General features: G+C 69.7%; 41 protein-coding genes and 2 pseudogenes (2 of these 43 cut by a window edge). 29 read left to right on the top strand and 14 right to left on the bottom strand.

Translation table 11 applies throughout. The annotated features are described in order from the left end of the window. The 3 genes from ABIA35_RS32760 to ABIA35_RS32750 form a co-directional block, all read left to right on the top strand. Window positions 1-2,579 carry the 3' portion of a hypothetical protein gene (locus ABIA35_RS32760; RefSeq protein WP_370360533.1) on the top strand. It extends 1,171 nt beyond the left edge of the window, so the window shows 2,579 of its 3,750 coding nt (coding positions 1,172-3,750); its start codon lies beyond the left edge, outside the window; its stop codon occupies window positions 2,577-2,579. Window positions 2,580-2,649: 70 nt separating this feature from the next. Continuing rightward, window positions 2,650-4,422, top strand: a complete 1,773-nt coding sequence (locus ABIA35_RS32755; RefSeq protein ID WP_370360532.1) for a hypothetical protein — start codon at window positions 2,650-2,652, stop codon at window positions 4,420-4,422. A gap of 846 nt (window positions 4,423-5,268) precedes the next feature. After that, window positions 5,269-7,509: a hypothetical protein gene (locus ABIA35_RS32750; RefSeq protein ID WP_370360531.1), complete on the top strand. Its 2,241-nt coding sequence runs from the start codon at window positions 5,269-5,271 to the stop codon at window positions 7,507-7,509. Here ABIA35_RS32750 and ABIA35_RS32745 read toward each other — a convergent pair. Both ABIA35_RS32745 and ABIA35_RS32740 read right to left on the bottom strand, forming a co-directional pair. Beyond that, on the bottom strand, window positions 7,442-9,073 hold the full coding sequence (locus ABIA35_RS32745; RefSeq protein WP_370360530.1) for a translation initiation factor IF-2: 1,632 nt from the start codon (window positions 9,071-9,073) through the stop codon (window positions 7,442-7,444). The genes ABIA35_RS32750 and ABIA35_RS32745 overlap by 68 nt on opposite strands. Window positions 9,074-9,322: 249 nt before the next feature. After that, window positions 9,323-9,691: pseudogene (locus ABIA35_RS32740) on the bottom strand (transcriptional regulator); the annotation flags it as partial. A gap of 614 nt (window positions 9,692-10,305) precedes the next feature. On the opposite strand from ABIA35_RS32740, the gene ABIA35_RS32735 reads away from it, so the two are divergent. Next, the gene (locus ABIA35_RS32735) at window positions 10,306-10,509 is read left to right on the top strand and encodes a hypothetical protein (RefSeq protein ID WP_370360529.1); all 204 of its coding nucleotides are present in this window, start codon (window positions 10,306-10,308) and stop codon (window positions 10,507-10,509) included. A 104-nt stretch (window positions 10,510-10,613) separates the two neighbouring features. Here ABIA35_RS32735 and ABIA35_RS32730 read toward each other — a convergent pair whose 3' ends face one another. After that, window positions 10,614-11,756, bottom strand: coding sequence for an ROK family protein (locus ABIA35_RS32730; RefSeq protein ID WP_370360528.1), 1,143 nt, complete (start codon window positions 11,754-11,756; stop codon window positions 10,614-10,616). A 170-nt stretch (window positions 11,757-11,926) separates the two neighbouring features. Between ABIA35_RS32730 and ABIA35_RS32725 the strand changes: the two genes are divergently transcribed. The 5 genes from ABIA35_RS32725 to ABIA35_RS32705 all read left to right on the top strand — a co-directional run bounded on the left by ABIA35_RS32725 (window position 11,927) and on the right by ABIA35_RS32705 (window position 19,838). Further along, window positions 11,927-13,225, top strand: a complete 1,299-nt coding sequence (locus tag ABIA35_RS32725; RefSeq protein WP_370360526.1) for an ABC transporter substrate-binding protein — start codon at window positions 11,927-11,929, stop codon at window positions 13,223-13,225. A 177-nt stretch (window positions 13,226-13,402) separates the two neighbouring features. After that, on the top strand, window positions 13,403-14,263 hold the full coding sequence (locus tag ABIA35_RS32720) for a carbohydrate ABC transporter permease (RefSeq protein WP_370360525.1): 861 nt from the start codon (window positions 13,403-13,405) through the stop codon (window positions 14,261-14,263). Between the two features lie 14 nt (window positions 14,264-14,277). Next, window positions 14,278-15,111, top strand: coding sequence for a carbohydrate ABC transporter permease (locus ABIA35_RS32715; protein ID WP_370360542.1), 834 nt, complete (start codon window positions 14,278-14,280; stop codon window positions 15,109-15,111). A 131-nt stretch (window positions 15,112-15,242) separates the two neighbouring features. Beyond that, entirely contained in the window at window positions 15,243-16,508 is a 1,266-nt protein-coding gene (locus tag ABIA35_RS32710; protein ID WP_370360541.1) for a Gfo/Idh/MocA family protein, read from the top strand. A gap of 108 nt (window positions 16,509-16,616) precedes the next feature. Next, window positions 16,617-19,838 carry an NEW3 domain-containing protein gene (locus ABIA35_RS32705; RefSeq protein ID WP_370360523.1) on the top strand — a complete coding sequence of 1,074 codons (3,222 nt, stop codon included), beginning with the start codon at window positions 16,617-16,619 and terminating at the stop codon, window positions 19,836-19,838. Between the two features lie 160 nt (window positions 19,839-19,998). Here the strand turns inward: ABIA35_RS32705 and ABIA35_RS32700 are convergent, their stop codons facing one another. Next, a complete protein-coding gene (locus ABIA35_RS32700; RefSeq protein WP_370360522.1) occupies window positions 19,999-20,613 on the bottom strand; it encodes a muconolactone Delta-isomerase family protein in 615 nt (204 codons plus the stop codon). 331 nt (window positions 20,614-20,944) lie between these two features. Next, a complete protein-coding gene (locus ABIA35_RS32695; RefSeq protein WP_370360520.1) occupies window positions 20,945-21,415 on the bottom strand; it encodes a VOC family protein in 471 nt (156 codons plus the stop codon). A 447-nt stretch (window positions 21,416-21,862) separates the two neighbouring features. Here ABIA35_RS32695 and ABIA35_RS32690 point away from each other — a divergent pair, with 447 nt between their 5' ends. After that, window positions 21,863-23,143, top strand: a complete 1,281-nt coding sequence (locus tag ABIA35_RS32690) for an ATP-binding protein (RefSeq protein ID WP_370360519.1) — start codon at window positions 21,863-21,865, stop codon at window positions 23,141-23,143. 323 nt (window positions 23,144-23,466) lie between these two features. Further along, the gene (locus ABIA35_RS32685) at window positions 23,467-24,705 is read left to right on the top strand and encodes a PP2C family protein-serine/threonine phosphatase (protein ID WP_370360518.1); all 1,239 of its coding nucleotides are present in this window, start codon (window positions 23,467-23,469) and stop codon (window positions 24,703-24,705) included. Window positions 24,706-24,860: 155 nt separating this feature from the next. Here ABIA35_RS32685 and ABIA35_RS32680 read toward each other — a convergent pair whose 3' ends face one another. Together ABIA35_RS32680 and ABIA35_RS32675 are read right to left on the bottom strand one after the other, a co-directional pair. Beyond that, on the bottom strand, window positions 24,861-25,805 hold the full coding sequence (locus ABIA35_RS32680; protein ID WP_370360517.1) for a formylglycine-generating enzyme family protein: 945 nt from the start codon (window positions 25,803-25,805) through the stop codon (window positions 24,861-24,863). Window positions 25,806-25,986: 181 nt separating this feature from the next. Continuing rightward, window positions 25,987-28,344, bottom strand: coding sequence for an arylsulfatase (locus ABIA35_RS32675; protein ID WP_370360516.1), 2,358 nt, complete (start codon window positions 28,342-28,344; stop codon window positions 25,987-25,989). A gap of 326 nt (window positions 28,345-28,670) precedes the next feature. Between ABIA35_RS32675 and ABIA35_RS32670 the strand changes: the two are divergent. Continuing rightward, window positions 28,671-28,814: pseudogene (locus ABIA35_RS32670) on the top strand (carbohydrate-binding protein); the annotation flags it as partial. A 34-nt stretch (window positions 28,815-28,848) separates the two neighbouring features. Next, the gene (locus tag ABIA35_RS32665; RefSeq protein ID WP_370360514.1) at window positions 28,849-29,424 is read left to right on the top strand and encodes an aldo/keto reductase; all 576 of its coding nucleotides are present in this window, start codon (window positions 28,849-28,851) and stop codon (window positions 29,422-29,424) included. 505 nt (window positions 29,425-29,929) lie between these two features. Here the strand turns inward: ABIA35_RS32665 and ABIA35_RS32660 are convergent. The 4 genes from ABIA35_RS32660 to ABIA35_RS32645 form a co-directional block, all read right to left on the bottom strand. Continuing rightward, window positions 29,930-30,805 carry an NmrA family NAD(P)-binding protein gene (locus ABIA35_RS32660; RefSeq protein WP_370360513.1) on the bottom strand — a complete coding sequence of 292 codons (876 nt, stop codon included), beginning with the start codon at window positions 30,803-30,805 and terminating at the stop codon, window positions 29,930-29,932. Beyond that, window positions 30,802-31,239 (bottom strand): hypothetical protein, encoded by a 438-nt coding sequence (locus ABIA35_RS32655; RefSeq protein ID WP_370360512.1) that lies wholly within the window; start codon window positions 31,237-31,239, stop codon window positions 30,802-30,804. The genes ABIA35_RS32660 and ABIA35_RS32655 overlap by 4 nt, the downstream gene beginning before the upstream one ends. 82 nt (window positions 31,240-31,321) lie before the next feature. After that, the gene (locus ABIA35_RS32650; protein ID WP_370360511.1) at window positions 31,322-31,837 is read right to left on the bottom strand and encodes a MarR family winged helix-turn-helix transcriptional regulator; all 516 of its coding nucleotides are present in this window, start codon (window positions 31,835-31,837) and stop codon (window positions 31,322-31,324) included. A 476-nt stretch (window positions 31,838-32,313) separates the two neighbouring features. After that, the gene (locus tag ABIA35_RS32645; protein WP_370360510.1) at window positions 32,314-32,514 is read right to left on the bottom strand and encodes a hypothetical protein; all 201 of its coding nucleotides are present in this window, start codon (window positions 32,512-32,514) and stop codon (window positions 32,314-32,316) included. 340 nt (window positions 32,515-32,854) lie between these two features. Here ABIA35_RS32645 and ABIA35_RS32640 point away from each other — a divergent pair, with 340 nt between their 5' ends. Next, complete coding sequence (locus tag ABIA35_RS32640; RefSeq protein WP_370360508.1) at window positions 32,855-33,385, top strand: STAS domain-containing protein; 531 nt, start codon at window positions 32,855-32,857, stop codon at window positions 33,383-33,385. A gap of 84 nt (window positions 33,386-33,469) precedes the next feature. Here the strand turns inward: ABIA35_RS32640 and ABIA35_RS32635 are convergent, their stop codons facing one another. From ABIA35_RS32635 to ABIA35_RS32625, 3 genes are all read right to left on the bottom strand, one after another. Then, window positions 33,470-34,873: an SWIM zinc finger family protein gene (locus ABIA35_RS32635; RefSeq protein WP_370360507.1), complete on the bottom strand. Its 1,404-nt coding sequence runs from the start codon at window positions 34,871-34,873 to the stop codon at window positions 33,470-33,472. 236 nt (window positions 34,874-35,109) lie between these two features. After that, a complete protein-coding gene (locus tag ABIA35_RS32630) occupies window positions 35,110-36,336 on the bottom strand; it encodes a PP2C family protein-serine/threonine phosphatase (RefSeq protein ID WP_370360506.1) in 1,227 nt (408 codons plus the stop codon). A gap of 332 nt (window positions 36,337-36,668) precedes the next feature. Next, window positions 36,669-37,052 carry a hypothetical protein gene (locus tag ABIA35_RS32625; RefSeq protein WP_370360504.1) on the bottom strand — a complete coding sequence of 128 codons (384 nt, stop codon included), beginning with the start codon at window positions 37,050-37,052 and terminating at the stop codon, window positions 36,669-36,671. A gap of 309 nt (window positions 37,053-37,361) precedes the next feature. Here ABIA35_RS32625 and ABIA35_RS32620 point away from each other — a divergent pair, with 309 nt between their 5' ends. The 15 genes from ABIA35_RS32620 to uca form a co-directional block, all read left to right on the top strand. Next, window positions 37,362-39,599, top strand: a complete 2,238-nt coding sequence (locus ABIA35_RS32620) for a serine/threonine-protein kinase (protein ID WP_370360503.1) — start codon at window positions 37,362-37,364, stop codon at window positions 39,597-39,599. A 64-nt stretch (window positions 39,600-39,663) separates the two neighbouring features. Beyond that, window positions 39,664-41,238, top strand: coding sequence for an ABC transporter substrate-binding protein (locus ABIA35_RS32615; protein ID WP_370360502.1), 1,575 nt, complete (start codon window positions 39,664-39,666; stop codon window positions 41,236-41,238). Continuing rightward, window positions 41,235-42,173 carry an ABC transporter permease gene (locus tag ABIA35_RS32610; RefSeq protein WP_370360501.1) on the top strand — a complete coding sequence of 313 codons (939 nt, stop codon included), beginning with the start codon at window positions 41,235-41,237 and terminating at the stop codon, window positions 42,171-42,173. Before ABIA35_RS32615 ends, ABIA35_RS32610 begins: the two co-directional genes overlap by 4 nt. After that, window positions 42,170-44,170: a dipeptide/oligopeptide/nickel ABC transporter permease/ATP-binding protein gene (locus ABIA35_RS32605; RefSeq protein WP_370360500.1), complete on the top strand. Its 2,001-nt coding sequence runs from the start codon at window positions 42,170-42,172 to the stop codon at window positions 44,168-44,170. Before ABIA35_RS32610 ends, ABIA35_RS32605 begins: the two co-directional genes overlap by 4 nt. Beyond that, window positions 44,154-45,212, top strand: a complete 1,059-nt coding sequence (locus ABIA35_RS32600) for an oligopeptide/dipeptide ABC transporter ATP-binding protein (RefSeq protein ID WP_370360499.1) — start codon at window positions 44,154-44,156, stop codon at window positions 45,210-45,212. The genes ABIA35_RS32605 and ABIA35_RS32600 overlap by 17 nt, the downstream gene beginning before the upstream one ends. Further along, entirely contained in the window at window positions 45,209-46,300 is a 1,092-nt protein-coding gene (locus tag ABIA35_RS32595) for a LacI family DNA-binding transcriptional regulator (RefSeq protein ID WP_370360497.1), read from the top strand. Before ABIA35_RS32600 ends, ABIA35_RS32595 begins: the two co-directional genes overlap by 4 nt. A gap of 193 nt (window positions 46,301-46,493) precedes the next feature. After that, window positions 46,494-47,510: an alpha/beta hydrolase gene (locus tag ABIA35_RS32590; RefSeq protein WP_370360496.1), complete on the top strand. Its 1,017-nt coding sequence runs from the start codon at window positions 46,494-46,496 to the stop codon at window positions 47,508-47,510. A 33-nt stretch (window positions 47,511-47,543) separates the two neighbouring features. Continuing rightward, window positions 47,544-49,457, top strand: a complete 1,914-nt coding sequence (locus tag ABIA35_RS32585; RefSeq protein ID WP_370360495.1) for a CocE/NonD family hydrolase — start codon at window positions 47,544-47,546, stop codon at window positions 49,455-49,457. 63 nt (window positions 49,458-49,520) lie between these two features. Further along, window positions 49,521-49,739, top strand: a complete 219-nt coding sequence (locus tag ABIA35_RS32580) for a hypothetical protein (RefSeq protein ID WP_370360494.1) — start codon at window positions 49,521-49,523, stop codon at window positions 49,737-49,739. 326 nt (window positions 49,740-50,065) lie between these two features. Continuing rightward, entirely contained in the window at window positions 50,066-50,581 is a 516-nt protein-coding gene (locus ABIA35_RS32575) for a SigE family RNA polymerase sigma factor (protein WP_370360493.1), read from the top strand. Next, window positions 50,578-51,720 carry a hypothetical protein gene (locus tag ABIA35_RS32570; protein ID WP_370360492.1) on the top strand — a complete coding sequence of 381 codons (1,143 nt, stop codon included), beginning with the start codon at window positions 50,578-50,580 and terminating at the stop codon, window positions 51,718-51,720. Before ABIA35_RS32575 ends, ABIA35_RS32570 begins: the two co-directional genes overlap by 4 nt. A gap of 405 nt (window positions 51,721-52,125) precedes the next feature. Then, window positions 52,126-53,733 carry an amino acid permease gene (locus ABIA35_RS32565; protein ID WP_370360491.1) on the top strand — a complete coding sequence of 536 codons (1,608 nt, stop codon included), beginning with the start codon at window positions 52,126-52,128 and terminating at the stop codon, window positions 53,731-53,733. After that, the gene (locus tag ABIA35_RS32560) at window positions 53,730-54,575 is read left to right on the top strand and encodes an urea amidolyase associated protein UAAP1 (RefSeq protein WP_370360490.1); all 846 of its coding nucleotides are present in this window, start codon (window positions 53,730-53,732) and stop codon (window positions 54,573-54,575) included. The genes ABIA35_RS32565 and ABIA35_RS32560 overlap by 4 nt, the downstream gene beginning before the upstream one ends. Next, the gene (locus ABIA35_RS32555; RefSeq protein ID WP_370360489.1) at window positions 54,572-55,246 is read left to right on the top strand and encodes an urea amidolyase associated protein UAAP2; all 675 of its coding nucleotides are present in this window, start codon (window positions 54,572-54,574) and stop codon (window positions 55,244-55,246) included. Before ABIA35_RS32560 ends, ABIA35_RS32555 begins: the two co-directional genes overlap by 4 nt. Next, on the top strand, window positions 55,243-57,671 hold the 5' portion of the coding sequence (gene uca, locus ABIA35_RS32550) for an urea carboxylase (RefSeq protein WP_370360488.1). The gene runs 1,231 nt beyond the window's last position; 2,429 of the gene's 3,660 nt are visible here — the first part of the coding sequence; the start codon lies at window positions 55,243-55,245; the stop codon falls past the right edge of the window. The genes ABIA35_RS32555 and uca overlap by 4 nt, the downstream gene beginning before the upstream one ends.

Raw genomic sequence — 57,671 nt, 5'->3', positions numbered from 1 at the left:
AGCGGGTTCTGGCCGCCCTCAACAGCGCCCAAGCGGCCCACGACCAGGCTCTCGGGCAGCTGATCGCCGCCCAGCGCCGCGTGTATGACCTGTGGTGGGCCAATCAGCTGCCCCGCATCCCCGATCAACTCGGCGCCGACAACCTCCAAGCAGCCCTTGACGACGCACTGGACCGGGCCGGCGGCTTCCGGGACGAAGTGCTGGCACTGCGTGCCGACATCCCCTGGGCCCAGGACGATCAGGACCTTGAGCGGGAGATCGCCCGGTACCAGGTGGAGCACGGCATGGACGGGCAGCTCAAACGTGGCGTGCTGCCGGACTTCTACCTGCCCAACGACCCCACTGTCGTCATCGCCGGCGCCAAATTCCAGCGCACCTGGACCAGCGACGCCGACGCCGGCCAGCCGCCGCTGCCCTGCCGGGCCGCCACCGATACCGTCACCGGCCTGCGCTGGGACGGAGGAATCCTCACCGGCTCGCCGACTCTCTACACCCCGGCCCACCTTCCGGCTCCGGCTGGACTGGCCGGCGTGCTGCCCGCGCTGCTGGCCGAGGCCTTCCACCTGGACCCCGCCAACGCGCCCGCGCTGGCCCAGGCCACCGGCCACCCGGCCGCGGACCTGGAGGCCGCGATCCGCCGCGGCGAACACGCCGGCACCGGCCCGCACTTCGGAACCGAGCCGTGGACGCAGCCCTGGTCGCCGCTGTACTTCCAGTGGGAGGCGGAGTTCTTCCCCATCCCCTGGCACGATGCCGCCGGCACCGCCATGTGGGCTTTCAACGGCGAAAGCTATGACTGTCTGGACGCCGGACGTCCGCCGTCGGTCATCCTGCGCGGTCGGCAGGGGCTGACGTCGGCCCCTGCCGACACCATGGCCGCGCGGCTGCGCGATCACGCCGCCAACCACCCCGGCCCGCACGCCCCGGTCCTGCGTGCTTTGGCCGAGCGGGCCGCCGCCGCAGACCGGATCGGCCAGCCGCTGTCCGGGTTCACCGAGCAGATCCACGCCCGCCACCACCACCAGGCCGTGATCCCGCACACCGTGCCCGACGCGCTGCGCGGCCACCTCGAACCGGCCTGGCTGCGCGGCCAGCCGCCCAACCCGGGCACCTTGCCCCGGCCGTTCACCGGATACGGCCCCACTCGATTCCACGAGCTGTGTACCGGCCAGTTCGCGATCCGCCGATTGATGATCGTCGACCGCTTCGGCCGTGCGCTGCCCGCCGTCCACATCCCGGCCCGGCCCACCGCCGCCGCCGAGGGGGAGGATCCCGACGCCCCCGGCAGCGACTACCTCACCTTCGAACCCGTACGTCCTGCCCACCTCAGGCCCACTTACGACCAGCAGAGCCGGCCGATCACCGTGGAGCCGTCGAACACCCAGCGCTTCATCCAGCTCACCCCGCGCTTGGCCCAACCGGCCCGTACCTGCCTCACCTTCCTGGACACCGCCGACGACACCCCGCTGGACCAGGCGCCCCGCCACACCGCGACCCCCGTCTGCGGCTGGCTTCTGCCCCACTACCTGGACCGCGCGTTGCTGTGCTATGCCCCCGACGGCACCCCACTGGGCCGGCTCCGCTCCACCGTCCTGTCCGACGGCAGCCCCCGCCTGACCTGGCATCAGCTGCCCCACGCCCCCGACTCCGGCTACGACCACCAGCTGGCCCTGGCCGACCACCCGCACCTGCTCGGCTTCGTCAGCGCGCTGATCGCGCCGGGCGACGACCCCGACCGGGGACCGGCGGCCCTGGACGCACTGCTGGCCGTGATCGACCGCACCCTGACCACCATCACCCCGACCAGCGAGCCGGCCGCCTCCGGCCCGGGCAGCCTGCTCGGCCGCCCGCTCGCGCTGATCCGTGCGCATGTGAGCCTGGCCCTGGACGGCCCGCCTCACACCGACCCGCACTGGCCCAACCTGCTCCAACCGGTCGACCCCGCCTACCCCGCCTACCGGTTCCCGATCCGCCTGGGCCAGCGCGACCAGCTCTCCGACGGCCTGATCGGCTACTTCCGCGACCAGGACTACACCACGATGTACACCGTCCTGGATGCCGACGAACTTCCCGACGACCCCATCGGCACCCCCGGCTCCAGCCTCGCCCCCATCGGCGCCGGCGCCGTCTTGACCCTGCCGGCCCAACCTGTGGGCACCGAGCCCACCGCAACCGATACCGCCTATCTCAGCCTGCTGGCGGACCCGCACGCCACCGTCCACGCCACCACGGACATCCTGCCCACAGCGACCCTGAAGCTGCCGGCCCACATCACCGCCCCAGCTATGGCCAACCTCGCGGTCACCTTCCACCTCAACCCGATCCTGACCACCGACGCGCCGGTGGAAGACGACAGGGTTCGCTCCGGTGAACCGGCCATCCAACTACCCCTGCCGTCCGACCGCCACGGCGCTTGGACGTGGGCCAGACCCGAGACACGCTTCCTGGAGGGCGGTTTCTGGAACGCCACCGACCTGGACGTCGAACCGGCCGACGACCAACCGCTGCGTCCTCAACCCGCCCCCGCCCTGCGCGCCGGCGCCCTGCAACTTCGCCCCCATCCCGACGAAACGCGGTGAGTGAGGAAGCGCTGTGTCACAAACCCCCGCCCACAACCAGCCCGCACCCACCACGAAAGGGGCCGAGGCCATGACCGCCGACGTCGCCGACACGGATCTCAAGCCACTGCTGGAATACGCCGTCAGCACCACCCCCCATCCCTTGTCCGCCAGCTCCCCGGACCCCGACGGCACCGTGGCACACGGCGCCCTGGACATTCTTGTCACCAACACCTCCACGCAAGCCGTCTACTGCCACAGCATCCAGATCCTGCTTCCCATCGGGGAAAGCGCCCAGGACCTCACTGCCAATCCCGACAGCATCGCCCCCCACGTCGTCCCCGCCGACACCTGGCAGGGAGACTGGAGCACCGTCGCCCCCCAAGACGATGTCGTGGTCCTGGTCCCAGCCACCGAGACCACCATGTTCCCGGCCCCCGGAACCCGCGCCGCCACCACCGGTACGCCCGTCGAAACCAGGTCGACGGCCGCCACCCCGTTGTACGTCGCCCAGACCAAGGCGTTCACCCTCACCCCCGCCCAAGGCCAGGCCGATCCCATCGAGATCACCACCAGGGGCCTGCATCTGCACCTGAGCGGCATCCCCATCAACCGCGAACCGGGTATCGCCACCATCCACATCCTGGAGAACTCCGGCACCACCGCCGACAAGGACACATTCCAGGAACGCCGCATGCACCAGCCCGTCGCCAAGTACTCCTACCGCCCCCCGGCCATGACCCAGCCCGAAGGCGTCGGCCGCAACCTCGTCGCCCTCCGGGCCGGCGGCGCCGACCAATCCACCCCCGTCACCCTCACCACCGCCACCACCGGCTTCTACCTCAGATGGGCGCACTACGACGGCGAATACCACCAGCTCTATGCCGACGGACAGTTGATTTCAGGCATCGAATACAACGGCTCCCGCTGGCCGGCCGAAGGCGGGATCACCGTCACCCGCGATATCACGTACGCACTGAAAACCGCTGTCAGTGACGACACCGGCGCCAACGTGACCCGCTGGGACTACCTCACCCTGCCCGCGGAACACCCCACCTACCCCGAGGGCCTCACCGTCGCGACGAACAAGAACCTCATCGCCAACGGACCCATCCAAGCCAACGACACCGTCACCGTCGCCGCGAACAGGACCCTCACGACCAACGGCCCCATCCAGGCCAACGACACCGTCAGCATCGGCACCGCCACCGCGCCCAGGACCCTCACCACCAACGGTCCCGTCCAGGCCAACGGAGACGTCACCGTCACCGGCGCCGCCCAGGCCCTCAGCCTCAACGTGGGCAACGGCGCGGTCATCGCGAACACCGACGGCGCGACCGTGGCCACCGGAAAGACGCTCAGCGTCGTCGGGACCTTCGAGGCGAAGGGTCAATTCCGAGCGCTGACAGGCACCACTGTCAAAGTCTCCGAGACAGCCGCACGAGGCTTCGGACCATGGACTTGGAAAGCCGACAGAGACGGCTTCCTGACTGTACGGATAAGGTCCTTCCACAACGTCTATGGCGGCAACTACTGGCGCGAGTCCGACATGTACCACAGGGCGACCATCACTGTCGGCGGTGTCGCATATCTCGTGTCGGCTCCGCTCACCTCTCGCATAACGAATCAAAGCGACCCGGACAACGGCGGAGCCTGGTCCGCGCCGGTACCCGTTGCCAAGGATCAGGACTGTACAGTCGTCGTGCACAGCGGCACAGGAGGGGATGATGCCTCAATGCCCGGCAGAGTCACCATCTATTGGACTCCCCTCGGCGGCGTTACGGGCAGTCAAAGTGCTGATTCCCCTCCGTTCGAGGAGCCCGGGGAACCCGAGACGTCCGCGAGTGACATAGTTCACGACTGACCGGGGGAAGGGTGCCGTGCTCCTTCGGATATCGCCCTCGTGAACCGCCGACTTATATGGGTGTAGCCGTTCGTGGTCGGGTTGGCTGCCCGTAGCGTGCCGTAGGGTGCCGGCCGGGGTGACCCGTGAATCGCTTGTCGAGTGTTGACTCTCTGTCTCCTTCGCCGTCGCGGACTGTGCGGCGACCACCAGTAAAGTCAGTGAGCTCCGTGCGGCTGTATTGGCGCCACCGACGACCATTCCACGGGAGCATTCGCAGCTGACTGGGATAGCCAGGGCGCGGCCTCTTCCATATTCGAGAAAAGGAGATGAGGCGTGGACCCCCGCAGTGCACCCATCCATGTGAATCAGGGGCGGATTATGCCTGGGGCTTGCTGGGGCAGGTGTGGGCTGGGAGAACTGCGGCGGCACGCGGAGTTCTCCTGTGGCGCGGTCACCCGAATGGATGCTGCACCTGTTGGTCTGCTCCGGTGGAGGGGCCGGCCGCGCACGTTCCGTGTGGTGCGGCACGGCGCCGCGCGGCACTGTGGTAGCAGCGCAGCACTGCGCGTCACCGACGGTGGTACTGCTTCTCACCCTCGGCACCCGATGAGAGTCTGCAGTGCCGCTCTGCGGGACTCACCGGTGCCCCTGCGGACTGGCGACGGCGCCGGTGGGCGGGGCGGACCCGCCGATGGAGCCGGACGTCTACTCGCTCTGCCAGGTGAAGGTGGCGCGGTCAAGGCTCTTGGCGGCGAGGTCGGCGCCTGGTGAGCCAGTGTTTGTGTTCTGGTGCTCTACGCGGACTAAGATCAGAGTTCTGATCACCATGCGGAATCGCTCGGCGACGGGGAGAGGTGGACCGCGATGGAACCGACGACCTTGTTGGTGGCTGCCGGGTTCAAGGCGCTGAGCGGTGCGGGTGGCGCGCTTGCCAAGCGGGTGGGGGAGGGCATCGGTAAGCCGGCTGGAGACGCGGTGCTGGGCTGGATCAGTGCGCACAACCCGACGGCTGCCAAGCTGCTGAAGCGGAAGAGGGTGCTCAGCGACTTTGACATCCGGGATCTCGCGCTGTTGACGATGCGCCAGGTCGATTCCGCACCGGATCTCGCAGGTTTGCTGCGTGACTGGCTGGCGAGTCTCATCGACGCCGAGGTCATCGGTCCGGAGTTCCGGTTGCGGCGGGCCGAGCCGGAGTATCCGCCGGATCCCAGGATCTTCGCCGACCGTGAGACGGAGCGGGCGGCGATCGTCAATGCCGCGCACGCCGGCGGGGATATCGCAAAGCTTTTCTACCTGGCGGGGCAGCCGAACATCGGCAAGACCGAGCTGGCCCGGCACTGGGTTCACCATCCGGACACCGAGCAGTTCGTGGACGGCATCTACTACGTGGACCTGAAGGCGCTGAGGACTGGTGGGCCTGCGGATCCCGGTGCGGTTGCCGCGCGGCTGCTCTTCCAGATCGGGCTGGTGCCGTCGCTGATCCCGTTGGAGCCGGGGCGGGCCGTGGAGTGGTGGCGCCGGCTCACACGTGGTCGGAGCCTGTGTGTGGTCTTCGATCATGTTTCGCAGCCGGGCGAGGTCGAGCAACTGCTGCCGGTGTCGGCGACGAGCATGGCCGTCGTCGTCGCCGATGAGAAGATCGCCGAGTTGTTGGGCGCTCGGACCGTGGTCCAGGAGTTGGGCGGATTCGGGACGGCTGCCGCGGCGGAGTACTTCGCGCAGGTCCTGCGTCCCGGCCAGCTCGATGACGACGATGCCCTGGAACAAGTGGTGAAGGCCTGTGCCGGTATCCCCGCGGTGATGTGGATCGCTGCCGGGATTTTGGTAGGCGAGCCGGGGAGCACGATGAGCGGCCTGGCCCGTCGGCTGGCGGACGGTTCCGCGGAGATGGACGAGCTGCGTTCTGTCGGCGCGGGCACGATGAGAGTGTTCGACGAGTCCTACGCGCGGCTTTCCCCCGACGCACAGCGGGCCTATCGGACGCTGGGCCTGTTGCCCGACCAGGGACCGGCATTCGGGGCTGCCTGGCTGGAGGAGAACTCGGGGCTGGGGACGTCGACACGGCGGGCGCTTCTGGAACTGAAGAAGCGCTACCTGCTCGACGCGGCGTTGTCCGGACCGGATCTGGCGGCCAACCATGTGATCCGGATGCATGCCCGGGAACTGCTTCAGGGCGCGGGGGAGTACTCAATCGCCCGCCTGGAGTCGGCGCGGGAGACCCTTCGCGACTGGTACGCGACCACGCTTCAGCACGCTGACGCGGCCACCTCCCGCAACAGCCCGCTCCGGTTGGCGTCCTTGTCTCTTGACCGGGCCGCGAATCCGTTCACCTCATCGTCGGCTGCGCTGACGTGGGTGGGACAACACGAAGACCGGCTGGTCTGGCTCATCAACGAGGCGTTCCTTGAGCAGAAGTACGACCTCGTGGTCCAGATGGCTGAGGCGATGCAGACCTACTTCGTCAACCGCCGCCCAGGTATGGCGTTCTTCGACGTGTACCGACTCGCGATCACTGCGGCCCATCAAAGCGGTAACAAGCGGTACGAAGCCAGGATGCGGTGCCTGCTTTCGCGCGCGTTGCGGGAATCCGGCCAGCTTGACGAAGCCCAGGAACAGGTCGACACAGCCAGAGCACTTGTCGCGCATCTACCCGTCAGCACAGATCGCGAAGAACAGATCCGTGACGAGAAGCTGAAGGCTTCGGTAGAGGAGTTCGTCGGACTCGTCGCGCTGGACAAGGGCGAACCCGATAAGGCCTACAAGCTCTTCGAGCAGGCTCGGCGCGGGCACGAGGGGATCAACAACGACCGTGGCGCAGTGCTCACATCGCAGCTGATGGGCCGGGCGCTCACCCGCTCCGGGAAATCCGATCAGGCGGTCCCGATCCTGCAGGACGCGCTGCACCGGGTCGGTGAGCGAGACGACCGGCTGCACGGCCGACTGTGGCTCGACCTGGCCGAGGCCCAGCTGAACATCGACGATGGTGCCGGCGCCGCGGTCTCCGCCCAGCAAGCCATGCCATTCCTGCGCGATCAGCTCATGTCGCAGGATATGGAGACGGCGAAGATGTTGCACGTACGGGGACTGTCGCTGTCAGGCCGTTGACCGAGACCCGAAGAGTCTCACGGAGCGGCCGACGCGCCTGAAACACCTCCGCGTGGACCGCGGCGGCGATGACGCAGGGGTCGAAGCCGCCCCCCAGGTGCTCGGTCACGGCTTCGAACGTCCCCTGACCACGCAGGTTGAGGAGCAGGCGGCCGGGACGGATGACGGCGCGTACGTAGGCGGCAGGGAACTCCGCGAGATCGGCGTCCGGGCCCGCATCGGCCGCATGCTGGATCAACACCGTCGCCGTACGGACCAGCCGGGGGTTCGGATCGCAGAGATCCGCCATCAGCCGGGCCCCACCCGCTCCGGCAGCAGGCTGGGACCAGGGAGCCGGCCATCTGAGGATCGCCACCTCGTCCCGGTCGATCTCGGCCTGGAAGTACCAGGACGTCGGCGCCGACTCGGACCGCCAGGGCAGCGGGACGGCCGTCGCCTCCGGGGCCCGCTTCAGGATCGGCAGGTCCATGAGGCGGTAGGCGATCGTGGCGATCCGATTCAGTGAGCGGCCCTGATGGTCGAAGGAACGCGCTGCCAAAGCCTCGGCCTGCTTGGACGCGGCACGACGACCAGCGGCTTCGACGAGCGCCTCGACCTGCGGCCAGACCGGCTTCTCCGCGGCGAAGCCGAGAGCCGTCCCGGTCAACGCGGCCATCGGCGTGTCGGGGGCGATCTCCTCCCAGCCGAAACAGGCCAACGCGGTGGGCCGCCCGAGCGCCGCCGAGTAGAGCGTCACAGATCCGTGGTCGCCGATCACCGCATCGGCGGCCACCAGAGCCGCACGCCACTCATCGTCCGCGGACAGCAACATCAATCCGCGATCCAAGGCCGGACGCAGCCAGCGACGAACCTGCTGCTCGGAATGCCAGGCACGGACCGCCGGATGCAAAACCAAAGCCACGCGATAGCCGTCCCACGGCAACTCGGCAGTAAGCCGTTCGACCAGATCGGGATGCCGCGCAAACAACGAGGCCGGGCCCCACGTCGAGCTCACGACGACCAACCGCTCACCACCGACACCGAACGCGCTCCGATACCGCGCACGGCGATGCCCGCTGGCCAACAGCCGATCCCAGCACGGATCGCCGATGACCTCGGCGCGCGCCACGGCCGGCGGGCACTGCACCGCCAGTCGGCGCGCGTCGTCGGGGTGCGGCAGGCCGATCACGGCCGGGACGACGCGGCCGTCATGCATCAGCTGGTCCGGCGACATGCCCGCCACCGGCGCCGAGCCGGGTGCCAGACGCCTGCTGTGGCCGGCACCGTGCGGGACCACGAAGAGCGGGGTGGACAGTCGATGCAGTGGCCCGTTCGCGCTTGCGGTGACGGCCAGATCCCAAGGTTCATCAACAGCTTGGTCGAAGGGTATAGCGTCCGCTCCGGAGGCTGCGAGCAGTTCTGGGACCTGTGCGCCGAATGCCGAGCCCGCGTCGTAGGCGAACGTCACACTGACCCGCCGGTCGCCGTCGACCACGGCAAGCATGTCCAAGACCCGACGGGCGGCGGGCACGGTGCGCGCCACCGCCAAGACCCGCCGGTCCACGGTCAGCGTTGGGCGCGACACAACCCGAGATCCGGTGTCCGGTGTCCGGTGTCCGGTGTCCGGTGTCCGGTGTCCGGTGTCCGGTGTCCGGTGTCCGGTGTCCGGAATATGGTCCATAATACCTTAATCTCTATTCCTTGTCGCTGCCCTGACTAAGGTACAGCGATATAGGCCGAGTTCGCTTTGCACTGTGCAGCCCTTACAACTGGCCGCTTTCCCGTTCGGCGGCGATTCTACGGCCGCGGTATGGCCTATGGGCTGTTTTGTTGTTCAGGGATTCCTGCTCACTGCACTCAAGCGGTCCAACGCTGACTGACTCTCATCGTCCGCGGCGCGGTAGATCACCAGCAGCTGGTCGGAGTCCTGAAGCGGTGTCAGCGTTTCGAAGTTCACGGCGGGCAACCCGACCTCGGGATGCCGTATCGCCTTGCGCCCGCGGCCGTTGAGCTTGACGTCGCCCTCGTTCCACAGTCGTGCGAATTCCTCATCGCGGGCGATGAATTCGGCGATGAGGTCGGTCAGCGGCTGATCCTTCGGATGCGCGGCCCACGCGGTGCGCAGGTGAGCAATCCCTTCCCGTACCACGCGTTCGCGGTCGATGTAGAACTCGCGTGTTCGCGGGTGCATCAGGCAAAGGCGGCGGTCTCGTGATGCGCCGGGCCGACGGCGATCGGCAGGCGCCGGGGCAGCGGGACCGGACTCATAGCGCGGCCGCCTCGTCCAGGGCCCGGGGTCGTGCCTTGGCCGGGCCGAGGCACGTTCGGCGGCGTAGTCGATCGGCACCAGGTCGAGCAGATCGTTGGTGATCTTCTCGGCGCCGGTGTCGATCGCGAGGATGGCCGCGCCGCGCACGAGCTGGGAAAGGCTGCCGGGGACATAGTCACGAAGCCGCAGCGTGCCTTCCGAGGTGGCGAGCAGTGCGTGCCAGGCGTGGCACTGCTCGGCGGTGCCGTAGGCGAACGGGGAGGCGGGTAGGACGGTGAAGCGTCCGGCGATCTGCCGTCCACGGGCCCTGTCGAACAGCCCGGCGGCCTCGACCTCGACGCCGGCGTAGACGAACGTGGCGGTCAGGCGTTCGGCGAAGTACTTCAGCGCGTCGGAGACCTCCGCGCCTGTGCGGGTCGCCAGCGAGATGCTGGGAGCGATGCGGTTGGCCGAGTTGGCCGCCGGGTTCGAGCGGTCATTTCGGGCCGGCGAAGCACCAATCCGACGCGGCGACCCGCTACCTCGGGATCATCGGTTCGCCCAACGGCTTGCAGGCCTTCAACGCGTTGCCCGGTGGGAACTTCTCCGACGTCATCGTCACCGACCTGTTCGGCTACATGCCCGATGGCACCACCGCCGCGTTGCGGGACTCGACGACGCCCAGAAGAGTCAGCGCGAAGCTCACAGGCATTGTCCAGCGCGGCAAGCAGCGGACGATTACCCCCGGTCCCGAAGGGCTGTCGCTCACCTGAGAAGCCGCATCCCGGCACAGCGGATCGGGTTGGCGCCGGTCGGGCGGGTCTGGACGCGTCTCTCCGCCCGAACCGGGTCCCGCAGCGTGCCTCGGCACCCTCGCTCAGGTCGTGACCGCGGAGGCCGGACGCACGGACTCGGTGTCGAACAAAGTGCTCTCTACATGGTCCAGGGCCAGCCGCACGGCGCCGAGTGAGACCGCGTCGTGGTCGAGCGTCGAGGTGTGGATCGGAACGGGGAAGACGGTTTTCGCGTCGAGGTGGCGCTGGAGGGGGACCAGGAGGGTCTGCCCGGCGCGGCTGAGGCCGCCGGCGAGGATGACGCGTTCGGGGTCGACGGAGAGCACGACGGCTGCGACGCCGGTGGCCAGGTGGTCGGCGAGTTCGTCGATGCGCGCCGCGGCCTCGGCGTCGCCGGCCGCCGCCGCGGCGACCGTGGCCGCCGGGTCGTGGGGCCAGGCCGCCATGGTCTGGAGCGCGGTGTCCCAGCGGGACTCGGGCAGTACGCCGATCTCGCCCGCGGCGCCGTTGGTGCCGGTCAGCAGCCGTCCGTTGAGGAAGACGCTGGCGGTGATGTGGCGGCCGGCCACGATGTGGACGAAGTCGTCGGTGCCGCGTGCGGTGCCGAGCCAGCGTTCGGCAAGGGTGAACAGCCGGGCGTCGTTGCCGACGAGAACGGGCACGCCGGGAAGTACCGCGAGGTCTTCGGCGAGGTCGCGGCCCTGGATCTGCGGCAGCCGGGTGCTGCGGGCGACGCGTCCGGTGCGGTCGACGATGCCGGTCGTGGCCACGCCGACGGCCAGGACGTCGGCCGGGCGGATCGATCCGGCGCCGATCGCGCGCAACAGTGCTTCGCGGGCTGCGGCACTGCGATCCTCGGCGCCGGCCTGCGGATCCAGAGGTCTGCTGAACCGGGCGCGTTCGATGCCGCGCAAGTCCGTGGCGAGCACATTGACCTCATGGACGGCCAGATCGACGCCGACCACGTATCCGAGGTCGGCGCGGAACCGGTAGACCTTGGCCGGGCGGCCGACGCGCCGCTGGTCGTCGGCTTCGGGCCGGACCTCCTGCGCGAGGCCGGCCTCGACCAGCGCGGTCGCGGCGTCCTCGGCGGTGTTGCGCGAGACGCCGGCGGTGGCCGCGAGATCGCGCAGGGTCAGCTGCTCAGCGGCGTGCAGTGCGCGCAGCACCGCCACGGTGTTGATCTTCTGGAGCAGCGACCGGTCGCCTCCAATCGGTCTTTCCACGAGCTCCCACCATCCTCTTGACAACCCTCCGGTGCGCTTGGACACTCACTCTACCTCATTATTTCAGTCAGTGACTGAAAAAAATATCCGCGGTTGGGCGACCCCCTCACGTGTGCGGAGCACCCCTTGACGATGAGTTCAGGCCCCACAGCGGGTTGGGAAGGAAAACTGTGCGTACGAAAGCGATAGCGGTCACGACTGTGGCAGTGGCGGCGCTCGCGCTGTCCGGCTGCGCGGCCGGAGGCGGTAGCGGGGCCTCGTCGAGCGGCCCCAAGGGGAACATCACGCTGACGTTCCTGACCTTCGAAACACCCAACCTCACGGCCAAGTACTGGGACGACGCGATCGCTCGGGCCAGTGCCCAGGTTCCGGGTGTGACGATCAAGAAGCTGGTCGCGCCGAGTGCGGATCGGGCTGGTTACGCCAAGCAGCTGGCGGCGTCCGGTCAGCTTCCGGACATCATGATCGCGGTGTCTCCGAACGGGTTCGCGCAGGCCGGGCAGTTGGCGCCGTGGACGGATGCGGAGTTGTCGGACTTCATCTCGCCGCATTCCAATCCGATCGGCGGCAAGATCTACCAGCTGCCGTACGACACGCAGCCCACGCCGTTGGTGTACTACAACAAGTCCGATTTCGCCGCGGTCGGGATCGCAGCTCCGCCGAAGACGTATCAAGACCTCCTGGACGACAGCGCGAAGCTGAAGGCCAAGGGCGTGAACCCGTTCGTGGTGGGCGGCGGGGGCAAGGACACCTGGGCCGACATGTATCCGCTGATCGGCGCGGTGGCAACCGACACCTACAAGCAGGACCCGGACTTCCTGGCTCAGAAGGCCGCCGGGACGAAGAGCTTCAAGGACCCGGCCTTCGTCAAGGCCGCGCAGAAGGTGTCGGACCTGGCCAAGGACGGCTACATCGACACTGCCGGGCTGTCGCGTTCCTACGCCGATGACGAGCAGGCGTTCCGGGACAACAAGGGTGCGATGTATCCGATGGGTTCGTGGTTCGCCGCGTCGGCCGACGCCAAGCCGCCGTCGTTCGACGTCGGCGTCTTTGCATGGCCCTCCGACGACGGTTCGCTGGTCGTCCCGGCGTACACCGGCGGCGGCATGAGTGTGTCGTCGAAGGCCCCCGATGTCGCGCTGGCCAAGAAGTGGGCGTTGGCGTTCATGCTGGACAAGACGTCGCTGGACGCCTCGGTGAAGACCGACGGCTCGATCATCGCGTTGAAGGACTACACCCCGCCGACCGGCATGGGCCCGGTCTACACCGAGACCTTGAACCTGTATCAGCAGGCGGTGAAGCAGAACGCGATCGTGAACGCCTTCTCCATCGAGACCGGCGACGGCTCCCTGCCCGCAGGGGTGCCGGACAAGGCCGCCTCGGGGGTCGCCGACCTGATCGACGGCAAGAAGAGCGCCGATCAGTTCGCGTCGTTCCTGGACGACGAATGGGCCAAGGCGAGCCAGTAGCCGCCGGCACGCGCAGGAGGCACCAGACCCCTGCTGAAGAAGACTCCGTATAGGAAGAGACGAAACATGGCTGCGACGATCGCGCCGAATGACGGCGCCGACACCGGAACACGGAAGGGGGTGGCGGAACGCCGGTCCCCGCCGGGCCGACAGCGACGGTCCAGAGCACTCTCCGGGGTGTTTCATTTTCTGACCTTCGGCGCGCCGGGCCTGGTCGTCTTCCTGGTCTTCGTCCTGATCCCGATCGCCTTGACGGTTCGGACCAGCTTCACCAACCAGAATCCCGCCAACCCGCCGACGAAGTGGGTCGGGCTGCGGAACTACACCAGGCTGTTCGGCGACGCCGACTTCACGGGCGCGTTGAAGAACACCGTGATCCTCACGGTCATCGTGACCGTCGTGGCCAACGTCCTGGGTCTTGCCATAGCCCAGATGCTGGATCGGCGGGGCCGGCTGTACAACGCGCTGCGCAGCGTGTTCTTCACTCCGGTCGTGCTGTCGTCGGTGGTGGTCTCGGTGATCTGGGAGGCGATCCTGTCCGATGACGGATTGCTGGACTCCGCGCTCCACAGCCTGGGCATCGCCCATCCGCCCGGCTGGCTGTCCGATCCCAACCTCGCCCTGTACTCGGTGGCGTTCATCATCACCTGGCAGGTCCTGGGATTCTGCGTCGTGGTCTACCTGGCCGGTCTGGCAGGCGTTTCCCCCGAGATGCTGGAGGCCGCCGAGATGGACGGCGCCGGCCGGCTGGCCCGGTTCCGGCACGTCACCTGGCCGATGCTGGCCCCGGCCGTGACCATCAACACGATCATGCTGCTGATCACCGGCTTCAAGGCCTACGACCAGATCCAGGTGATCACCAACGGCGGCCCCGGCAACGGAACCACCGCCACCATCGCCTTCCAGGTCGTGCAGACCACCTTCACCGGCAACCACATCGGCTACGGCGCGGCCATGGCGACCGCGATGCTGGCGATCATCGCGGTGCTGTCGGTCGCGGCGCTGCGCGTCCTGCAGCGACGGGAGGTCACGCTGTGACAATCCCGGACATCATACGGACGCCGCGTGCGACATCGTGGTTCCGGCCGGTCGCCGCCACCTTCGTGACCGCCGTGTTCTTCCTGCCGCTGTATCTGGTTCTCGTCAACGTCTTCAAGCGCGGCCAGGACATCACCGCCCACCCGGTGAGCCCCCCCGTCCCGCCGACACTGGCCTCGATCCACCAGGTCCTCTCCCGGCCGGACCGCCTCTTCTGGTACGGCCTGATCAACAGCGTCGAGGTCACCGCGATCTCCATCACGATCCTGACCGTGGTCTCGGCGATGCTCGGCCACTACCTGGCGAGGTCCCACAGCCGGTGGGCAAAGGCGACACTCGCGGTGCTGCTGTGCGGCCTGATGATCCCGCCGCCGGTCATCCTGGAGCCGGTCACCGAGGTCCTGCGCTCGCTGGGGCTGATGACCACCATTCCCGGCCTGGTGCTGGTCGACGTCGGCTACTACGTCCCGTTCGGGGTCTTCGTCTTCACCGGCTTCGTGAAGTCCATCCCGATCGAGCTGGAGGAGGCCGCCGCCCTGGACGGCTCCGGACGCTTCCGGACCTTCTGGAAGGTGGTGTTCCCGCTGCTGCGGCCGGCCTCGGCCAGCGTCCTGATCTTCCTGGGCGTGTGGATCTGGAACGACTTCCTCAACCCTCTGATCATCCTGGGCCCGGCCAACGGCACGACCGTCACCGTCGGCATCTACCGCGCGATCGGCGAGCACCAAAGCGACTTCGGCGCGGTCTTCGCGCTGATGTTCCTGGCCACTGTGCCCATCCTCCTGTTCTATCTGGCCTTCCAGAAGCACTTCGTCAAGGGCCTGACCGGAGGGGCGACCAAGGGGTGAGAGCCCTCGCACGGCGCGCGGTTCCCGCCGCGCGCTGGTCGGTCCTGCCCTGACGCACCACATCACCATCACGGGAGCAGCTTGTGAACCCCAACAGCGTCACCGAGCCTGACGCCTTCATCACCGGCGAGATGAGCGCCGCCCTCGACCGTCCGCTGACGCTGGCGATCCTCGGCGCCGGAGCCCGCGGCGCCGGCTACGCCGACATCGCCGCGACGCGTCCGGGCATCGCCCGCGTGGTCGCCGTCGCCGAACCGCGCGACCTGGTCCGCAAAGCGTTCGCCACCAAACACCGAGTCGCCCCCGACCACACCTTCGGACACTGGCGTGACCTGCTCGAGCGGCCCCGGATCGCCGACGTGGCGGTGATCGCGGTTCCGGACGCCGAACACGTCGCCGTAGCGGTGGCGTTGGCGGATCTCGGCTACCAGATCCTGCTGGAGAAGCCGATCGCCACCACCGAGGCCGACTGCGAGGCGATCGCGGAGGCGAGACGGCGCAACGGCACCGCGATGGCCGTGGCACACGTCATGCGCTACACCCCCTATTCCGTCAAGCTCAAGCAGCTGATACGGGAGGGCGGGATCGGAGACATCGTCGCGCTCCAGCACCTGGAGCCGGTCGGCTACTACCACTTCGCGCACTCCTTCGTCCGCGGCAACTGGCGGCGGGAGGACGAATCCTCCCCGCTGCTGCTGGCCAAGTCCTGCCACGACATCGACTGGATCACCGACGTCGTGGGCCGGACGGTCGCGCGGGTCAGCTCGTTCGGCTCGCTGACCCATTTCCGCCCCGAGCGGGCCCCGGAGGGGGCCACCGATCGTTGCCTCACCTGCCCGTTGCAGGACACGTGCCAGTACTCGGCCACAACGCTGTACCGCGGAGGGCTTCGCAACGGCGGCACCAAGCAGTACTTCGCCCGGATCATGGCCGAAGGCGATCTGTCGGAGGAAGGAGTGAGTGCGGCGCTGGCCCACGGGCCCTACGGCCGCTGCGTCTATCACAGCGACAACGACGTCGTGGACCACCAGGTGGTGAACCTGGAGTTCGACGACGGCGCCACCGCCTCCTTCACCCTGGCCGCGTTCACCCCGCTGGAGAACCGCCACACCAAGGTCTTCGGCACCCGCGGCCAGCTGACCGGCGACGGCAGGTTCATCGAGATCTACGACTTCCACACTGAGACCCGCACCGTCCACGACACGTCTCTGGACGGTTCCTCGGCCGCCGAGGGACACGCCGGAGGCGACGAGGCGATGTTCAACGCCTTCCTCGACGCGCTGCACCGCGGCCGCCCCGAGCTGATCGTCTCCGGCATCGAGACCAGCTTGGCCAGCCATCGCGTCGTGTTCGCCGCGGAACGCGCTCGTAAGAACAGGACGGTGGTCGAGATGTGACGACACGAGGTTTACAGGGGCGTCGCGCACTACTCATCAATGAGAGGAAGCACCATGGCACCTGCATCCAGAACCTATAGAACAAGATTCAGAGTCACCGTGACGGCCGTGTTGTCCACCGCCTTGGCGGCAACCGGGACCTTCGCCTACGGCGCCAGCCCTCAGTACGGAGCCGTCGGATCCGACGGCTCCGGGGGTTGCGTGGTCGACGCCGGGTACCTCCATGTGGGCCTGAGCCGCGCCGGCCAGGTCACCGCCTTGACCGACGAACGGACCGGGAAGAACTACATCGCGGCCGGACACGGTACTGCGTCGCTGGTCAGTCTGATGGTCAGCGGAAAGCAGGTGCAGCCGACCAAGCTGACCCTCGCCGGCAACACGCTCCGCTTCACGGGCAGCGGTGGCTTCGAGGTGGATGTCACGGTGCAGGACAAGGCGACGTACTCCACGTTCACTGTCACCAAGGCCGTGGCGCCGAGCGGCGGGGACCTGCAGACCTTGTTGTGGGGTCCGCTGCCGACCACCATCACCCAGACGCTCGGCGAGGCCGTCGGCATCGTGCGGGACAACGGCTTCGCGGTCGGGATGAAGCCGCTCACCGATCGCACCGAGGGCGGCTGGCCGCGTGAGGAGGTGAACACCCCCATCGGCTGGCAGAACGAGGTCGCCTCCGACCCGTCCAACCTCCAGGTCTCGCCGAATGGGCTGGAGGAGTGGAGCGTGGGTGCCCGCACCCCCTGGGGGACGCTGCTGCGCGCCTTCACCTTCGACTACACCAAGCAGCGTGACCGCCAGGCCAGCTACAACGGCGGCCCCGACTACCCGACTCCGGAGGGGCCGTTGCCGGGCAGTCAGGGTTCTGTTGTCGGGTCGAGTGTCGCGCTGTTCGGCACCACGCCGGACATGGCACCCACGGTCCTGTCTGCGATAGCCGCCAATCAAGGGCTGCCGTATCCGACGATCGACGGGCAGTGGCAGAAGGTCGCACAGGCCACGTCCCAATCGTTCCTGGTGCTGTCCGACTTGAACACCGGCGACGTGGACAAGGCGGCCGCCTACGCCAAGGCGGCGGGGATCACCGTGATCTACTCGCTGCCGAACGCCGAGGGCCCGTGGCAGTCCGCCGGCCATTACCAGTTCGACAGCGCATTCGGGGGCAGCGATGGTGCGGCCAAGGCTCTGGTCAGCAAGGCCAACGCCGACGGCGTACAAGTCGGGACACACACGCTGTCCGACTTCATCGACACGAACGACCCCTACGTCACACCGACCCCGAGTGCCGACCTGGCCCGCGGTCTGTCCGCCACGCTGGCGCAGAGCCTGAGCGCCGGGAGTACCACCGCGTACCTCACGAGCTGCGCACCGCTGGCCGCCGGCGTCGCCGGCGCGATGCTCTCGGTGGACGACGAGCTCTTCAGCTACGGCTCGTCCAGCATGGTCGACGGGCAGTGCGTGGTCACGGGCCTGGGCCGGGGCAGCTGGGGAACCAAGGCCGCCGCCCACGCCGGCGGGGCGAGGGCGTCACGCATCCTGCAGAACGAGTACGGCGGGGCCTTGGGCGACCTGAACATCATCAACGGCATCGCCTCGCGCTTCGCCGGCATGTGGAACACCACCGGGATCAAGGCGATGTCGTTCGACGGCCTGGAGTCGGCCTCGCAGGCCGGCTTGGGGCCGTACGGCATGGCCACCCTGGTCAACGACACCTTCCGGCAGCAGACGGCCAAGGACGGCTTCATCTCCGAGACCAGCCGCATGGGCTCGAACATCTGGGACGGCCTGTCCCGGGCCAGCTGGGGCGAGGTCGGCTCGACCAGCATGAACCAGGTGTTCATCAACAATGCCTACTACCAGGCCAACTACCTGCCCGGCATGCTCGGCTGGATCTCCTTGGACAACAGCCTGCAGACGGTGGAGGACGACCTGGCCCGCGGTGCCGGCCTCAACGCCGGAGCAGGGTTCCAGACCTCGGTGTCCGACCTGAGCTCCGGATCTCAGACCTCCGCATTGCTCGACGCCGCCAAGCAGTGGGAGACCGCACGTAACCTCGGTGCCTTCACCGCCGATGAACGTGCGCTGATGCGGGATCAGTCGACGCACTGGCACCTGAGCGTCGTCACGTCCGGCAAGGTCTGGTCACTGCAACAGCTCGACGCCTCCGGCAATCCCGTCGGCCCCGCGCAGACCGTCACCGCCCCGACCCCGGCGTTCACCACGACCGGCCTTCCCGCACCGAGCGCGGGGAAGCTGTACGAGGCGAAGGTGGCCACCAACAGCCCCGGAACGGTCCGCTACACCGTGACCACCGGCTCGCTACCCGCGGGCCTGACCCTCAACCCCGACACCGGCGGCATCACGGGCGTCCCGACCACCTCGAAGAACACCACCTTCACCATCACCGGCAAGGGCGGCCCCGGAGTCGCCGACGCCAAGGGCACCTTCACCACCGGCACCGTGGGCGTCGCCCCGTCGGTGTCTCTCGCCGCGGGCAGCGGTTACGCGACCCAGGGCGGATCGGTCACGGTGACCGCGTCGGTCACCAACCCCGGTACGACCACGATGACCGGGGTCACCGCGACTGTGGCGCTGCCCTCCGGCTGGACGACCCCCGCCGCGACGGCGACCATCGGCTCGATCGCCGCCGGTGCCACGGCGAGCGCTTCATGGACGGTGAACGTTCCCGCGAACGCGGCCACCGGAGTCCAGACCAGCTCGGTGTCGGTGTCATACCCCAAGGGGCCCGGCGCTTCCGATGCCACCCTGTCCCTGCCGGTAGCCTTCCCCAGCCTGGCGGCGACGTTCGACAACGTCGGCGTCACCGACGACTCGGCACCGGGACCGGGCGACTTCGACGGCTACGGCGACAGCTTCTCCGCGCAGGCGCTGGCGGCGGTCGGCGTGACCCCCGGTGCGAAGCTGACCTACAACAACACCACCTTCACCTGGCCCGGCGCCGCCGCCGGAACCAACGACAACACCGCCGGCGACGGCCAGATCATCCCGCTCTCCGGCACCGGCACAGCCGTGGCCTTTCTCGGAAGCGGCATCGGCGCGCCGTCCGGCACCGTCACCATCTACTACACCGACGGAACCACCTCGACCGGAAGCCTCGGCTTCCCGAACTGGCTCACCGGCACCCCGACCCAGTTCGGCGCCCAGCCCGTCATCACCGCCACCTACCGCAACACCCCGTCCGGGCCGGCCAACCAGGGCAGCCAATACGACATCTACTACAACAGCGTGCGGCTCACGCCGGGCAAGACCGTCTCCGGCGTGCAGTTGCCGCAGAATTCGTCGATACACGTCTTCGCTCTGAGCGTCGGCTCGTGACTGCTGTGACACCAGCCCGCTGAGACACCCCAATCAGGGCGGGACGGGATCGTCAGGCCTCGTCCCGCCCTTGCGGCCGGCTCTCAGCGCGAGGAGTCATCATGATCCGAATAACTGTCCGCCGAACGGCGGGCTCGTCCTGCTCATCGCCGAGTGAGCCCTAATCTTGCTTGATCGTCGCGGGATCGCTGGGGTGCCTGGTCAGCGGAACGGTCTCGATGGTCAGCCATTCGGCCGCCGTCATCGGCAGCGATGCCAAGTCCTTCTGGAGCACGTCGGCGGTGGGCGCTTGCCAGAGACTGGGGTTGCGGCCAGATACGGGCGATGTCCACAAGCGGACGAGCCGGCCTGCCGCGGCCAACTCCTGTGCACGCCGCGCCTCACCGGCTTCCATCTCCGCAACGGCCGGCGGACCCGCATCTTCCGGTATGGCCACGTTGAATATGACCAGGTATTCCCCGTCGTCCGCCGCGAGTGGCACGGTGCCTTTCCCGGGGTCGTTGGCATGGGTGCCGAGGGCGGTGGGCTCGTCGGTTCGCCAAACCCGCAGCGGCATGGACGCCAGTGTCCGCTCGAGGTCATCGGGTCCGTCCGCGGCGAACAGCCCGATCGTCCGCCACTCGCCGGGCCCCAGAGGGGGACGCCACAGGCGCAGCACGCGTCCCTGGGCGGCGAGTTCGCGGGTGTGCGCGGACTCACGGGCCCGAATCTCGTCCACCTCGGCTTCCGATGTTCCTTCGGGTACTCGGGTGGTCATTGTCACGAGGTATTCCATGGAACGTCTCCTTCGGGGGTCGGTACCGATCAGCCGCCGGCGCCAGGTGTCTCAGAAGCCGGCGCTCTGGCCGCCGGGGTTCCATACGGGCTTGGGCTGGCGGCTGGACGCGGACGTCCCCCAGACGAGAACTTCCGCGTGGTGCAGGTGACCCCGCCCGGCTCGCTGGCATCGGCGACCTGCCGGCGTAGCGGGTCGTGGAACCTGGTTCCCAGAGGTCTACGTCGCGGTGCTCAACTCTGCGCACGACCAGATCGCAAGCAAGCTGCAGCCGGCCGGGCGGTAGCTGACGGCGCGGGCGACAGGCGCCCGGCCCGAAGCGTGGGGGACATCACTCCGAATCACCGGCGCGGGTGCTCGGCGGCCAGTGAGCGGGTGACCAGTCTCTCTGCGGATCGGTGGTTTGCCCCACTTCGATCAGATGGCCGTCGGGATCACGGATGTAGCACCGGATCTCGTCCCGGTGCTGCTTCGGCGGCGTCAGGAACTGAGCACCCCGGGCGCTCCACTCCGTGTACACGGAGTGGATGTCTTTGACCCGGATATTGAGGAAACTGCTGACTCGGTCGGGATCGGGCGGCGTCTCAAGGGTGACCGACGGCTTGTCGTCGGTCGGGCCTCCGCCGATGTTGATGATGATCCAGGTGTTGGCCAGTGCGACGTAGGTCAGCCCCCCGGGGCCGGAGAAGACCACCTTGCCACCGAGTACGTCGGTGTAGAAGCGCCGAGAGCGCTCGACATCGTCCGAGACGATGAAGTGGGCCAGCACGATTCCCTCTGGCGGTTGTGGGAGCCCGGCCATCTGGTACCTCCACTGGTTGGTCTCACACCCGCTCACCACGGAGCCTGCAGGTGATGGTGCGATGATCGCGATTCAGCACTGGTGGAACCGTGCCCGTCGAAGCAGCAAGCCATTCATCGGCCTCACCCTCCTGGCGGAATCGCAAGTCGCCGCCCGGCAAGTCACCGAACACCGGCGTGCGTCTCGGTGGTCATGTGTTCGCGCCAGTGGCATCGCTCGTCCTGCGAGGCTGTGGGGGCCGAATCTGTCGTCTGTGGTGGTTGGGGAGGTTTGGTCTGCTGGGGCCGGCAGCGGTCTCTGTATCTCTGATCGGCCGCATGTCCTGGGTGTTGTGGTGCGAATGCCGCGTGGTGTCGACGGGCTGTACTGCTGCTTTGGTACCGCTTCCGCCGGCTGGATCGCAGCGATGCGCTCCCGGTGATATGACGAGAGAGATCGGAGGCGGACATGTCGGTCTGGAGGCTGCGGGACATCCATGACGACGACCTGGACCAGGTGATCCGGCTGTGGGACCAGGGCCGGCAGTCCGAAGTGGACCATCCGGTGTTCCCCGTCTCGGAGGTCATCGCCGCCGCACGCGGGGGTCAGCCCGCCGTGGTCGCCGTGGCCGGACCCGAGCTGGTGGGCCTGGCCGTGGCCGGTGCCGACGGTGAACGGGCCTGGATCATGCTGGTGGCGCTGAGCGACGCGTGGCGGGACCAAGGCCTTGGCAGTGCGTTGATCGCCGAGGTGGAGCGGCGGCTGCGGCAAACGGGAGTGCGCCGGATCAGCGCTCTGCTCGCCCCCGGAGCCATCGGCGGCTCAGCCCTGGAGAACTCCGGCTATCGGCAGGTGAACGGTCTGATCTACTACGAGAAGGTGGAACGCCTCGGTGCCGGCGACGCCGGATTGCTGACCGAGCTCGGCGGGCGGATCCTCCCGCGCGGGCTCTGGGCGAGCGTGGCCGGGATGCGCGAGGCCAAGGACGCGATCGAGCGGCGGATCGTGCTGCCTTTGGCCGAACCGGAGGTGGCCGAGCGCCACGGGGTGCGCCCGCCCAAGGCCGTGATCCTGTTCGGGCCGCCCGGGACGGGCAAGACCAGCTTCGCCAAAGCGGTCGCCTCGCGCCTGAGCTGGCCGTTCGTGGAGCTGTTCCCGTCGCGGCTGAGCACGGAGGCCGACGGCGGTCTGGCCGCGGCGCTCCGGCAGACGTTCGCGGATCTGACGGGGTTGGAGAGCGTGCTGCTGTTCATCGACGAGGTCGAGGAGATCGCCGCCGCCCGCTCCGGCACAGCGGTCGATGCCGGCCACGGCGTGACCAACGAGCTGCTCAAACTCATCCCGGCCTTCCGGGACCACGACAACCGGCTCCTGATCTGCGCGACGAACTCCCTGCGCACTCTGGATCCGGCGTTCCTGCGCCCGGGCCGGTTCGACTACATCATCCCGGTCGGGCCGCCGGACGCCGGGGCCCGCGCCGCGATCTGGCGGCGCTATCTCGGCCCCGCGGCGGACACCGTGGATCTGGAGCGACTGGTGGCGGCCACCGAGATGTTCACCCCGGCCGACATCGAGTCCGCGGCGCGCAAGGGCGCCCAGCACGCATTCGAACGCGAAGTCAGGACCGGGGTCGGCGACCCGGCCGGCACTCAGGAATACCTGAGCGCCGTGGCCGATACCCGGCCCACCCTGACCGAGGAGGCGCTGGCCGGATTCCATGAGGACATCGAGCTCTACGAGCGGGGGTGACGGATCTGCGGAGTCTGCGCTGTTCTACGGGCGGTGGTCGTCTTGAGGTAGTCACTCTGAAGGGTGCGACCGGGATACAAATGTGGCGTGCCACCTATGGCGTAACAGAATTCTCTGGGCTGGTTGGCCGCGTCGCCCCATGGGGATGATCACGGCCGTGCCAGGAGCCTGTGAGACAGATCGTGGGATCTTCGAGCGAAGATCCTCCGTGAACCGCCGGATGGACCCGAGCGCGTCGGTGTGGGCATTGGCTCCTTCGTACAAGGCGAAGCGGAGCATCGTGGCCGAGACTTCAAAGACGCCAGTGCGGGAGGGGCGCGGCTATGGCGGACGGTGAGTCGCAGCACAAGGCGGTGGTGGACAGGTCGGAAGGGTTCGGTGAGCGGCTGCTGGGGGTGCTGCTGGACCGGGCTCACGAGATGCCGCCGCAGCTGATCGCTCCGCTGGTCGCGGAAGAGGTGGCCAGGGTCGGTGGCCGTGACGTGTCGATCCTGTTGCAGGACTACGGTCAGGTGCTGCTGGTGCCGCTGCCGGGCAGAGGGCTGGTCGTCGGCGAGTCCGAACTGATCGCCGAGTCCCACGCCGGCCAGGCCTTCCTGCGTGCGACCGCCATTGAGGTGGCGCAGGCCGACGGCGTCCGGATGTACCTGCCGTTGCTGGACGGCAGTGACCAGGTGGGAGTGATGGTCCTCACCCTGGACGCCGTGGATGACGACGACCGGCGCCTGTTGCGCAGGCTTGCCGGCCTGGTCGCCGACATTCTGGTCACCAAGCACAGCTACACAGACCAGTTCTTCCTGGCCCGGCGATGCGAACCGATGAGTGTGGCGGCGGAGATCCAGTGGTCCCTGCTTCCGCCGGTGGCGATGTCCGTACCGCAGGTCGCCGTGGCCGGAATCCTCGAGCCCGCCTACAACATCGCCGGCGACAGTTTCGACTACGCCCTCAACGACAGCATTCTGCACGTCGCCATCGTCGATGCGATGGGCCACGGCCTGGACGCCGCCACGATGGCGACCGTCGCCGTCGGCGCCTATCGGCACGCTCGACGCGCCGATACCGGCCTGGCCGAAACATACGCGTTCATGGACCGCGCCATCGCCGAGCAGTTCGGGCCCGACCACTTCGTCACCGCGCAGATGATGCGCCTGAACATCGCAACCGGCCACCTGCAATGGGTCAACGCGGGCCACCCCGCCTCGCTGCTGATCCGCGACCACCAGGTGGTCGGGCAACTGGACAGTCCGACCACCCTGCCGGTCGGTTTCGGCGGTGAACAGCCCCGGGTCAGCGAGCGGATGCTGCAGCGCGGCGATCGGGTGCTGTGCTTCACCGACGGCGTGATCGAGGAGCATGAAACCGGGAAAGAGCAGTTCGGCGTGGAACAACTCATCCATTGGGTTAACCACATGGAGCACACAGAGAAAGGCGTGCGGGCGGTGGTGCGCGCGCTCTCGCACGCTCTCAAGCGAGAACGCGGCGGAACCACCAGTGACGACGCGACCCTCTTCCTGATCGAGTGGCGCGCCGGCGCCGCCGACCACCTTGCCGTCCTGGACTAGCCCATAGCAGCCACATCGGTCTCCGTGAGACATCGAAGACGTCGTAGGGCTGCGCGTCGGTGGTGGCGAAACTCAAACGCCCGCCGGCACCGCTGAAGTACCTTGGCGTACCGCGCGAGAGCGGCTTGCGCCACTGGGTCCGGCGCCCGTGGGTGTCATGCGCGCACGACGCACCGGAAACCCATGTGGCAGGTGGCCGTGTCCTCGGTCTGGCCCTGCCGCGCCGCGGGGCGGTATCGGAGGCAGTAGTTGGCGGCGCACAAGTGAGAGCCGCCTTTGGTGACGCGGCGTGCGAACCGATCGCCGTCGGGGTGCGGTCCGCCGGGCGCGCAACAGGTCGCGGGCGTCGGGCTGGCGTGGTTCGGCCGGAACAGGTCGGTGGTCCATTCCCAGACGTTGCCAGCCACGTCGAAGAGCCCGTAGCCGTTGGGCGGGTATGTCCCGACGGGAGTCGTCCCGGGTTCCGGGCCGGTGCCGCGTCCGGGGAGGAAGCGCCAGGGGAACTCGCCGTGCCAAGTGTTCGCCATCCGGCGGCCGCGGGGCGCGAACTCGTCGCCCCAGGGGAAGGCCGCCCCGTCGAGGCCGCCGCGCGCCGCGTACTCCCATTGGGGCTCGGTGGGCAGGGACTTCCCGGCCCAGGCGGCGTACGCGGCGGCGTCGGCGAAGGCGACCTGCGTGACCGGGTGCCGTTCGCGGCCGTTCAGGGTGCTGCCGGGGCCGTGCGGATGGCGCCATTGCGCGCCGGGCATGTAGCGCCACCAGCGGCGCCACTCGTCCAGGTTGACGGGCCCGGCGGTCCTGGCGAAGACCAGTGCGCCCGCGACCAGAGCGCCGGGATCGGCGTCCGGATAGTCCGCCGGATCCGGCGGGCGTTCGGCGACGGTCACGTAGCCGGTGTCCTTCACGAAGCGGCGGAACTGGGCGACGGTGACCGGATGCTCGTCGATCCAGAAGGGGTCCACGGTCACCGGATGGACCGGCTGCTCCTCGGGGTAGAAGTCGTCGGATCCCATCGCGAAGGTGCCACCGGGGATCAGGGCCATGCCCTTGCGGTCCGGCGGTGTTCGGGGCGGACCCGGGCTCGGGGTTGTCGCGGTCATCCTGATCATCGTGCCCCGCGAAGGGGCGCAGGTGTGGAAGCCGCACCGGCGGAGATCAGCCCGATGCCCGTCGCCTCCGCATGCCGAAGGGGCGGCGGAAGGTGTTCCGCCGCCCCTTCGGGAGCTCATGGGCGGTCTGATCGAGCCGTGCGCGGGGTGGCCCCGCCGCGGGTCGGCGCGTTCATTCGCGGGAGAGCATCGCCACGGCTTCGCGTTCGAGGTCGACGTAGGGCTCGCCGCTGACGTCGACCGCCACCCGGCGCAGGGTTCCGCCGGTGAAGGCCCACGGCCGGGATCCGGGGTAGTCGTCGGTCACCGGGGAGGCGTCGTCGCGGCCGACGTTGAGCCCTTCGCCGGCGATGCTGAACCGGCTGGGCTGGGTGCGGATGCGGCCCTCACCGACTTTCTCGTCGCCGTAGTACAGGCTCAGGATGCCGTGGGCGGTGCCCGGCGGGTCCTCGCGGTCCTTGGTGAAGGACGCCGCGAGGACCAGACCGGTGCCGGTTGGAAGGTCGCGCGTTGCGCTGATCTGCTGTTTCTGGCTGCCGACGAAGTTGTAGACGTAGTGCAGCCGGTTGTCCTTGACGTACAGCGCGTGGCCGCCGAACCGTCCGCCGTGGGAGAACAGCACGCCGGCCGCACCCGGACCGGGCAGGTCCACGAGCGCCCCGATCGAGTAGTCGCGGTTGCGGATGCTCACCGCCACCGACTCGGGGACCTCGGCGCCGCCGGGGCGGTAGACGTACCGTGTGCGGTGCGGCGCGAGCTGGGGCCGCGGCGTGGTGATGATCTCCACGGCCGATCGGTCGTCCAGGGGGTAGGCCTGGTTGACGCCGGCCTCGTAGAACCACAGCCCGATGAGTTCGGCGAGTCTGTCGGACTCCTTGGCGGCCAGGTCGTGCAGCTCGGAGCGGTCGACATCGGTGTGGTACAGCTCCCAGGTGTCCTGGGGGAAGTGTCCCCAGCCGCTGATCGCCGGATGCGTGGTCACGGCTTTCCAGCCGTCGTGCCAGATGCCCCGGGTGCCGAGCATCGAGTAGAACTGGGTGCGTTTGGCGGTCGGGATGGTGGCGGCGTCGAAGGTGTAGCGCATGCTCACGCCTTGGAGCGGGTGCTGGGTGTAGCCCTTGACGGTGTCGGGCGGCTGGATCCCGGCGCAGTCCAGCAGCGTCGGGACGATGTCGATGGCGTGGTGGTACTGGTCGCGGATCTCCCCGCGCGCCTTGATGCTCTTCGGCCAGGAGATGATGCACGGGTCGCAGGTGCCGCCGTTGAACGAATAGCGCTTCCACATCTTGAACGGGGTGTTGAAGGCCATCGCCCACCCGTTCGGATAGTGGTTGTAGGTCTTGGTGCCGCCGAGCTCGTCGAGCATGGCCAGGTTCTCGGCCAGGTCGTCCGGGACGCCGTTGACGAACTTGTTCTCGTTCACCGAGCCGTTCGGGCCACCCTCGCCACTGGCGCCGTTGTCGGAGACCACGACGATGATCGTGTTGTCGAGCTGTTCGATCTCCTCCAGATAGGCCAGCAGCCGGCCGATCTGGTCGTCGCAGTGTGACAGGAACCCGGCGTACACCTCGGCCATCCGGGAGAACAGCCGCTTCTCATCAGCCGACAGACTCCCCCAGGGCCGCGTGAAGTCCAGCGGGGGAAACGGCTGACCGTCGGGTCCGCTGCGGTCCCGCGGGGTGCCGATGGGGTTCATCGGCGGCAACTCGGTGTTCTGCGGGACCAGACCCATCTCCTTCTGCCTGGCCAGGATCTCCTCGCGGATCGCCTCGTAGCCCTGGTCGAAGCGGTTGCGGTAGCGGTCGGCCCATTCGCGCGGGACCTGGTGCGGGGCGTGGGCGGCGCCCGGGGCGTAGTACAGGAACACCGGGCGGTCCGGCGCGATCGCCTTGACGTCGCCGATGAACTCCAGCGCCTTGTCGGTGAGGTCGACGCTGAGGTGGTAGCCCTCGTCGGGGGTCGCCGGCTGCTCGGCCAGGTGGTTGTCGTGCACCAGGTCCGGGTACCACTGGCTGGTCTCGGCCCCCAGGAAGCCGTAGAAGCGTTCGAATCCGCGGCCCAGCGGCCAGTTCTCCTTGCTGGAGGCCAGATTCATCTCATCCTCGGCGCACAGGTGCCACTTGCCGACCATCGCCGTGCTGAAACCCCGGCCGACCAGCATCTCGGCGAGCGTGGCGCACTGCGGCGGGATGTGCCCGTTGGCACCCGGGAACCCGATCGCCGCCTCGCTGATACACGCCATCCCGTTGGTCGTGTGGTTGCGCCCGGTCAGCAGGCAGGACCTGGTCGGGGAGCACAGCGCTGTCGTGTGGAACTGCCCGTACCGCAATCCGCCGGCGGCGATCCGGTCGATGTTCGGGGTCTGGACCGGGCCGCCGTAGCAGCTCAGAGCCCCGAACCCGACGTCGTCGAGCACGATGTACACGATGTTGGGCGAACCCGGCGCGGCCTTGGGCTGCTCATAGGGACCCCAGTCCGGAACCGAGTCCCGGATGTCGAGGTTGACGGTCCCACGGAAGGGACGGGGCATGGCAGGGCCTCCTTCACATCAGGTGGCCTCAGTCTCGGTCGTCGAACCGGACGTCGCACCTGCAGGATGCGGGGCGCCGCTGTCCGAAGGATGACCGATCACCACCGACCACCTGCGGGCGCCGAAGGCCGCCGCGGGACGAGGACCCGCACTTCGGCGGCCACGGCACCCGGACCGGCTGTCGGCCCGAAGTCCTGGGCCCATTCGGGAGATCTCGATGCGGGGCGTGAACGTGCAGGCCTTGGCGAGGTGGCTGCGGATCGGTTCGGCCACGATGTCGCCGGCCAGGGCCAGGCTGCCGCCGACGACGACCTCGGGGTGTCAGTCTGCTGATCGACGGAAAGCCGGCTCGGGCGACGACTCTGCCGTCCACCGGCGGTCTGCAGAACTGGACCACCGTCAACGACACGGTCTCCCTGACTGGCGGAATACACACCGTTCGGCTGCAGGCCACGGCCGGGGGATGGAATCTGGAGTCGGCGAAGCTGGCATACGTGGCGCAGAGTGTTCCGGGAACCATCTCCGCCGTCAGCTACGGCTCGGAGTCCGGTTCCATCCAGACCGTGTCAGGGTCGGAGGAGTCGGCCGTCGGGTATCTCGACCCGAACGACACCATGGACTACAAGGTCGACGTGGCTTCCAGCGGCGTTTACACAGTGGCGTATCGACTACGTCCTGATCGCCGGCCGGTACACGCTGCTGGAACAACCGGCGCTGGTCGACCTGCTGCCGCTGTGCCTGCGGCATGGCGTCGGCGTGATAGCCGGCGGCGTCTACAACTCCGGACTGCTCGCCGATCCCAAGCCGGGCGCGCGATACAACTACGCTCCCGTGCCCGAGGCGACGCTGGCCCGGGCCATCGCGCTGCGAGACCGCTGTGCGGAGAACGGCGTGCCGTTGAAGGCCGCCGCTTTGCAGATGCCGCTGCTGCACCCGGCGATCTGCAGCGTCGTCATCGGCGCGGCCACTCCTGAGGAGATCGCCGAGAACGTCGCCATGTCGCAGGTGCCGATCCCGGCGGAGCTGTGGAAGGACCTTCGCGAGTCGGGGCTGCTCGATCTGGAGGCCCCCGCGCCATGAGCGTCATTGATACCCACCGCCATCTCTGGGACAGCCGCCTCCACCCGCATCCCTGGCTGAACGCCCCGGACGCTCGGCACTTACCGCGTCTCGTCACCGCGTCCGACTACTCCCGTGCGGTGGCCGGTACCGCGGTCAGCGCGAGCATCTGCGTCCAGGCCGGCATGTCCGCAGAGGAGACGTTCTGGCTGTCGAACCTGGCCGAACAAAGACCGGTCATCGCCGGCGTCGTGAAGCAGCACGCGCTGAGCGACCCAGCGTTCCAGCCCGCGCTGAACGCCGGCACCGGCGATGCGCCAATACTGGTCGGGGTTCGGGAGGGAGTCAGAGCCCTGGCGCAAGCCCACCCCGACACGGTCTTCGCAGGCCTTCGCCACCCGCGCCGAGGCCCGGATCCGCAGCGCTACGTGGATCAGCGATTCCTACAACACGCGCAGACGCCACAGCGCCGCCGGCGGCCTCGCCCCGGCCGAGTTCGAACGGATCAACCGCGCCAGGCCCGCGGCTATGATCCTGCAGGTTGCCTGAATGCTGCGCGGTTCTCTGTGAGGAAGTCCTCCAGGCTTCTCGGAGCCCGCCCCAGAACCGCCTCGATCACAGCGTTCGGTGACTCCGGCCGGGTGACGGCAAGGCGCTGGATCTCCACGATGTGTCGGGCCAGCCAGTCGGGCATGCCCGCGGTGCGGACGAGGTGGGCGTGGAATTCGGCGGGATCCAGATCGACGGAGGTGACCGGCCGTCCGGTCAGCGACGTCAGCAAAGCCGCGAGCTCGGGATGGGAGACGGCCCGTCCGCCGGTGAGTTCGTATGTGGCACCCGCTGCTTCCGGCTGCGTCAGAACGGCAGCCGCCACATCGGCGATGTCTCGGACGTCGACGTAGTTGCAGGGCGCCGCGCCCATCGCACTGATGATGGCGCCTGTGGCCGCCACCGCGGGTGCGAGTAGGAGCAGCTTCTGCATGAAGGCGTACGGACGCAGGATACTGACACGAGGGATCGTCGCCGCCAGGTGCGCTTCTATCGCGGCGTGGCAGCGCGAAACGCCGACGGGGGAGTCTGGTTCGGCGGCCGGCGCGGAAAGCTTGACCAGGTGCCCGACGCCGATCGCGGTCGCGGCGTCGATCACCGCGGTCTCCAGCTCGACCTGGTCCGGTCCGTTGGCCATGGACAGGAAGAGCTGGTCGCAGCCCTTCAGTCCCGCGCGCAGCGAGCGGGGGTGGGCGGCGTCGGCGTACGCGACTTCTATGGGCGCGACGGCCGTGATGGTTCCGCGCAGTTTTTGCGGCGTGCGGGCCAGGGCGCGGCAGGGGACGCCTTGGGCGGTCAGCGTGTGGAGCAGGGCGTTGCCGGTGCTGCCGGTTGCTCCCATGACGGCGATCATGCGAAGTCCTTCCGGGCCGGGGTGGTGCCGCGGTGTGCTGCGGCGGGGCGGGCGGAAGCTGAGCCGTGCCAGCGCCAGGTGATGATGGTCGCTGCCAACACGGCGGCCACGGGCAGGTCTATGCGCAGCCGCGGTAGCAGGACGGAGGCTGGCAGCCCCACGGCGGCGGCGATCGCGCCGGCTGTCAGGCCGGCGGCAAGGGCGGTCGGCAGGCGCCGCCGCGATCGTCGCGCCGCACCGCGTCGTCGCAGGATGGCTCCGGTGATGGCCGCGACGACGGCCGAGGTGAGGCCGATCGAGGTCGGGGCGGCGATGGCGAGCGCGCTCTGGTGCGTGGCCAGGCCGCTGATTCCCGCGGTCACGGTGGGGGCGAGGTAGGCGATGAACATCTCTTCGCGGAGTTTGAAGGGGCGGGGTGGGCGTTTTCCGGGCATGGTGGCCTCCACAAGTGATTAGGCAGCTAACTACATGGGCATGAGAAGGGCACGATGGGGCAGTGAGGCAGTGGGGCCGAGGTCAGTCTGCGACGAAAGCGCCGATGCCCTCGTCGATCCGCTCCAGCATGCCGAGGAACTGTCCGCGTTCGTCGGTGCTGAGCGTGCCGACCAGGGCTTGCAGTCGCTCGAAGTGCTCGGCGGCCATGTCCTGGAGGCGCTGCGCTCCTTGCTCGGTCAGGGACACGACAGCGCCGCGGCCGTCCTCCGCGGACGCGCTGCGGACCACGAGTCCTTCCCGCTCCAGGCCGGCGAGCAGGCCGGTCACCGTCGCCCGCGTCACCCCGAGGCCGGCCGCCAACTGCGACGGGGACTTCCCGCCGCCGTGGTCTTCCAGGTCGGCCAGCAGGCGGTAGCGTCCGGTGGACAGCCCGAAGCGGGAGAAGTGCACCTCGGCCGCCTGGCCGAGCCGGGCCCCGACCGCCATCAGTCGCGCCGCCACCAGGATGGACTGCGGATCGGCGTCGAGGCCGTAATGGCGGATCTGGCGCCGGGCCTGGTCCAGGCTCGGTCCGGCGGGTCGGGCTTCCGGGGTCATGTAGATAGTATGGCGCCTTACTACTTGGCCGGTCAAGTCACGGCGGAGTGGCACGGGCACCTCAGAACCCTGTCGGCCCAGCCACCGCGAACACCGCTCGCGCACGCTCTTACAGCCCCGAGCAAGGCTCCGACCGAATCCGCCGGGGCAGGTGCGGCCTGATCCAGCGGGGCGGTGGCTCGATCGAGGAATTCCGCACCGCCGTCGCTTCTGCGCAGGGTGGGAGGCAGATGACCTGCGCTGCTGTAACGGACGGTCGGGGCTGGCCGGAGGCGCCCCGCTGCGTCGCTCCCGCTCGTCGATCTTGGCGACCGGCATGGTCTGCCCGCCGACCGTACAGCGGGTGATCGAGGACAGGTCTCGGGATTCGATGCTCTCGTGGGCCGGCATCATCGAGAAACATCGCGGGGACCCCCTCGAAAATGGTCGCCCGATGGTGCTCGATGAGCGGGTCTGTCAAAGTAATTCACAGACCCCTATGGCCGCTGTCCGTCGAACGCATGATTGCGGATCTGGTTGATCGCATGGTCCAGCCGGTCGATCGCCTCGCGGAGCAGCTTTGTGGTCGAGGCGTCTTGGACGAGTTGGAGCGTTGAATGTATGTCCATGCTCGTGCTGAAAAGTCGTTGGATGATCATGCTATCGGCGTCGTCGCCGTGCAACACGGTGAAGGCCACGTCCATCGCTCCCCAAGGATCGTCGTCTAATGGATGACGCGCGGGGTCGGCCGCCAAGGTCCGGGGAGGTGGATCCGCTAGTCTCAGCGTACTCGCACTGAATTCTCATTCATAGGTTTGGCGGCGATGCCGGCGTACGCTTCGGACGGGGCGGAGAGCCGCTTCTGGAGGGAATCTCGGAGAAACGCAGCCGCATCATTCATGGACGGGGTGGCGTATTACCGCTTGGGCGAGCCTTGTTCGCCCGGTTGTTCTATCCTGGTTGTGGGCCCGGCGATCTGGGCCGGTCCCCCCAGACCCCGGAGACGTGAAACCGCTCTGCCAGTCTCCGGAGTCGATCATGGACGATTTCCTCGTCGGACCCCGCGCACCGCATGATCGTCATTTACGGTCGGCTGCACGTTATGGCGCGCCGAGCGGGCTGCTGCGGGTCAGCAGTTATGACGACGGCCTCGGTCGGATCCTCGTCCTCGTCGGGGAGCTGGACATAGCCTCGGTCCCGGTGTTGACCGACCATGTCGGGCGCCTCGGCGTGTCGTGCCCGGCGCACCTGGTCGCCGACTTGTCCGGGCTCGGATTCTGCGACTGTGTGGGATTGGCGGCATTGCTGCGGATCCACCGCCGTGCGGTCGAGTCCGGCGGCTGGCTCCGCTTGTGCGCGGTCGGTGCGGTGACCCACAAGATGCTGTCGATCACCGGGCTGTCGCAGGTGCTGCTGTGCTATCCCGGCGTCACTCAGGCCTTCGCCGACCTGCCGGCGGTTGTGCCGGTCCAGGCCGGGGCGACGGCTGTGGCGGATCTGGCGGGTTCTACTGCGCCGATGCCCTCGGCGATCGCCGCCGATGGCGGTCGTCGGACGGACCGCGGGTGAGGACGCCGCCGCGCACCCCAGCGCCTGTCTGGAGTCGTGTTCATGTGGCGGGCGGAGGCTGCGGATCCAGATGACATCGGGCCATCAAGGCCCTGGTGCTGTGGATGTCCAGGGAGCACGCCGCGCTTCGGTTGCCTTGTCAGCGTCGGTGAGCAGTATGGCGAGGGCGGATACGGGGTCACGTTCGGGTGTGCCGTGCGGCCACCAAGTACCGTCCTCGGGGTCGCGGCGGTACGGATACCAGCGGTGGTCGGTCCCGAGGCGGACTTGGACCCCCTCGGCTTCGGCGGTCCAGCGGTTGTGCCAGACGCGCAGTGTGGGCGGGTCGCCGTCGGCAGTCCAGTCCTCAAGTGATCGGCGGGCGCGTGCCTTGCCGGCGGTGGCCGGCGTCCAGGCGGTCTCCAGCGTGGAAAGCCCGGCGGGGCCGCCTTGGCGCCAGGCGAGGATCGACATGCTCATCTGGACGTCGCCGAGGTCGTAGGCGGAAAGGACGCGTTCGTAGACCTCTTCGGAGGCTGCCTCGTCTTCCTCCGCGGCCATGCGTACGGCGTCTTGCCAGGTGGTCAGCTGGGGCATCAGCGGCGTCGCGGCGGGCTCGTCGGACCCGGTGTACAAGGTGCGTAGTGTGTGGGCCCGGCCGGCGGTGTCGGCGGCGAGGCGTTCCAGGGCGATGGCGTCGACGGCTCCGCCGGTCGCCGCGTCCAGCACCGGGGGCGGTCCGGGAACGCCGGGGACGGCGGGGATTTCGAATGCGGTGATGCCCGCGAGGAGTACAGCGGGGTCGCCCGGTGCCGCGTGGAAGGCCTCGACGGCGCTGACCCCCACCACTCTTGGGGTTTCTGTGCCGAGCCGGCCGGGGCCGCTGTCATGGGCTGCGGCTGCGGCTGAGGCGTTGCGGGTCCGCAGTTCCTCCATCAGCTCCTGCTCGCCGCGTCCGCGCAACAACAGCAGGACGAACGGATCGGTGTCCAGCAACCGGGCGATCTGGTAGCACAGCGCGGATGCGTGCTTGCACGGCCAGCCCCAGTCAGGGCAGGAACAGTCGGGTGAGAGGTCGCCGGCGGCGGGCAGCAGCCGCACCCCGGCGGCCTTCGCGTCGTCGAGCAGTTCCGGCGGCATGTCCTTGTCGAGCAGTGCGGCGATGTGCGCGGCCCGCGAGGCGACGGCGTCCAGGAGACGATCCCAGTCCGCGTCGCTGAGCTGTTTCACCGCCACCGTCGAGGTGTAGGGACGTGGCCGGCTTCCCTGAACTTTCGCCGTGGCCAGGCCGGGGGTGACGGTGATGTCCTCGACCGCGCCGCGTCGGGCGTAGGTGCGGCCGCGGGTCAGGCGTGCGGCATCCATGGACGTCGTCTCCAGCGCGTCCACCCAGGCCTGTCCCCACCATGAACCGGCGAACGCGGTACGGGAGCCGACCGCCGGTGCGAAGGCCGGGAAAGACCGTGTGCGGTCGTCATCGGGGCCGGTTGCCTTCTTCCGCGGCGCCATCTACCGCCCCCTCCTGAGCGTGACCAGGTCGGCGAGTTCGGCGTCGGTCAGTTCGGTGAACGCCGCCTCGCCTCCGGTGAGCACGGCTTCGGCCAGGTCGCGCTTTTCTTTCAGGGCAGCACAGTCCGTCAGCCGCGGAGCGGCCTGACCTGGGGGGTGCGATTACCCTACCGAGGTGCTGAGCTGGGGCTATCCTGCTTCGTATTCCTTGACCAGCCCGGTGAGGATCCTGGATCCTACAAGCGGAGGACGACAACGGCGGTGTCATCGGTGGCGTCGCCGGTGGGAAGCAGGTCGAGCAGGAGCGCGTCGGCCAGTTGTTCCGGTTGCAGCGTGCGGTGTGCGATCAGGGTGCGCGTGAGACGGGCGAGGCCGACGTCGATGTCCTCGCGGCGTCGCTCGATCAAGCCGTCTGTGTACAACACCAGTACGTCCCCGCTGGTGAAGCCTTGCCTGGCCTCGGGGCGCGGCATGGGTTCGACGCGGGCTCCGAGCGGCGGGTCGGTCGCCTGGTCCAGGAACACCACCGTGCCGTCGCCACGCAGCAGCGCGGGGGGAAGATGGCCGGCACTGCTGTAGGTCAGGCTGCGGGAGTCCCAGTCGATGTGTACCGACACCGCGGTTGTCGACTCGGCGCCTTTGATGGACCGGGCATACAGTCCGAGCGCCTCCAAGGCCCGGGCCGGGCTGGCCGAGACGCGCATGGCGGCGCTGAGCGCGCTGCGCAGCTGGCCCATCACCCCCGCGGCCGCCAAGCCGTTCCCGACCACGTCTCCGACCGCGACCGCCATCTGCTCCCCGGCGAGTTCGACCAGGTCATACCAGTCCCCGCAGACATTGAGCGCGCTGACCGCGGGTTGGTAGCGCACCGCGACCTGATGGTGACCGGCTATGAACGGGGGCGGAAGCATCGCGTCCTGCAGAGCGAGCGCGACCTCCCGCTCGTGCGTATGAGCCTGCCGAAGCCGCTCGTTGACCTGCTGCAGTTCCCGGGCGCGGGTGTACAGCTCGGCCTCCAGCACGCGGGCCCGGTCCCCGCCCGTCCGACTGCGTGCGCGAATCAACTCGGTAACCTCTTCTACCCGATGCACCAGCAGCACCACACGGCCGTCCTCGGCCTTGACGGGGGCGTTGATCGGGCTCCAGAACCGTTCCGCCCACTCCCTCGGATTTTCCTGCGACTGCACGTCATACCGCTGGAGCGCCATTGTGTCCCGCTCACCGGTGGCCAGCACCCGACGCAGCGACGCCTCCAGATTGCGCGCCCCGGTGGCTTCGGGATCGTTCGGGTTGTCGGGGAACACCTCGAACAGGTAGCGGCCGATCAACTGTTCGCGCGAACGGCCGGAGAAGCGAAGAAAGTCCTCATTCGCGTCGGCATACACGAGGTCCGGCTTCAACAGCGCCACCATTCCCGGCAGCGCCTGGAACACCGCCCGGTAATCGATGACCGGCTCGCTCACCGTCACATCCCCATTCGCTTCCCCTGCTACGACGATATGCGCCATAGCCGATTTGTCACAGAGTGCGGGCGTTTGGGGTCTTTCTTGGTATGGAGGTCATCATTCACACCGATCCCTCGACCAGGCCGCGCCGATGCGCCCGGGGCCGGACAACGTGGCCGATCTCGAGGGGTTCCGCGTCTGGCAGCGTGATCGCGCCGGAGGGATGTGCGGAACGCTGCGACTGCGTGGGGCGGTTCGGCCGGTGGCCAGGACGCCGCGGGCCTGGGCTGTCAAGAACGTGCGCCAGGCGGTCTCGGTACGGCGGGGAGTTGCTCCGATCCGGCGGCTCCTCAGGATCCTGCGGATGCCGGCCTCGCTGATGCGGTGACCGAGGCGGTACAGCTCGCCTCAGGGCCGGCAGGTGGCCCAGCCGGGATTGTCGCGATCAGGTCTTGGGGTTCGGGGCTGATCCGTGGCCGACCGGGGGAACGGGCCCGGGTCCACTTGTGCACGAGCAGGCGACGGCGCCGGGCAAGCAGGGTCGCCGGGGTGACGATGCGGTGCGCCGGCAACGGTTTCGGGAGCGGCCGCGCGAGTGCCGCCAGGATCACTCGGCTGCTCCAGATCGGTTTCGGGCGCGCGACCTGACGGCGCAGGACGGTGGACAGGTCCGGATCGACGCCGATCTGCGCAGCGATCGCAACCGCGGCCGCCTTCTCCAGAACATCGATCACCGAGGTGCAAAGGTCGGCTGTGATGGCCGTCGTGGCGTGGCCGAGTCCAGGTTCAGCGATCGGACTGTCAGTCCGCGGGGAACCATGCTCCCTGTGAAAGTGCTTTTACGAAAGTCTTGACGGTGTGCACGCTTGCTTGTTTACTCGGCTGTGCCGCAGCGACTACGTGCCCTGCGAACAGGCATCGCGGCGACCGGCCGAACCTTGCTGGTCGCTGACCTGGTTCGGTCCGGGGCGGCTGCCGGGGGCCGGGATGGGGCGCCGTGAGCGGGGCGCCGGGGTTCGGGGACAGATCGGGGATGGGGAGCGATGAGCGCAGAATGGGCGGTGCCCGGCTGCACCGAGATCAGGGAGCTGGGACGGGGCGCCACCGGGCGCGTGGTGCTGGCTCGGTCGGAGGCCGACGGGGCGCTGGTCGCGGTGAAGTACCTGGCCGGCCGACTGACCGGGGATCCGGGGTTCGTGGACCGGGTCCGGCGGGAGGCCGTGCTGATGGCCCGGGTCGTCGATCCGAACGTGGTGCGGGTCCATGAGCTGGTCGTCGCGCCGGACGGGGGGAACGTCGCGCTGGTCATGGAAGCCGTCGAGGGCGTTACCGCGCGGGCGCTGATCGCCCGGCGGGGACAGTCGCCGGAGTCGGCGCTGGCCATGCTGCGCGGATCGCTGCTCGGGCTGGCGGCGGCGCACCGGGCCGGAGTGGTGCACCGCGACTACAAGCCGGAGAACGTGCTGGTCGATGCCGCCGGATGTAGCAAACTCGCGGACTTCGGCATCGCGGCCCCGGCCGGCGAGGGCGCCCCGGCCGAGGGGACGCCGGCGTACATGCCGCCCGAGCAGTGGCACGGCCGGGCGGCGTCGCCGGCCTCGGACATGTACGCGGCGGCGGTGACCTTCTACGAGTGCGTGACCGGCCGGCGGCCGTTCCGGTCCGACACGATGGCCGGTCTGCGCGCGATGCACGAGACGGCGCCGGTGCCGATCGGCACGGTCCCGGTGCCGGTGCGGCCGCTTTTGGTGCGGGCGTTGGCGAAGGATCCCGGGGAGCGGCACGCGGACATCGCCGAGTTCCTGGCCGATGTCGAGGCCACGGCCGTCGCCGGGTATGGGACCGACTGGCTGGAACGCGGTCTGCTGGGATTGGGGGCGATCGCGGGGGTGGCGATCAGCGCCGCTCCGTTGGTGGCGCTCGGGGCTTCGGGGCTTGCTGGGACGGTCGGAGCGGGGACGGCTGGTGCGGCAGGCGCGAGCGCGGGTGCGGGCGGCGCTGCGGCGGCCGGTGCCGCGCAGGCCTCGGCGCTGGCTGCGCAAGCCGCTGCGCAGGCGACGGCTCAGGCGGCACAAGCCGCGCACGCGGCGACCCAGGCGGCGCAAGCGGCTCAGGTCGCGCAGACCGCGCAGGCGGTACAAGCTGCTCAGGCCACGCAGGCAGCCCAGGCGGCGCAGGCCATGCCGGCCGCCCACGCGGGTGGTCATGCCGCAGCTCAGGCCGGACAGGCCGGACACGCCGCCGGCCAGGCAGCCGGCCATGCCGCGTCGGCTGCTGGGCAGGCCGGTCAGGCCGCTGGTCAAGTCGGCCATGTCGCCGGGCAGGCGGGTCACACAACCGGGCAGGCGGGTCACGCAGCCGGGCAGGCCGGCCACGTAGCCGGGCACGCCGGCCACGCAGCCGCGCAGGCCGGCCACGCGACCCACGCCTCGCAGGCCCACCAGGCCCGCCAAGCCGTCGACCACGCGCGCCGAGTCTCCCGCTGGACCCGTCGTGGTGCCAAGCTCCTCCATGGGAAAGCCCTGGTCGCCACCGTCGCCTCGGTGACCGTTGTGGCCGGCGGAACCACAATCGTGGCGATCGCCGCGACCGGCAAGAGCAGCAGTGGCGGCACCGCCGCCTGCGCCGCGGCCTACCAGATCGAAGAGTCGGCGAAGGGCGCGGCATCAGCCATCGATCTCACCGCGCTCCAACTCAGGCAGGCCGCGGCGTTCAACGCGCTGGCCGCGAAGACCGGCGACTCGGCCGCGAAGTCGGTCTTCCTCGCCCAGGCCGCCGATTGGTCGCGGCAGGCGAAGGACCCGTCGAACAAGAACTTCTACGACACCGTCTCGCATCCCGACGTCATCTCCAACATGAACGCCTCGACGGCCCTGTTGGAACAGCTCAGTACCATGCAGGCCCTGGAAAAGGTGTGCCCCGCCGCGGATGACACCGGCGCCGGCGCGAATCCGCAGCAGAACCTCGCCTGGCCCGCGGGCTGCGACCAGTTCCAGGCCGCGACGCAGTCCTGGTGGAAGCAGGAGCGCACAGTGGTCGACGGCAGCATAGAACAGCTGAACAGCGGCCTGGCAGACAGCGCGAACCAGATGGCGTCCACCATGAACACCACAGCCGACAGCGCCACCGACCCGACCCTGAAGTCCGCGATGCAGACCTATTCCACCGATCTCGCGGCGCTCGGCACCGCCCGGGCCGGCGACGATTTTGGCAGCGACGAGGCCGCGGGCAAGGCCGTCGCCAGTCAGGAGGCGGTGATCACCGGCTTGTGTGCCCAGTGAGGGACGCCCCGCCTTCCACGTCTTCCGGTGAATCAAAGCGCTTTTTCCTACAGGAGGTCCGCGCATGAACAAGCGAAGTTCAGCCGCAGTGGTCCTGCTCCTCGCCACCGCACTGGGAGCCGGCGCGTGTACCGATCCGCAGTCCGGGAAGGCGACCGCGGGCGGCACGGCCGGCGGCTCCAAGGTCGGCGACACTCTCACCATCGCCATGCAGGCGCCCGCCACGGGGATGAACCCGACCGACGTCAACGGCGCGTTCCTCACCTACACCGCGCTCGCCTACGACCCGTTGGTCTACGTGGATTCCAAGGGTGCGCTCCAGCCGGCGCTCGCCTCGAAGTGGGACGTGGCTCCCGGGAACACCGCGATCACCTTCACCCTGCAGGCCGGCGCGACGTTCAGCGACGGGACCCCCGTCGACGCCGACGCGGTGAAGCAGTACCTGGACTACGCGCGGACCAAGAGCGTGAACCAGATGAAGGCGCTGTCCGGGATCAGCTCGGTGGACGTGATCGACGGGGAGCACGTCAAGGTCTCGTTCTCGGCCCCCGATCCGGGGCTGCCGGATCTGTTCAGCCAGACCAGCGCGATCGGCGAGGTGATCAGCCCGAAGGGCCTGGCGAACGTCGCCGGACTGACCGTGAGCGCGCCGAGCGCCGGCGCCGGCCCGTACACCTACGATCCCCAGGCGTCGCTGGCCGGGGACCACTACACCTATACGGCCAACCCGAACTACTACGCCAAGGACGCCCGCCAGCATTACAAGAAGGTCGTGCTGAAGGTCATCACCGACCCGCAGGCGACGGTGAACGCGCTGCGTACCGGCCAGGTGCAGGTCGCCAACGGCGACTTCAGCACCGTCAGGACGGCCAAGGCCGCCGGCCTGAACGTAGCGTGGCACTCCGACATCTGGATGGGCCTGAACCTGATAGACCGGGGCGGGACGGTCACCAAAGCGCTCGGCGACGTGCGGGTGCGTCAGGCGATCAACTACGCGATCAACCGCGACGCCCTGAACCAGGCGACGCTCGGGGAGTACGGAGTGCCCACCGATCAGCCGGCCGCGAAGGGCTCGGACGGCTACTCCGTCGCGGCGGCGACCCGCTACACCTACGATCCGGCCAAGGCCAAGGCGCTGCTCGCCGAGGCCGGCTACGCCGACGGCTTCGACCTGCCGGTGCTGTCGGTCCACTTCTCAGGGCTCGACCTGCTGACCGAGGCGCTGGTCCCGATGCTGGAGAAGGTCGGCATCCACCTGAAGTGCACCTACGTCTCCGACGCGCAGTCCTATACCGGCGGCTCGACTGGCAGGAAGTACCCGGCGGTCGCCGTGGGCTTCGGCTCGCTGCCGATGTACCAGATGGCGAACATGCTGTTCCTGCCCACGGCCAACCTGTTCAACGGGTTCGCCAGCACCGACCCCGCGTTGCAGGGCATGTACGACGACTTCCTCACGGCGGCCCCGGCCGACCGGACCGCCCTGGCGGTGAAGATGGAGGACTGGCTGGTCGACAACGCCTGGTTCGCCCCGGTCGTCGACGCCCCGGTCTTCTACTACTCCACCTCCGCCGTCGCCGGGGTCGAGGTCGATCCGGCGACGGCGATCTCCAGCGCCCTGGATTGGCACCCGGCCTCATGAGGATCCTGCTGACGCGCTGGCTGTTCACCGCGGTCCCGCTGGTGCTCGGCGTTTCCCTGCTCACGTTCTTCCTGGGAAGCCTGGTCCCCGGCGACGCGGCGCGCACGATCCTGGGCCCGTCCGCCGACCCGGCCGCGGTCGCCGAGCTGCACCACCGGCTCGGCTTGGACCGGCCGCTGGGGGACCAGTACTGGTCCTGGCTGGTCGCGGCCCTGCACGGGAACCTGGGCACGTCGGTCGCCTCCGGCTCACAGGTGTGGGACGACCTGAGCGCCCGGCTTCCGGTCACCCTGGTCCTGATGGCGGGCTCGGTGCTGGTCGCCGCCGCGGTCGGAATCTGGCTCGGGGTCGCCGGCGCGCTGCGCGCCGGCGTCCTGGGCCGGCTGGTCGACGTGGCGGCGATGGCCGGTGCGGCTGTGCCGAGCTTCTGGCTCGCCGAGCTCCTGGTCCTGGTGTTCGCGGTGCACTGGCGGATCTTCCCGGCCACCGGCTACGTGGCGTTCGGCGACTCGCCGTCGCGGTGGCTGTCCTCGCTGGTACTTCCCGTGTCGGCACTCGGACTGACCAGCAGCGCCGCCGTCGCCAAGCAGACGCGCGACGGCGTGCGCAACCAGCTCCAGCGGGACTACGTGGTGATGCTGCGGGCGCGTGGCGTGTCGGAGCGCTCCATCATCGGCAAGCACGTGCTGCGCAACGCCGCGGGACCGATCGTCACGGTCCTGGGCCTGATGATCGTCGGCATGCTCGGCGGCACGGTGCTCGCCGAGTACGTGTTCGTCCTCCCGGGGCTCGGCGGACTCGCGGTCAGCGCGACGCAGGCCCATGACATCCCCGAGATTCAGGGTGTCGCCGTGCTGTTCACCGTGATCGTCGTCATCGTCACGCTGCTGGTGGAGATGCTGCACCGCGCGGTGGATCCGAAGGTGCGCACGTGAGCGCCCCGGGCCGGCGCGGGGTCGCCGCGCGCTTCCGGCGCAAGCCGCTGCCGATGGCGGCGGCGGGGTTCGTCGCCGTCACCGTGTTCGCGGCGGTGTTCGCGGGGCTGCTGGCTCCGCACGGACCGGACGACCAGGACCTTGCGGCCTCGCTCAGCGGCCCGTCGTGGGCACATCCGCTGGGTGCCGGGGCGCTGGGCAAGGACGAGCTGAGCCGGATGATGTACGGCGGCCGGACCACCCTGCTGTCGGTGGTGATCAGTCTCGCCGTCTTCCTCGCGGTCGGCGTCCCGGCCGGGATGCTCGCCGGGTACCGCGGCGGCTGGGTGGACCGGGTGGTGGTGTACGTCGCGGACACCGTGTTCGCGCTGCCGGGCGGCATCCTGCTGCTCGTGGTGCTGACGGTGCTGCCGGGCGACGAGCCGGCCGCCATGGTGGCGCTCGGTCTGCTCGGGGCGCCGGGTCTGGCGCGCGTGGTGCGCGCCGCGACGGCGGGGGTGCGCGGCGAGTTGTACGTGCGGGCCGCGCTGGCGAACGGCCTCGGCGACGCCGTGATCCTGCGCCGGCACGTGCTGCCCCGGGTGAGCGGGACGATCATCGTGCAGGCGTCGCTGTTCGGGGCCGCGGCGGTAGGGCTCGAGACCGGGCTGGGGTTCCTCAACCTGGGTTCCAGCGGTGCGACGTGGGGTGGTCTGGTGTGGGAGGCGTCGCAGAACGTCGGCACCCGGCCGTGGCTGCTGATCCCGTCCGGGACGCTCATCTTCTGCTTCATCATGGCGCTGGCGCTGATCGGTGACGGAGTGCGGGACTCGGTGGCCGAGTACCTGGCTCCGGACCTCGCCGAGGTGCCGCCGCAGGACCAGGATCAGGACACCGGGCCGGACAGCGGTCCAGCGGTCCAGGCCGCCGTCGAGGCCGCCGTCGAGACCGCCATCGCGACCGGCGCGTCGGCGGAGCCGCGCGGGGACGCGCTGCTCGAAGCCAGCGGTCTGCGGATCGCGTTCCCGATCGGCGGCCGGGACGTCGAGGTGGTGAGCGGCGTGGACTTCCATGTCGGGCGCGGCGAAGCGCTCGGCATCGTCGGGGAGTCCGGGAGTGGCAAGAGCGTCGCGGCGGCAGCGATCCTGGGCCTGCTGCGCGGCGGCGGCCACGTCACGGCCGGCCGCATCGGCTTCGACGGCCGCACCGTCTTCGAAGCGGGCGTGGCGGAATCGGAGGCACGGCACGCGTTGCGCGGACGCCGCATAGGGCTGATAGCCCAGGATCCCTTGGCCGGCCTCGATCCGTCGTTCACCATCGGATCGCAGCTCGCCGAGGTGGTGCGCACGCATCATGGCGGTACGCGTCGTGCGGCCCACGACCGCGCCGTGGACCTTCTGCGGCTGGTGCGGCTGCCGGATCCGGAGCGCGTCGCACGCAGCTATCCGCATCAGCTGTCCGGCGGCATGGCCCAACGCGCGGGCATCGCCGCGGCACTGGCCGGCGAACCCGACCTGATCATCGCCGACGAGCCCACGACCGCTTTGGACGTGACCGTGCAGGCCGAGATTCTCGACGTCCTGCGCACCCTGCGCTCCTCCGGCATGGCGGTCGTCCTCGTCACCCACGACTGGGGCGTGCTCGCCGACTTCTGCGAACGTGCCGTGGTGATGTACGCCGGACAGGTCATGGAGACGGCGGCGGTGGCCGAACTGGTGGCCGCGCCGCGCCACCCCTATACCGCCGGCCTGCTCGCGTCGAATCCGAACCACGCGGTACCCGGCCGGCCGATCCCCGTCATCGAGGGCTCCATCCCGGCGCCGGGGGACTGGCCGCACGGCTGCCGGTTCGCCGACCGCTGCCCGCTGGTCACGGCGCAGTGCCGGAACGCGCCGGTGCAGCTGGAACCCGTCGGCGGGCAGCGCGGGTCGCGCTGCCTGCACGCCGACCAGGTCGTCGTCGCATCCGCATCCGCATCCGCACCGCTTGCCGGGAGCCGCCATGTCGACGTGCGCTGACGTCCCGCTGGTCGAAATCAGCGATCTGACGGTCCGTTACCCCGGCCCTGGCCGCCGGACAGCGGTGACCGCGGTGGACGGCGTCTCCTTCACCGTCGGCCGCGGCCGCACCGTCGGCGTGGTCGGCGAGTCCGGCTCGGGGAAGTCCTCGATCGGCGCCGCGCTGTTCGGGCTGGTCCCGACGGCCGGCGGCACGATCCGCTTCGACGGTGCGGACATCACCGGCGCGGACCGCGCCGAGCGCCGCAAGCTGGCCCGGAGTATGCAGATCGTCTTCCAGGACCCGTACGGCTCGATGAACCCGGCGCGCACGGTCGGTGCGACGCTCGGCGAGGCACTGCGCCACAATGTGGGCCTGGACGCGGCCCGGACCCGCGCCCGACTGGCGACGGCGCTGCAGGAGGTGGGGCTGCCCGAATCAGCGCTCGACCGCTACCCCGGGCAGTTCTCCGGCGGCCAGCGCCAGCGCCTGGCCATCGCCCGGGCGCTGGCGATGGAGCCCTCGTTCGTGGTCTGCGACGAGGCGGTGAGCGCCCTGGACCTGTCGGTCCAGGCGCAGGTGCTGAACCTGCTCGTCCGGCTCAGGGAACGGCACGGCCTGGGCTACCTGTTCATCTCCCACGACCTGGCGATCGTGCGCTACCTCAGCGACGAGATCGTGGTGCTGTACGCGGGGCGCGTCGTGGAGTCGGGCCCGGCACACATCCTCGGCGACAACCCCGGCCACCCGTACACCAGGACCCTGCTGGCCGCGGCGCCCGTGCCGGACCCGTTCGCGCAGGCCGAGCGCCGGGCGGGCCGGCAGGCGGACCGGCTGCCGGCGATCGCCCCGGCGACGGTGGGCTGCGCCTTCGCCGGACGGTGCCACCTGGCGGTCGAGCGCTGCCGGACCGAACGGCCGGAACTGCGGATACGGCCCTCGGATGTCGCAGTGGCCTGCCATCGTTACGACGACATCGCGGCGGGCGGCGCCGACCCGCTCAGGATCAACCCGTCGGCCCCGGTCCCCGGCCCGACCGCACGACACCCGGAGTCACAGTGACAGACAAGACCTCGCCGGAGCCCGAGCCCGAGCCCGAGCCCGCGCCTGAGCCCGAGCCCCGCCGCGTCCTGGGCGGCCCGCGCACCCCGGCCGAACGCGTCACCATCTACGAGGTGGCCGCGCGCGCCGGAGTGTCCATCGCCACGGTCTCGCACGCACTCAACCGGCCGGAAAAGGTGAGCCCGGCGACCCGCGAGCGGATCCTGGCGGTGGTGGACGAACTCGACTTCACGCCCAAGGCGGACGCGGTCTCCAAGGCCCGCAAGGGGATCGGCCGGATCGGGGTGCTCGCGCCGTTCACCGCGTACCCGTCCTATCTGATGCGGTTGTCGGGGGTGCTCGAAGCGTGCCGGACCCAGAGCATCGACGTGGTCGTCTTCGACGAGGACCCGCACACCGAGAGCGTGTCTCCGTGGCTCGGCGCGCTGCCCGCGTCGGGCCGGCTGGACGGCCTGCTGCTGATGGGCGTGGGGATGGACGAGCAGGCGGCGGCGCGGGTGCGGCGGCGCAAGCTGGCCACGGTGCTGGTCGACGCCTTTCATCCGGAGTTCTCCAGTGTCAACGTGGACGACGAACTGGGCGGCTATCTGTTGGCCCGGCACCTGCTGGACCGGGGGTACGCCTCCTTCGCCTACGTGTCCTCCTCTCCGCCGCCGGCCATGCGGCACCCGTCCGGGCAGACCCGGTTCGACGGCATGATGAGGGCGCTGACGGACCGGGGCCTGTCGCCCGCGCAGTCCTCGTGGCTGATCACCGAGGACGATCTGCAGGGCGGCCTGGAGGCCGCCGACGATCTGCTGCGGCTGCCGGCGCTGCCGCGCGCTGTCGTCGCGGGGCACGACGCCGTCGCCGGCGGGTTGCTGGCCGGTCTGCGCCGGGCCGGGGTCAAGGTGCCCGAGCAGGTCGCGATCACCGGTTACGACGGGCTGGACCTGGCTCGCGCACTCGGGCTGACCACCATGCGGCAGCCGTTCGCCCAGACCGGCCGGGTGGCGGCCCGGCTGCTGCTGGAGCAGCTGTCCGGGGAGCCGCAGCCGGTGCAGCACGTCAAGCTGGCGCCGGAATTCGTCGAGGGCGAGACAACGTGACCGGTGCACCGTGAACCGCCGAGTTGCTGATCTGACAGCCCTCTGATCCAACAGCCCTCTGATCCAACAGCCCTCTGATCTGACAGCCCTGGTGGTCCGGCAGCCCCGCTGATCTGACCGCCCCGCCGCACCGGCGCCGACCGGTGATGCCGTCATGCCCGAAAACCGAGCACAGCGAAGGAGATTCCGCGCTATGGATCATCACTCTGAGAAGTCGGCGGCGCTGCGGGAGATGGCCGACCGGTTCCCGGCCGGCCAGGCTCCGCCGCCGCTGCCGCCGCTGCCGCCGCTGCCGCCGGTGGTCCCGGCCGAGGGCCAGACCGAGAAGGACTGGCTCGCCGCCGTGGCCCGGGTCCGGGCCCAGCACGACATCGCCGCCCTGGAGGGCAACCGGCTGTCGGGGTACGACGACCGGGAGCGGGTAGCGGTCGGCTCCGTCACGTTCCACCAGGTCCCGGTCCCCGGCGGCGGAACGGTCACGGCGCGCGCCTACCGCCCCGAGGGCCCGGGGCCGTTCCCGGCCGTCATGGTCCTGCACGGCGGCGCGTGGTGGCTCGCAGGGGGCGCGGTTAACTTCGACGCCAACGACATCACGTGCCGCCGCACTTGCGTGGACGCCGGGGTGATCGTGGTCAACCTGGACCACCGGCTCGCGCCGGAGTACCCGTGGCCGCATCAGACCGACGACGTGCTGGCCGGGTTGCGGTGGCTGGCGGCCGACCCCGACGGCCTGGGCATCGCCGGCGACCGGCTGGCGGTCCTGGGCATGAGCTCCGGCGGCAACCTGGCCGCCTCGGCGGTGCTCCAGACGCACCTGTCCGGGGGCCCGCAGGTGCGGGTCCAGGTGTTGCAGGCCGCGCCGCTGGACCTGACCGGCGGCTCGGAGTCGCTGGCCACGGACCCGGTGTTCGCGATGATCGCGCCGCTCGTGCGCGACATCTACCTGCAGGGCCGCGTGGAGCCGAGCGACCCGCGGGTGTCGCCGCTGCTGGCCGAGGACCTGGCCGGCATGCCGCCGACCGCGTTGTTCGTGGGGACCGAGGACGCCTTGCGCGACGACAGCCGTCGTTACGCGGCGCGGCTGAAGGAGGCCGGAGTCCCGGTCGAGCTCCACGAGTTCGTGATGGCGCACTCGATCGCCCCGGAGGAGGTGGTGGACGCCGTCTTCGCCCTGACCGCGAAGACACTCCGGCAGTACCTGCACGACTGAGACCTGAAAGTCCCACCCCTGGAAGGAGCACTCGTGCGCACCAAGAGAAGATCCGCCCTGGCCGCCGGCGTGGCCGCGGCGACCCTGTTCGCGCTTCTGCCCGCGCTGACGGCGGCGCCCGCCGCGTCGGCGGACACGCTCGGCACCTACCACCAGTACGGCGCGAACTTCCCGATGACGATCGGGACCCCGGCGAAAACCTGCACCATCAACGCCAGCGTCTACATCCCCGACGACGCCACCACGAGCCACCCGGTCCCGGCGATGATCCTGGCCCACGGCTTCGGCGCGGACAAGGGCATGTTCGAGAAGCTGGCCCAGTGGTTCGCCGGAAACGGCTACGCGGTCGTGAACTACACGAACATCGGGAGCATGTCGTCGGACTGCGGCACCGACACCGCCAGTCAGAACTACGAGGGCGCGATCGCCAGCAGGTTCGTGGACTACCTCGGCGGGGACCCGGTCCCCAGCGTCCGGACCAACTCGATCACCGACAGCACCCCGGCGACCCCGGCCGCCGGTGCGCCGCCGATGGCCGGCATCATCATCCACGACCCGGTGGACCACGACGGCCTCGCCAGGCCCGACGACCCGCGCGTGGGCATGCTGGGCGTCTCGCTGGGCGGCGGCACGACGTTCGCCGCAGCGGCGGTCGACCACCGCATCGACACGATCATCCCCGGTGAGACCTGGAACAACCTGAACTACTCCCTGGGCCCGAACAACGCCGATTCGACCTCGCCCACCGACCTGGTCTCGCCGACGCCCGGGGCCGCCAAGACGTCCTGGGAGGCTGCCCTGGCCGCATACGGCTACATGGAGTCCGCCGCCCAACTCAACCTCCTCCAGATCCTCGCCTGCCCCCTCCGGACGCTCGGGCCGATCTGCGGCGATATGGTCCAGACCGTCATGCAGGGCTACGACTCGCCGAAGACCATCGCCGACCTGGACGACCGCTCGGTGTCCACCTACTCCTCGAAGATCGTGGTGCCGACCCTGCTCCTGGCCGGCGAGCAGGACGACCTGTTCAACCTCAAGGAGCCGATCGCCAACTACGAGATGCTCCAGAAGCAGGGCACGCCGGTGAAGATGATCTGGTCCTCCGGTGAGCACGGCGCGGGCGTGGCCTCGGGCGACATCAACATCACCTACCCGGACACGAATCAGTACACGACCAAGCGGGTCCTGGACTGGATGGACTACTACCTCAAGGGCGACACCAGCAAAAACACCGGCCCGGCGTTCGCCTATTTGAAGCCCTGGCTGCTGCCGCAGAACTGGCCCGTCTCAAACGACGCCCCCACCGCCGCGCAGGAGAGCACCGTCACCGCCGCCTACGCCACCAGCGACACGGCGGCGGTCCCGGCGGCCCCGCACACCTGGTACCTGTCCGGCGGCGGCCGGCTCACTGACGACGCCACGAAGCTCACGACCGACTCGCAGACGTTCAACGACATGGGCACGCCGCTGTACGCGACTCTCGGCGACGTAGCCACCTGGGGCTCCCATGGCGGCGGCATCTGGCCCGACAGCAACCTGGTCACCACCGTATCGGGCTGGACCTCGCCGGCCCTGGCCGCACCGGTCACCGTCTTCGGCGAGCCGACGGTCGACGTGCGCCTGGCGGCGCCGGCCGCCGCGGCGAACATCGCGCAGTACGGCGTCGGCGGGATGGTCGTCTGTTACGCGAAGATCTACGACATCGACGCCAACGGCAACCCGCACCTGGTGCAGAACATGGCGGCGCCGTTCCGCGTGTCCGACGTCAGCAAGCCGGTCCACGTGGTCCTGCCACCGATCACCCACCAGTTCCCGGCCGGCGACAAGATCCAGCTGCTGATCACCGGGTACGACACCCGGTTCGGCGGCAGCCAGGGCGGCGCCGCGGTGACGATCACCAGCGGGGACACCGGGCAAGGACTGACGCTGCCGACCGTGAACCCGTGACCCGGTCGCCGCGGCTGCCATGGCGTCCTGGGATCGGCTCGCCGAGGCATCAGGGTGGGGGAGATGAGCGAACCGGAGGCTGATGGCGGCGTCGGCTCGGGACTGCCCATCGCAGGCCGCTACCGCGAGCGGTCTGTGCTGGACGAGCTTGGCGACCGCCGGACGCTGCGCCCCGGCGAGGCCGAGAAGGTCGACGCCGCGGTCCTGGCCGCGCTGGTGGCCGCGCACGCTGCGGGGATCGTCCACCGCGACGTGAAGCCGTCCAACATAGTGATCGCCTAGGACGGCACGACGGTTCTGACCGAATTCGGGATCGCCAAGCACCACGCGGACACCACGCACACCGCCCTGGGGGCCATGATCGGCACGCTGTGCTGCATGGCCCCCGAACGTTCGACGGACGCGATGTGCCGGCAGGCGATCTGTTCGCCCTCGGCGCGACGCTGTACGAGGTGACCGAAGACGTCTCGCTGTTCGCCCGGGACACCCGTCAAGTTTGCCCACGTCGCTGCCCGGGCTTGGGCGCCCCTGGTTTCGTCGCGGCGTGCAGCGGTCTGCGCCGCCGTTGTGGTCTGGAGGGGTAAAGGCAGCGGCGACGAGGGGGATCGATGCGGGATACGGAGAGCCGGGAGGCTGAGTTCGCCGAGTTCATGGTGGGCCGCTGGCCGTGGCTGGTACGGCTGGCCTACGCCCTGACCGGCGACTGGGGCGATGCCGAGGATCTGGCGCAGACTGCTTTCACCAAGGCCCTGGTCTCGTGGCCGCGGCTGCGCCGCGCCGACGACCCGGACGCGTATCTGCGCCGCATCCTGCTGAACGCGAACCACTCGCGGTTCCGGAAACGGCGCGTGCCGGAGACCGGTGCCGCGCCGGAGGAGCAGGCGGTGACGGTCTCCGACGGCACCGCCGAGCTGGATCAGCGATCGGTGCTGGTGGCGGCGCTGATGGAGTTGCCGCCGCGGCAGCGGGCGGTGGTGGCGCTGCGCTATTGGGACGGGCTGACCGAGACCCAGACCGCTGCGATCCTCGGCTGTTCGGCCGGCACCGTCCGCAGCCAGGCCAGCCGCGCCCTGGCCAAGCTCCGTATGAGCCCGCACCTTCACGATGGGAGCACGTCACGATGAGCATCGAAGACCTGCAGCACCGCATCAGTGCCGAACCCGGCCGGCTGCCGGCCCCGCCGCCCCCGGTGGAGGCGGTCATCGGCCGCGCGCGGGCGGTGCGCGCCCGGCGCCGTGCCACCCGCACCGCCGCGTTGGCGGTCGTCGCCGTCGCGGGCGTCGCCACGCCGGTGCTGGCCGGGGTGGGGCCGTGGCGGGACGGCTCGGCCGCCGGCGGGGGCGCTGCGGTCAGCGTGAATCCGCCGAAGGCCGACAAGCACGGCGGTACGGTGTTCTCCGGGTCCGCGGACGGCAAGAAGTGGTCGGTCAGCGTGGCGGCGGGCCGGTGTGCGGCCGACGACGGCGACCTGTTCGGTTGCCTGCACGCAGGGGCACCGGGGCAGGGAGCAGCCGCGGATTTGGCCTCCACCTTCCAGACCTATACCTCTGCGCCGGTCAAGTACCGGATCCGGCTGCGTCCGGATGTGGCCCGTGCGGATGTCGACCTGACAGACGGCGAACGCCTGTCCCTGACACCGGCGAAGATCTTGGACACGCCGATGGCGGTCTTCGAGGTGCCGCGGCGAGTCGGGATCAGCCGAGTCACCGCCTACGGCGCCGACGGCCGTATCGTCGCCTACTCGATCGCGTACCAAAGCCCCACCGACGCGCAGCTCGCCATGTGGTACCGGCCCGACGAGACGCCCACGCAGCCCGTGGCCGCGGGCACCATCACCGCGACCGTCAAGGGCCTCCCGGCGACCGTCGAGGTCCACACCGGCCCGTTCGGCATCTGCTACACGATCCAGCACCAGAGCTCCCCCGACGACAAGACAAAGGTCCCGAACACCACCTGCCAGCCGCTGCCGTCGGCCACGGCTCCCGCCCCGCCGGCCGGCCCGGACCACGGGCCCATGGGCGACAACCTGCCGAGCAACGCCCCGCGGTGGGTGGCGCTGGGCGGCCTGGTGGACAACGGTGTCGACCACGTCGACTTCGCACTGAGCACCGGAACGTTCCGCGCCTCCACGGTCCGTATCGGCGCGTTCTCCTTCGCCGTGTGCATCATCGAGTTCGGCGCCAACGGGTTCACCATGATCGGCCGAACGTTCTACGACGCGTCCGGCCACGTCCTGTCCTACGAGCCGTCACCGGTCAAGTAGCCGCCTGCACTGGTTGGCGTGGACAACCCGAACGTGGACGTCGAGACGGGCTCGCAGCTTCAGCAGACGAGCGAGGAGATGGTGGTCCTCGGAAGGCTGTGTTGTCGGGGCGGTCGTCGGCGTCGAAGGACACGGAAATACCCGCACGACGACACGAGGCCGAGGCGTTGCAGCGGGCCGATCTGAAACCTCGGCCCGACCCAGGACGCGTGTCAGGGCGGCCGCCCCGATCAGAGTCGGTCGTAGATCGCGGGCCGGCCGCGGTGGTGCATCGGCCTCCGCGTCCCCGGTGTGCACCGGAGTTAACACGGCATGTACAGCCGTGTCACGGGGCCGTGACCACCGGACATCACCGTAAGCGATACCTGTCGAACGACAGATATTCCGAACCCGGTGAGGTCCGCGATGAGCCAACCGCAGAACGTTGCGCCACCCGCCCAACCCCCATTCCCGTCCGGCCGCGCCGACGCGGCCGCCCTTGCCGAGGCCGAGAGCCTCGCCGCCCTCGGCTACCGTCAGGAGCTGCGCCGCGGCGTCGGTTCCTTCTCCTCCTTCGCCGCGGGGTTCTCCTTCGTCAGTATCCTGACAACGGTCTTCCAGCTGTTCGGTCTGGGCTTCGGCTTCGGCGGCGCGGCCTTCTTCTGGACCTGGCCGCTGGTCTTCGCCGGCCAGATGCTCGTGGCGCTGAACTTCGCCCAGTTGGCCGCGTGGTGGCCGGTGTCCGGGGCGATCTACCAGTGGTCCACGCGGCTGGCCGGGAAGGGGTTCGGCTGGTTCACCGGGTGGGTGATGGTCGTGGGCCAGGTCCTCACTGTCGCGGTGGCGGCGGTCGCCCTGCAGGCGGTGCTGCCGAGCATCTGGGACGGGTTCCAGGTCGTCGGTGGCCGGCACGCCGACCCCACGCCGACGTCGTCGACCGGCGCGCAGAACGCGGTGCTGCTCGGCTGCGTCCTGCTGGTCGTCACGACGGTCGTCACGATCGTGTCGGTGCGCGTCATGGCCCTGGTCACCAGCGCCGGCGTGGTCGTCGAACTGGTCGGCGTGACGGCGCTCATCGCGCTGTTGTTCTTTCTGCCCAAGCGGTCGGCGACTGTCGTACTGCACACGACCGGAGCAGCCCCTGGCGGCTCCTACCTGTTCGCGTGGCTGGCTTCGGCGCTGATGGCCGCATATGTGCTGGTCGGCTTCGACGCCGCCGGCGAGCTCAGCGAGGAGACCCGGGCACCGCGCCGCACGACGCCGAAGACGATCGTGCGCGCCGTCGCGGTGTCGGGGCTCGGCGGTGGGCTGCTGATCCTGGCCGGGCTGATCGCGGCGCCGAGCCTGACCGACGGGAGCCTGGCCTCCGGCGGGTTGGCCTGGGTGGTCTCCGAGCGGTTCGGGCCGGTGCTGGGACGGCTGCTGTTGTGCACCGTGGCGGTAGCGGTGTTCGCGTGCACGCTGGCCTGCCAGACGGCCGGGTCGCGGATGGTGTTCTCGATGGCGCGGGAGAACGCGCTGCCGTTCTCGCGGGCGCTGGCGAAGGTGTCGCCGCGGACGGGGACGCCGGTCACGGCGAGCCTGGTCGTGGGAGCCGGGGCCGTGGCGGCGCTGGTCGTGAACATCGGTCAGACGGCGCTGTTCACGGCGTTGTCGAGTCTGTGCATCGCGATGCTGTATCTGGCGTATCTCGGGGTGACCGGTCCGCTCCTGTGGCGTCGGCTGACGGGGTGGACCGCCCGGTTCGACGACGGGCGGGACGAGGAGGGACGCGCCATCTTCAGCCTGGGCCGCTTCGGCGTCGCCTGCGGGGCGGTGGCCGTGCTCTATCAGGCCACGATGGTGGTCAACCTGTTGTGGCCCCGGGCCGCTGTCTACGACACGACCGGGCATACATGGTGGCTGCGATGGTCGGGGGTCCTGTTCATCGCCGGGGCCACCGCGGTCGGTGGCCTCTACTACGCGGCGACGCACCGGCGGCACCGCGCGGTCGGCGGGATCGTGATCGCGGCGCTGGCCGAGGCGGTGTCATGACCACTCGCCAGACGGACACCGTCGCCGCCGCCCGCAGCGACGCGCGGTCCCAGGCCGTGTCCGCCGCCGCGACGGCCACGAAGTCCATGCCGTACGTCCCCGCCGCGACGTCTCCCAACATCCCGCCGGAGGTGTCACCAGACGCCCTGACCTGGGCTGAGACTGTTCCGCCGGCGGCCTACACGCACCGGGTGGTCGCCCGCGGGACGCGCATCCGCCTGGAGGATCCCACCGGCGATGCCTGCGCCCACCTCTTCCTCCTCCGGACCGACGCGCCGTACGAACGCCTCAACGCCGCCGACACGCTCAAGATCCCCTGGCAGGCCTACCTGGGTCCCGGCCACCCGCTGCTCTCCGGCGACGGCAGGGTTCTGGCCACTTTGGCCGCGGACACCTCCCGGCACCATGACGCCTTCTGCGGCACCACGTCCGACGCGTGGAACATCGCAAAGTACGGCGACGCCCGACCCGAAGGGCCCACGCCGTCCGGACAGTCGCTCCTGACGCTCGCCGCCGCGAAGCACGGCCTGACGCTTCGGGACCTGGGCCCGACGCTCTCCTTCTTCCAGGGCGTCCGTGTCGCTGAGGACGGCGCATTGAGGTGGCAGGGCTCCGCCGGCCCCGGCACCTCGGTCGACCTGGTCGCCGAACTCCCGCTCACCGTCCTGGTCGCCAACGTCCCGCATCCTTTGGACCCGCGTCCGGGCTATACCGTCGGCCCCCTGCGAATCCACGCATGGCGCAGCACCCCGACCGGTCCCGGGGACGAGTCCTTCACCGCCAGCCCCGAACGCACCCGCGCGTACCTCAACACCCTCGATGACTGGGAGTCCCGCTCGTGACCACCCTCGACTGGTCCGGCCCGCTCGTCCCCGGCGCCGTGGTGCGGGACGACCGGGTAGCGCCTCGCGCCGCGTGGTCGGCGGTCGTGCCGGCCGGGCACGTGCTGACGATCGTCGACGTGGGCGGCAACCAGAGCGCCGACTGCCTGCTGTTCGACGCCGCCGACCCGGCCGAGCGCTACAGCGTCCCGGACACGCTGACCTGGTCGGGCTACGCCTATGTCCGCACCGGCACGGTCCTGCGGTCCAACCACGGCAACCCCCTGATGACCGTCGTCGGCAACGAGGTCGACCGGCAGGACACGATCGGCGGGGCCTGCTCGAAGGAGTCCAACACCCTGCGCTACGGCCATCACGCGGCCGCCGACCACGCCTGTCGGGAGAACTTCCTGGCCGAGGGCGCCAAGTGGGGACTGGGAGCGCGGGACCTGGTGTCCAACCTGAACTGGTTCATGAACGTGCCGGTCGAGGCGGACGGGTCACTGGGGATCGTCGACGGCCTGAGTGCGCCGGGAAAGCGTGTGGCGGTTCGGGCCGAGCGGGACGTGCTGGTCGTGGTGTCCAACTGCCCGCAGATGAACAACCCCTGCAACGCCTTCGACCCCACTCCGCTACGCATGATCGTCACCACCGTCGGCGCTTCCCCCGAGACGGCTCAGGAGGACCTGTGAACCCCCGCTTCGACACCGTCTTGATCGCCAATCGCGGCGAGATCGCCCGGCGCGTGATCCGCTCGGCGCGGGAGCTCGGACTGAAGACCGTCGCGGTGTTCTCCGACGCCGACCGGGCCGCCCCGCACGTCCGCGAGGCCGACACAGCCGTCCGGATCGGTCCCGGGCCCGCGCGCGAGAGTTACCTGCGCGCCGAGGCGATCCTTGAGCTCGCCGTGAGGCACGGTGCGGCCGTGCACCCCGGGTACGGTTTCCTCTCCGAGAACGCGGGGTTCGCCCGGTCCGTCGAAGAGGCCGGACTCGTGTTCGTGGGCCCCACGCCCGAGCAGATCGAGGCCTTCGGCGGCAAACACACGGCGCGCGCCCTCGCGGCGGCGGCCGGGGTGCCGATGCTCGCCGGGACCGGCCTGCTGGCCTGCGCGGACGACGCGGTCGCCGAGGCGCTGCGGATCGGGTTCCCGGTGATGCTCAAAGCGACCGGGGGCGGCGGCGGGATCGGCATGGCGGCCTGCGCGACCGGTGAGGAGGTCACAGAGGCGTTCGACCGGGTCAGCCGGCTGGCAGGCGCCAACTTCGGCATGGGCGGGGTGTTCCTGGAACGGCTGGTCCGGCCCGCGCGGCACGTCGAGGTCCAGCTCTTCGGCGACGGCGCCGGGCGCGTCGCGGTGTTCGGCGACCGTGACTGCTCGCTCCAGCGCCGACACCAGAAGGTGATCGAGGAGGCGCCCGCGCCGGCGCTGCCCGACGATGTCCGGGCCCTGCTGCAGGACTCGGCGCGGACCCTGCTGGCAGGCGTCGGATACCGGTCGGCCGGGACCGTGGAGTTCGTCTACGACCCGATCCGGGCCGAGGCCGCGTTCCTGGAGGTCAACACCCGGCTCCAGGTCGAGCACCCGGTCACAGAGGAGGTGTTCGGAGTCGATCTCGTGGCCCTGATGCTTCGTCTGGCGCGTGATGGCGCCCGCGGGCTCGACGACTCCGTCTTCGGCCCGCACGAGCCGCGCGGCCATGCGGTCGAGGCCCGTGTCTACGCCGAGGACCCGGCGCGTGGCGGTCAGCCCAGCTCCGGGCTGGTCACCGCGGCGGCGTTCCCGGGCCGGGGCACGCCGCCGCTGGCCGGCGTGCGGGTGGACGGCTGGCTGGAGACGGGGATGGAAGTCGGGGGGCACTACGACCCGATGCTCGCCAAGGTGATCGCCTCCGGCCCGACCCGGGATGACGCACTCGACGTGCTGCACGAGGGTCTCCAAGGCTGTCGCGTGGACGGGATCGTCACCAACCTCGGACTGCTCAGAGCGCTGACCGCAGAGGCGGCGCTGCGCTCGGCGACGCATTCGACCTCGACGCTGGCCGAAGGCGGGATCGCAGGGGATCCCGAACCGCGTGTGGAGGTGCTGCTGCCGGGTCTGCAGACGACGATCCAGGACCTGCCGGGCCGGGTCGGGTTGTGGTCGGTCGGCGTTCCGCCGAGCGGACCCTTCGACGCGGTGTCCTTCGCCGAGGCCAACCTCGCGGTCGGCAACCCGGCCGGGGCGCCGGGCCTGGAGGTCACCGCGGCGGGGCCGACACTGCGTTTTTCGACGGCGACGATCGCCGCGGTCACCGGCGCGCCCTGCGAGGTCCTGCTGGACGGCGAGCCGGTCCCGATGTGGGAGCCGGTGGAGATCGCGGCCGGGTCCGAGCTGGCGGTCGGCGCGGTCGCCGGACCGGGGCTGCGGGTCTACCTGGCCGTGCGCGGCGGTTTCGACGTACCGCGCTATCTGGACAGCGCCTCGACCTTCACGCTCGGCGGTTTCGGTGGCCACGGCGGCCGGGCACTGATGACCGGCGACGTTCTGCGTCCCGGATCACCGGACTCCGACCACCCGCACCCGGCGTTCGCGCCGGGCGAGCGGCTGATGCGGGTCGGGCCGCCGACGCCTGCGCACCGGCGCCCGGCGTTCACCGGCGACTGGGAGATCGCCGTCACCGAGGGACCGCACGCCGCGCCGGAGTTCTTCACCCGCGCGGACATCGAGACCTTGTACGCGTCCTCCTACACCGTGCACCACAACTCCGCGCGGACCGGCGTGCGGCTGCTCGGGCCCAAGCCCGCGTGGGCTCGCCAGGACGGCGGCGATGCCGGTCTGCACCCGTCGAACATCCACGACACGCCCTACGCCGTCGGCGCTCTGGACTTCACCGGCGACACACCGATCATCCTCGGGCCGGACGGGCCGTCGCTCGGCGGCTTCGTGTGCCCCGCTGTGGTGGCCGGCGGCGACTTGTGGAAGCTCGGGCAGCTGCGGCCCGGCGATACGGTGCGGTTCGTTCCGGTGAGGGAGGAAGACGCGGCGCAGCTCACCGACAACCGCGCCTCGACGGCGGTGCCGCGGCGCGGCGGCGACGGGGATGACGGCGTGCTGGGACGGCTGCCGGCCGAGGA

This window comes from Catenulispora sp. MAP12-49 (assembly GCF_041262705.1).
Taxonomy (GTDB): Bacteria; Actinomycetota; Actinomycetes; order Streptomycetales; family Catenulisporaceae; genus Catenulispora.
The sequence above is the reverse complement of the archived record's forward strand: the minus strand, read 5'-3'. Positions and strand labels throughout refer to the sequence as shown.

Excerpts from the sequence above, each read along its gene's own strand:
- ABIA35_RS32710 (WP_370360541.1), top strand. The coding sequence starts at position 15,243 with ATGAGCGCCGCCCTCGACCGTCCGCTGACGCTGGCGATCCTCGGCGCC.
- ABIA35_RS32695 (WP_370360520.1), bottom strand. The coding sequence starts at position 21,415 with ATGGCCGGGCTCCCACAACCGCCAGAGGGAATCGTGCTGGCCCACTTC.
- ABIA35_RS32570 (WP_370360492.1), top strand. The coding sequence starts at position 50,578 with ATGAGCATCGAAGACCTGCAGCACCGCATCAGTGCCGAACCCGGCCGG.
- ABIA35_RS32660 (WP_370360513.1), bottom strand. The coding sequence starts at position 30,805 with ATGATCGCCGTCATGGGAGCAACCGGCAGCACCGGCAACGCCCTGCTC.
- ABIA35_RS32610 (WP_370360501.1), top strand. The coding sequence starts at position 41,235 with ATGAGGATCCTGCTGACGCGCTGGCTGTTCACCGCGGTCCCGCTGGTG.
- ABIA35_RS32615 (WP_370360502.1), top strand. The coding sequence starts at position 39,664 with ATGAACAAGCGAAGTTCAGCCGCAGTGGTCCTGCTCCTCGCCACCGCA.
- ABIA35_RS32635 (WP_370360507.1), bottom strand. The coding sequence starts at position 34,873 with ATGGCGCCGCGGAAGAAGGCAACCGGCCCCGATGACGACCGCACACGG.
- ABIA35_RS32755 (WP_370360532.1), top strand. The coding sequence starts at position 2,650 with ATGACCGCCGACGTCGCCGACACGGATCTCAAGCCACTGCTGGAATAC.
- ABIA35_RS32620 (WP_370360503.1), top strand. The coding sequence starts at position 37,362 with ATGAGCGCAGAATGGGCGGTGCCCGGCTGCACCGAGATCAGGGAGCTG.
- ABIA35_RS32675 (WP_370360516.1), bottom strand. The coding sequence starts at position 28,344 with ATGCCCCGTCCCTTCCGTGGGACCGTCAACCTCGACATCCGGGACTCG.
- ABIA35_RS32655 (WP_370360512.1), bottom strand. The coding sequence starts at position 31,239 with ATGCCCGGAAAACGCCCACCCCGCCCCTTCAAACTCCGCGAAGAGATG.
- ABIA35_RS32580 (WP_370360494.1), top strand. The coding sequence starts at position 49,521 with ATGAGCGAACCGGAGGCTGATGGCGGCGTCGGCTCGGGACTGCCCATC.
- ABIA35_RS32600 (WP_370360499.1), top strand. The coding sequence starts at position 44,154 with ATGTCGACGTGCGCTGACGTCCCGCTGGTCGAAATCAGCGATCTGACG.
- ABIA35_RS32650 (WP_370360511.1), bottom strand. The coding sequence starts at position 31,837 with ATGACCCCGGAAGCCCGACCCGCCGGACCGAGCCTGGACCAGGCCCGG.
- ABIA35_RS32575 (WP_370360493.1), top strand. The coding sequence starts at position 50,066 with ATGCGGGATACGGAGAGCCGGGAGGCTGAGTTCGCCGAGTTCATGGTG.
- ABIA35_RS32680 (WP_370360517.1), bottom strand. The coding sequence starts at position 25,805 with ATGACCGCGACAACCCCGAGCCCGGGTCCGCCCCGAACACCGCCGGAC.
- ABIA35_RS32690 (WP_370360519.1), top strand. The coding sequence starts at position 21,863 with ATGTCGGTCTGGAGGCTGCGGGACATCCATGACGACGACCTGGACCAG.
- ABIA35_RS32565 (WP_370360491.1), top strand. The coding sequence starts at position 52,126 with ATGAGCCAACCGCAGAACGTTGCGCCACCCGCCCAACCCCCATTCCCG.
- ABIA35_RS32685 (WP_370360518.1), top strand. The coding sequence starts at position 23,467 with ATGGCGGACGGTGAGTCGCAGCACAAGGCGGTGGTGGACAGGTCGGAA.
- ABIA35_RS32750 (WP_370360531.1), top strand. The coding sequence starts at position 5,269 with ATGGAACCGACGACCTTGTTGGTGGCTGCCGGGTTCAAGGCGCTGAGC.
- ABIA35_RS32640 (WP_370360508.1), top strand. The coding sequence starts at position 32,855 with ATGGACGATTTCCTCGTCGGACCCCGCGCACCGCATGATCGTCATTTA.
- ABIA35_RS32590 (WP_370360496.1), top strand. The coding sequence starts at position 46,494 with ATGGATCATCACTCTGAGAAGTCGGCGGCGCTGCGGGAGATGGCCGAC.
- ABIA35_RS32700 (WP_370360522.1), bottom strand. The coding sequence starts at position 20,613 with ATGGAATACCTCGTGACAATGACCACCCGAGTACCCGAAGGAACATCG.
- ABIA35_RS32560 (WP_370360490.1), top strand. The coding sequence starts at position 53,730 with ATGACCACTCGCCAGACGGACACCGTCGCCGCCGCCCGCAGCGACGCG.